The sequence below is a fragment of the Patescibacteria group bacterium genome (assembly GCA_038064855.1).
GTDB lineage: Bacteria > Patescibacteriota > Minisyncoccia > Ryanbacterales > GWA2-47-10b > SICQ01.
In genome coordinates this window covers 1-57,012 of record JBBTSE010000005.1, presented here as the reverse complement: position 1 = coordinate 57,012, position 57,012 = coordinate 1, and the positions used below count along the sequence as shown (strand labels likewise).

Sequence of the window (57,012 nt, the reverse complement as noted above, 5' to 3'; positions counted from 1 at the left end):
CGACATTGTAATAAAACAGGTGATAGCGCACGAGCTTTGATACTTTGTCTACAAATTGTTTTGAGTATTTGAGACGATTGAGAATAGTAGTCGTCATCTTGGCGCCAATTATTTCGTGACCGTAAAAACTTGAGTCAGGCCCATCGCCACGCTTTGAACGCGGTTTGCCTACATCATGCAAGAGAGCGGCCATACGCACTTCGAGTGACCATTCTTTTGATGCCGCGTACTTGAGCGCGTACAAGTTGTGCTCCAACACTGTATAGATATGGTGTTTGTTTTGCCCCACGCCGTATCCCTCCTCAATCTCGGGTGCTACCAATTTTAAAATACCGAGTGCACGCACAAGCTCGAGCGTTTCGTGCGGAGCGGGGGAGAGAATAACCTTTGAAAACTCATCGCGAATGCGCTCTTTGGCGATAAAACGCAAAAGTTTTACGGTTTTTTTGATAGCCACAAGTGTCTCGTCTTCAATATGAAATCCGAGCTCAGCTGATAGGCGCAACGCGCGCATGATACGCAACGCATCTTCGGAAAAGCGTTCCTCGGCATTGCCTACCGCACGGATAAGACCCTCGCGAAAATCGCGCTTGCCAGAAAATAGATCGATGACATTATCAGTCTTTACATTGAGCGCGAGCGAGTTGATAGTAAAATCGCGGCGCGCCAAATCTTCTTCGAGCGATTTACCAAACTCGACTTTGTCAGGATGTCGTTTGTCTGAATACTGGGCCTCGGTGCGATAGGGGGTTACCTCGACCATCGCAAGCGATGCCTCGGACGGATTTGGCGGAAACACGCATACGGTACCAAAATCGTTTTCGTATTTGCTATCAGGAAACAAACGCAAAATATCTTCGGGTACCGCGCTCGTGGTGATATCCCAATCTTTTGGTTTGCGCTCGATGAGCAGGTCACGCACTGATCCGCCCACCACAAATGCCTCGAAACCAGCGCCCTCGAGCGTTTCAATGATAGAGATTATTTCTTTTGGAATTTGTGCCATTGCGTTACTGTCCACTCGGTAGGGATCGAACCTACGACCGTTCGCTTAAGAGGCGACTGCTCTACCAACTGAGCTACGAGTGGATATTAAAAAATAATATTAGTGCCCTCGGAGGGACTCGAACCCCCAATAACTGGTTCGAAGCCAGTCGTGATATCCATTTCACCACGAGGACTCGCGTCATTGTTTATACCATATATAGTAGCACGGGAAAAGGGTCGCATAAAAAGGAAAGAGGCGCCGCACGATGATTCATGCGACGCCTCGGTTTACTGTTTGCCCCCAATGTTTTGGGGGCGACGATATATGTGAACTCTTAAGGCCTCACCTTCTTGTCTGCGCTGCGCTGTCCAACTTCCTCATGCTGATAGTAAGATCAGCGGGCCCGTTGGCAGTGATCTGAATGCGATTCGCGGTCGGGTGGGTGCCCGGCCGGTAAACACCGCGGTAGACTACTTCCTCGCCATACCACAGTGTTATGTGCATCGGCGCGTTGGATGGAGTGATCCCCCAGTCGCCACCGTGCAATTGAAGCATTGTCTTATCGCCAGTCTCCATCCGCTGAAAACAGCGAACCAGCTGACCGATATCCGCATCACGGAAGAGAGCGTCGTGGTCACGGCACGGAACCGTCTGGGTCCCGCCGAAGATCTTGTTGATCGGCGCGGTGATGTTAACCCCGCCGAACTTCCCACTAAGCTGGTCAGCGATACTGCCGAACGAAGCGCCGGGTTGCGCGAGTGCAGCCAGCAACCAAATGAATACGGCCGTGACCACCGTACCGAGCCGCACGCTTGGTTTGAAGCCGAGCGCCGCAAGAGCGATGATGCCAACCGCAGTCGCCTTGAGCGCGGTGACGAGGAGCGGCTGCCCCGAGTAGTCGCCGGTCAAAACATCGATCACTTGCGCCGGCCAAGACTTGGCGCCGGCGAAAGAATCAATGACTGCCAGAAGCACCAGCAGCACGCCGGGAGCGAAGATTGCCCCTCCAAACTGCGCGTGGAACCTCCGTACGATCAAGCCGATCAAGATATACATGATGCCGATGAGCAGAATGAATCCGCTCCTTCTCTCGAAATCGGGAAACGCGTTCCAGCCACTCTTCACCTTCGCCGTAGCGTTGGTGACGATAGCAGATTTTGCGACAATCTCCGAGAGATCGCGACCGCGAAACTTCACGCTGCACTCCTCGCGCCTGACGCGCAAGGCGTCGATCTGCCCGCCAAGAGCATTGAACTCTCGATCGAACTGACCGACATCCATCTTGCCAGCGATGCGCGCGGCCGTAAGGATATTCATCTCGCCAGTTAGACGCGTGGTCTCGCGATCGATCTCGTCCTTGCATCCCTGTAAGTACCGAGTCTCGATATCGTAGGTTCCATCGTCGATCCGCTCGGCAGTTCGAAGAGCAACTGACGCCCCTCGTCGCTCGAATGATCCACCGATGTAGGACGGAAAACCCCCAACGGTGACGCGCACAGCGAACGGCAAGAGGATGGTGACCACCGCGAGCACCGCGGCGATCCACATCACTATCTTGCCGATCCGTTCGTTCGCCTGCGAGGCAATACGCCCTGCCGCGAACATGCCAATGATGATGAGCGTCGCCCAGAAACCGGCGACACCCGCTACCTTGAGCACAAGCGCTGTGGCAAACGCCACGAGCGCCCAGATTGCGTACGAGTTCATGCAGATCCTCCTGTCGGCTTGCCGCCGACAATCTTGTTTGCGAGCGAGTGGATCTTTCGATCACGCCTGCGCTCGAGCCATTCAGTCACAATAGTGAAGATTACAGCTCCGATAGCCGTGATAAATGGCCCCTTCCCCTTGAGGAAGGCTAACGGATCCGCATCTGATGTCGGAGTTGTGCCCGCCTGCGGGCTTCCACTCGCGGGTGGAGATTTGCCTCCACCGCCACTTTGCTTCTTTGAGGCGATGTTCACGACTGCTCGCCCCAGACCTGCTGCCTCGTCACTAAACGCGACGGGCAGGTAAACGAGACCGGCAACCACAAGGATCCAGAAGGAACCCCACATACCTCGGTTGAAGAACCAGAGGAATGACTGCCAAGCGGTTGGTGCCCATTCAGGATGCATGGAGAGCAAGCCCTCCCGCAAACCTTCGGGCAAACCTTCAACCTTGCTCGGCAGTGGCGCGTCGGGTAGCAACCACAAGTTGAATACCAGAAGGAGTGCCGCGATGAGCCAGATGGTGGCGAGGCGTACATTGTTGTTACGCAGACCGCGCGGCTTGGGGCCGGCGTAGTCATTGTAAAACTCCTCGTAGCCTCCCGTCCCACCGACGATCACATGGATGTCAGCGGACCGTTCACCGAACTGGACAGTGTGCGTGAAGTAGCCATGCTCATCAGTCAGCACTGGCTCGACCGTGGGGATACCACGATAGGGAGCGGCCGAGATGAGCACGGGGTACCTCGTTGCAAACGACGAGTCCTTGTAGACCACGCATCCACTCACAATGTAGTGACCATTTGATCCCACACACTCGATCACGGGCCTCACGATCTCCTTTGCCGGTATCTTACCGAGATTGGAGAGCTCCTTGCGGAGCTTCGTGAGCATGATCTGTGCAGTGACATTTTTGGCCGCCCGCTCGAGGAGTGTTGGCCCGCGAAAGAGTTCGTCGCGCTCGCGACGAGCCTTGATCACGGCGACCTGCTCCTGCAGATCCTTGATCTCTCGCGCGGTTACCGATGGCTCTCGCGCAAGCTCTCTGAGCTCGCGCTCAAGTCGCTTGAGCTCGATCTCGTCGCGCACTTTCTGCGCCTTCTTAGCCGCTAGAGACTTCTTCGTCTCCTTTGGCAAGACGATGAACCGCGCAACGCGGTTGCCGACGACCTTGCCGCCGGCGATGATCTCGGCCGCGACTTCATAGCGCGTGCCGATCCGGAGTCCGGAATCAGTGCGAGTTTGGGCGTAACCAGTACGTCCGTACTGCTCCACGCTGGCACTGGTCCCTTGAGGGGACCGATCGAGATAGAACCGGATCTGCTCAGATCCGTTCCCGCCGACGATGTCGGCAAGAAGAAGAATAGTGAATGTTCCATCCTTCAGCTTCTCTGGGGTCGTATAGTCGACCTTCGAGATCTGAAGACGGGGTTGACGGTTTCCCGCGTTATTGGCGTTGCCGGCACCTTTGTTCCCTCTACCTCTTTGTACCATCTCTGGACTCCATTTTGCGCAGTATTTCAGCGCTTCGTTGTTGTTTTTGCCTTATTTTTCAAGCCCTTTTGGACTTGGAGTTCACAAATCAAGGTTCTGTCCTTATCTGTATTTCTGAAGCTATTATACCAAATAATATGATAAAAGTCAAGTGCCTTAACATACCAAAAACCCTTATTCTTCAACGATTTTTTGATGTTATAGAAGACCATAAATACGACACTCTTGCAATATTTTGGGTCAGGTATAGAATAATGAACAGAAAACCAGTCGGCCTTTTGGCTGACAAACCCCACAAGGAGGGACCATGAAGCGAAAGGACAGAATCGTGACGCGCGCGCGTACCACTCTACGCACACCAAACCGGGGACCAAGGAGACTCCCGGAGGCGATGAGGGATCGTACCGCTCAGGCCGCGCCGAACGAATCTGGCTCGCAGCAGAACCCCCACGAAGACGGGGATCGGAGAGGGTAGCAATTCACAGATGAGCTCCATGGGGGAGCTCTAGCGAGGGGGAAGTATGAGCAGGTGGAATCCGTCAGTAGGTCAGTGGTCGCATGTGGCGGCATCAGGAAGCGATACTCGCTATCCGCTCAACACCGACCGCATGGTGCGCGAAGACGAGGCGATCGTTCGCGCCAACCGCGAGGGGAGGACGCGCGAGCATCCGCGTCCGCAGATCACGGCAATGACGCCGCCGGCACGGTGCATCAGCTGCTGACAGATGGATACTGGCGCTAGGGGAGTGACGGCAAACACTCACCCACTATGCGTCGTGATGACGAAACAGGTAGGGCAATAACCCACGGCATTGGGAGTTGACCCGAAACGGCACGGAGGATCCTGGCAAGGATCCTCCGTTTTCATTTTTATTTTTAAAAAATTACTTTCTGCGCTTTCCGTGAAATGCTTTGTGTACTTCGCGGAGTTGCCGGTCAGTCATGTGAGTATAGATTTGTGTAGTGGTGATCGACGAGTGTCCGAGCATCGCTTGTACTGATCTGATATCAGCGCCGTTGAGCAAAAGATCGGTAGCAAACAAGTGACGCAAAGTATGTGGTGTCACTTTGCCGGGGATGCCTGCGCTAATCGCGTAGCGTTTTACAAGTCGTTCGATCTGACGCGGCGTGAGACGCGCAGGATTTTTCTTTTGCGTACCTACAAAAAGTGCTTCTGACATATCACCGCGCTTGGAGAGATACGCGCGGATTGAGTCTTTAGCGTCTTTGGATAAAAATACGATGCGTATCTTCGAACCCTTGCCACGCACGGAAAATTCATCACGACCCAGATCGAGCGAGTCACGATTGAGCGCCGTGAGTTCTGATACGCGCAGTCCAGTTGAGAACAGTAGTTCTAAGATCGCGCGGTCGCGAACTCCTTGCAGGGCATCAGTTTTTGGCGCACCCAGCAATCGCTCCAAGTCTCCTTCGTGCGGTATATCAATGTCTCGGTCTCCAAGTTTGGCGAGCTCCACGCGCTCGGGCGCGAGTGATTTAATATCGCGCTTGGCTAAATATTTTAAAAACATCCGCAACGCAATAAGGTGATAATTGCGCGTGCGAGGTGAAAGTCCCGTACGGTTGAGCGCGAGACGGTACGAGCGGACCAAGTCGTCAGAGATGTGCGCGGGGTTTAAGACTTTGGCGTGCGTAAAAAAACGCTTGAGATAGTGGTTATAGTTTTCTATCGTCTTTGGTGAGCGGCCACGCTCAAGCTCCAAATCTTCCAAAAACTCACGCATTATTTTTTCAATCGTCATAGGTCGCACAATATTACAATCAGTATAGCAAAAAATACGAAAGGCGAGCCTGTGATAGACTCGCCCTGTAGTGCGAAGCCGCTTTGTGCGGCTTAAGAATTGATTTGAGAAAGAACTGCAAGATGAGCAGGCGCGACCCCGAAAAGAGGGTGAGCGGATCGTGTGGCGGCACGAACCTTCCCCTAACCGAGGCCGCGCCTGCGTTGTCCCGCGTGGTCAGCATACCGCACGGGAGCTGGCACCACTATACGGGCAAATACCCCTCTTGTCAAAAGACCGAAGGTTTGTTAGAATACTTTCCATGCTGACAACAGTGAAAAAAACTAAACTCATCGAAAAGCACCGCGTCCATGAGACAGACACGGGCTCTTCGGAGGTTCAGATCGGCCTTTTATGCGCTCAAATCGAACGACTCGCCGATCATCTTAAAAAATACCGCAAGGACAATCACTCTCGCCGCGGTCTTTTGAAAATGGTCGCAAAGCGCAAGTCACTGCTCGAGTACATCGCCAAAGGTGATCCAAAAAAACTTTTGGAACTCCAGCGACACTTCGGCATTAAAAAATAATGGACCTTAGAAAGCATAAAGATCAGCGCGTCGCTGTGTTTATCGACGCGCAAAATTTGTATCACTCCGCGCGATCACTCTTTGGCGCGCGTGTAAACTTCAAAGAAGTACTCAAGACCGCTGTGGCAAATCGTCAACTTATACGCGCGTTTGGCTATGTCATCAGTACCAAGACGGGGGAGGAAAAGGGATTTTTTGATGCGCTGGTCGCCCTTGGCATTGAAACGCGCGCCAAAGAGCTCCAAGAGTTTTATGGTGGCGCCAAAAAAGCTGATTGGGATGTGGGCCTTGCGATTGACGCGGTACGCACCGCGAGCACGGTAGATACTATTGTTATCTGCTCGGGTGACGGCGATTTTGTACCCTTGGTAGAATATTTGAAAAATAATGGCCGTAGAGTTGAGGTGATGTCATTTGGCCGCAGTACATCACTCAAACTCAAAGAATCAGCTGACGAGTTTATCGACCTTGGCGCTGAAGGCAAGTATATTATGAGAATTAGAAAACAACGAACCCCTGACGAAAATGACAATGCTTGAAAAACAAATCTTTACCCGCGATATCGCTGGCAAAACAATAACAGTTGAGTTTAATAATATCGCATCTCAAGCCAACGGTTCAGTTATGGTGACTGTTGGTGGTACCACGGTATTTGCCACCGCGGTAATGTCACACAATGCACGCGAGACGGTTGAATACTTTCCACTTACCGTTGATTACGAGGAAAAGTTTTATGCCGCGGGCCGTATTTTGGGTTCGCGCTTTATGCGCCGTGAAGGTCGTCCGTCTGAAGAAGCCGTTTTGATCGGCCGCCTTATCGACCGCACCATACGCCCACTTTTTGATCATCGTATCCGTCATGATGTACAGGTAGTCACCTCGACACTTTCACTCGACGAAGAAAATAGCCCTGATATTTTGGCGGTACTTGCCGCATCCCTTGCGCTCGGTAGCTCAGATATCCCATGGGCAGGGCCCGTAAGCTCGGTGCGCGTAGGCAAGACTGATGGTGCCTTTATCATCAACCCGACCGATACCGAACGCGCCGCACATGTGCTCGATCTCGTAGTATCCGGCTGTGATAGCAAAGTAAATATGTTGGAGGGTAAGGCAAAAGAAATGCCTGAGGAAGAATTTGCCAAGGCGATTGAACTCGCACTCAAACATATTAACGAGATAAACGAATTTCAAAACGAAATTTTTAAGAAAATCTCGAAGAAAAAATTTGCGCCAAAGATTGAAGAAGCGCCCGCAGAGACGGTAAATCTTTTGAACAAGCATTTTATGCAGCGTTTGGAAGATGCGCTCTTTGTGCCTGACAAAGTACACCGTGACCATACGCTTGGCGAACTAAAAGCTGAATGGATGAGCTCGGTCAAAGAACAATTTCCAACACTTTCAAAGGGTACGACCTCTGATATGTACGAGGAAGCGATCAACGATATCGTACATCGCAACGCTCTTGAGAAAGATCGCCGCCCCGATGGCCGCGGTATGAAAGAATTGCGCTCGCTTTTTGCGTCAACCGGTCTTCTCGCGCGCACACACGGATCAGGTCTTTTCTTCCGCGGTGATACACACATCTTGTCAGTCGTAACTTTGGGCGCACCTGGCGACGAACTCTTGATCGAAGGTATGGATGTTCGTACTAAAAAGAATTTCATGCATCACTACAACTTCCCACCGTTTTCAGTAGGCGAGACGGGTCGTATGGGTTCACCCGGACGCCGTGAGATAGGTCATGGTGCTTTGGCTGAAAAAGCTTTGGAGGCAGTTATCCCTGCCAAAGAAGATTTTCCTTACACTATTCGCATCGTATCGGAGACACTCTCATCAAACGGATCATCATCGATGGGTTCGGTATGCGGTTCAATTCTCGCACTCATGGACGCAGGCGTGCCGATCAAGCGCCCTGTCAGCGGTATCGCTATGGGTCTCATGATGAAAGATGAAAACACCTATAAAGTTTTGACTGATATCCAAGGACCGGAAGATCATCATGGCGATATGGATTTTAAAGCCGCTGGAACATCTGAAGGTGTAACTGCCGTGCAGATGGATGTCAAAGTGGGTGGCGTAACATTGAAAATCTTGCGCGACGCGCTCGCCGACGCACTTGATGCACGCATGCGTATTATGGATGTCATCCTCAAAGCTATGCCCGCACCTCGCGCGAACCTTCCAGCACACGCGCCTCGTGTTATCAAGATGAATATTCCTATAGATAAAATCCGTGATGTCATCGGCCCTGGAGGTAAAACTATCAATGAAATCATCGCCGAGACCAAAGCTACTATTGATATTGAGCAGACAGGTGTTGTCTATATCACGGGCACCAACCAAGAAGCAGCCGAGATGGCGCAAGCTCGCGTGCTCGCGATAACCAAAGAATACGAAGCGGGCGAAATCGTCCGCGGCAAGGTATCACGCGTATTTGAGTTTGGCGCCATGATTGAGTTTGCGCCTCGCCAAGAAGGACTCGTGCACATCTCAGAACTTGCTGGCTTCCGTGTAGGCAAAGTAACCGATATAGTGAATGTGGGGGATGAGGTGGAAGCAAAAATCACTGGCATCGACCAAATGGGTCGCGTCAACCTTTCTATCCGTGCCATGACTGAGACAGTAGAAGAAACTGCTGTCCGCACGGCCGAGAAAGAAGAGCGCCGTCCGCGTCCGGGTAGTGACCGTCCGCGCGGTGGTGGTCGCCCTCCTCGTAGGTAATCTTTTTCTTTTCTAAAAAACTATGCCTCCGAACCAAGACCGGAGAGATTCGTTTATCCGCACCATGAGAGGTGATGCGGAGCAACTGCTGCGGCGCGACCAAATATCGTTTGCCGATATTTACGCGCAGCAACAAAAATCTATCCGCGAAGGAAACTACCAGCTCGCGCGTCCGCACAACGCGCCGAGCCCGAGCAATACGGGACGCATCTTGAGTGTTTTTCTTTTTATCATGTTACTCATGGGTGCTGGTGGGGCTGGATATTATTTTTTCATAATCAAAAAACAAAACACGGGTGGCGGTGGGGGACCAGTAGCGGGACCAGAATATCCACGGCCAATCATCAACCCGCAAACAACATCAGTCATTAAATTTCGCCGTGGAGATCGTACGGGACTTTTCCAAGAGATTGAACGATTTGGTAGACAAAACGCTAACAATACTTTTACCTACCTTCCGGTACTGAGTGCTGATGCGGGCAAAGACTATACGCTTACAAGCCCGAAAGAATTTTTGGAGACACTGGAAATTTTTGCGCCATCAAGTGATTTTTATACAAACCTTACGAGCGAATGGAACGCCTACTACTACGGATCTGATTTGGTTTTTGTCTTTGGTATCAAAAACGAAAGTACCGCGCGCGGTGTGATGTTTAGCTGGGAGCGAACACTCTTGCGGCAGTTTACTTCTCTCCTACGCGAAAATGATCCGGGTATCGTCGAGTTTCGCGATGTCATCATTCGCAATACCGACACGCGCTTTGGTCGCTACGGTGAAGGGTCGCTACGCATTGTTGGTTATGGCATCGCTCGCAAAGAACTCTTGGTCATCGCAACCTCTGAGCGGTCGCTGAAAGCTGCGATTGAACGACTCGTGGTACGATGATAGACTTGGAGTATGAATACTGCAAAATTTGAAAAACTTCTGCGCGAAGAAAAACTGCAAATTGAAAAAACTCTTTCATCAGTCGGCACCAAAAATCCAAAGGTACCGGGTGATTGGGAGCCATCATATCCTGATCTCAATGTTGATCCATCAGATCGCAACGATATGGCTGACGAAGTAGAGGAGTTTGATAACGCGCTTGGCGTAGAAACTGCCCTCGAAGAAAAATTGCGCGAGATTGATGCGGCACTCGATCGCATTCCTACGGGCGATTTTGGCAAATGCGAAGTAGATGGAATAGAAATTGATGAAGCGCGCCTTGAGGCCAACCCCGCCGCAAAAACCTGTATCAAACACTCGTCATAAACCTGTGGCGACAAAAATCCACTCGGGACAAATTGTAGGGCTCAAGGGATTTCCTATTGAAGTTGAAATTGATATGGTGCCGGGACTTCACCGCCTCTCGATTGTAGGACTACCTGATAAAGCAGTAGAAGAAGCGCGAGAACGCGTGTCTGCCGCTATAAAAAATTCGGGCTTTCGCCCACCACAAAAGAAAAACAATCGCATCACCGTGAATCTGGCGCCCGCGGACTTGCCGAAAGAGGGCGCTTTTTTTGATGTACCGATCGCACTCGCGTACTTGGCTGAATCGGGTCAGATAAAATTTGCGCCAGAAAAAAAATTCTTTGTAGGCGAGTTAGCACTCGAAGGATCCACACGGCCCGTGCGCGGTGTTGTCTCCCTCTTGCTATCGGCGCGTGAAAACGGATTTGATGAGGCGTATGTACCCGAGGGCAATCTTGAGGAAGCGTCACTGGTAGGCGGTATCACTATCTATGCCATAAAACATTTCTCCGACATCACCAAACATTTGATGGGTGAGCATACACTTGAACCCGTGAGACAAAAAATGTTTTCACCAAAGACAGAGAACCCCGAGCTTGATCTGCGCGATATCAAAGGTCAAGAATTTGCCAAGCGCGGCCTTGAGATCGCGGCGGCAGGCAATCACCATGTGGCATTTATCGGTCCGCCTGGTACCGGCAAGACCCTACTCGCGCGGGCTCTGGCATCAATACTCCCTCCACTCTCATTTGAAGAAGCGCTCGACATTACATCCATACATAGCGCGGCGGGTGTTTTGCGGGGAGGCGTCGTGCGCGAACGACCTTTTCGGAGTCCACACCATACCTCTTCGTATGTTTCACTCGTCGGTGGCGGCACGATACCGCGCCCGGGTGAGGTAACACTTGCGCACGGCGGCGTACTTTTTTTAGACGAGTTTCCTGAATTTGATAGGAGAGTGATTGAAACGCTACGCCAACCATTAGAAGATCGGATGATCTCTATTTCACGCGCAAAAGGTTCTATGACATTTCCCGCACACATCATGCTGGCTGCCGCCATGAACCCGTGCCCATGCGGCAACAAAGGATCAACTAAAATTTGCACCTGTAGCAATAGTGCGCTCGAACGCTACGCGCGCAGACTCTCGGGCCCAATCGTTGATCGTATTGATATGTGGCTTGAAATGCCACAAGTAGAATATGAAAAACTAGCTTCTGATACGGAGGCGGGGGAGACGTCCGCCGCCGTGCGCGAGCGTGTTACCTTAGCACGTAATGCTCAACGCGTGCGATTTGGCGAGGTGCAATTTGCGACCAACAGTGAAATGACACTGCGCGATATCAAGACACATTGCGCGCTTGGTGAGACGGAGAAAAAACTTTTGGAAGATGCGTCAAAACGGTTGGACCTGTCAGCGCGCGCGTATCATCGCGTACTCAAAGTGTCGCGTACGATTGCGGATCTTGCTGGTACAAAAAATATCGGGCGCGAACATTTACTTGAAGCACTTCAATACCGCCCCAAAAAAGATTTGTTTTTGAGCTAGTATTGACAAATAAGTATAGAGATGCTATACTGTATATACTACATAGAGAAAATTTCTCGACCTGCATGCGGGTCCTCAAGGCTTTAGAAAAGCCAATAATTTACTCAGACATATCCAGCAAGATTTTTTTCGATTGGCTGTTCAGATTCTCTGCTATATAAATTATTGGTTCCTCTAAAGTCTCTTATATAAAAACTCCGCATTAAGCGGAGTTTTTTATTTTAACTAAATATTTTTTAGAAAGGATTCTTCGCACCGCGGACTTCGAAGTGTAGGTGATTGCCAGTTGATTTACCGGTTGAGCCTACCGCGCCGATGGTTTCTCCTTGCCCGACTGATTCTCCGACTAAAATATTTACCGCGCTGAGGTGAGCATACAGAGTCTGCGTACCGTTTGCATGCGCAATTACCACATAGCTACCGTATCCACCATTCCAACCCGAACCGCGCGCGATGATAACGGTGCCTGCCGCTGACGCGCGCACGGGCGTACCGCGAAGGGCTGCGATATCAATACCGTTATACCCGTGAATACCGCGCGAGCGTGTACCACCGGCGAGCGGGCGCAAGTAATAACCGACGAGTTCGGGGCCACTGCCACGAACAACTGCGGGGCGTGATGGCGTTGAAGGCGCTGATACTTCGGTGACTTCTCCATCAGGCACGAGCACAATGGCACCTACTTCGAGCGCGTCTTTTGGATCTAAATCATTAAAGTCTACGATGTCATCGGGATCACCACCATATTTTTTGGCAATCGTCGCTACCGTTTCACCTTTTTTGACGGTATGTTTTACGCCCGATACCGGCAAGATAACCAGCACATCGCCCTCTTTAATCTTGCCGCCTTTGGGAATATTGTTTGCCCAGCGAATCGTCTGATCTGAGACATCAAATGTTTTTGCGATAAGCGTCAAAGTATCGCCCTTGCGCACCGTGTAGGTAGAAATTTTATATGAGATGCTACTCTCGGCGGCCTCTGCTACATTGCCCAGCGGGCCTACTGATGAGGCGATAGCGGTATCATCAACAATCTGTGTATCAATCTGATGTGGATCGGCTGGTGCTTCTGATGATAAAAAAGGAAATGGTTTTTGTACTGGGTCAGGCACTGGCTCGAGCCGCTCACGCGTCACTTCGTTTGCCTCAGATACTCCAAAAATACTTCTAAAAAAACCGCCGATACTAAAAGCGGACGCGGAGAGCGGTGCGACAAGCGTTGCCGCTACCGCAAAAACAAAAAGATGCCGTAGTATGAGTCTCATAGATGTTCCTATTGTCTGCCTATTTTACCCCATTTTGGCATTTTATGGAAGTGTTTGTGGATAGGTAAGGTATAACATTTATCCTTATCTATAAACGATTATTTGGCTTTTATGGGGAGCTTTCTTTATATGTAATGCCCCCCTATACTCGGTCTATGGCAATCACCGATGGGCTCAATGAGGCGCAAAAAGAGGCAGTTTTGGCAAAAGACGGCCCTTTGCTGATAATCGCCGGCGCCGGATCAGGTAAAACCAAAACGGTTGCGCACCGCGTCGCCCACATCATCCAATCGGGGACTTCTGCCGAAAAAGTCTTGGCGGTTACCTTCACCAATAAAGCGGCGGGCGAGATGCGTGAGCGGATCTATGCTCTTTTGGGGCGCGAGCATATCCGTATTCATGAGGGTCACGAGCCCTTTATCGGTACCTTTCACTCGCTCGGCGTTTATATACTCAAAAATCATGGTCGCGCTATCGGTATACCGCGCTATTTCACTATTCTCGATGAAGAAGATACGCGCCAAATACTCAAAGATCTCATTGTTGAGTTTGAGCTGGACCCTGATACCTATACCCCACCGCGCATCAAAAACGCCATATCGAGCCTCAAACAAGAGATGATTGACGCCTCTACCTTCGCCCAAACTGACGACAATAGCCCATTTCAACGCACACTACGCCAACTCTATGCTGCCTACGAGGCGCGCCTTATGAGGGTAAAAGGCCTTGATTTCGATGATCTTTTAATGAAAACCGTCATGCTCTTGCAGTCATCTGACGAGGTTCGTGCCTACTATGAAGAACGCTGGCACTATATCCATATTGACGAGTATCAGGACACCAATAAAGCCCAATATATCCTCTCGCGCCTGCTTGCCACGCGTCACCGCAATATCGCGGTAGTAGGCGACATCGATCAGGCGATTTACTCGTGGCGCGGGGCTGATTGGCGCAATATCCTGCAGTTTGAGCTCGATTGGCAGGGGACGAAGATTATCACCCTTGAGAATAACTATCGATCAACAAAAGCTATACTGGAGGCCGCAAACGCGGTTATTACCAACAATACCGAGCGTAAAGAAAAGACCTTGCGATCGACAAAAACCGAGGGGGAACAGCTTGGACTATGTGTACTCGAAAATGAGAAGCAAGAAGGTATGTTTATCGCCGAATATATCAAGGCTTTGACTGAACGGGGGGTCAAACCAGGTGAGATTGCCGTGCTTTTTCGCACCAATGCCCAATCACGCGCAATCGAAGAAGCGTTTCTGAAGCGCAATATCAGCTATCGCCTTATTGCGGGGGTTAAGTTTTATGAGCGCAAAGAGATCAAAGATGTGCTCGGATACCTCAAATATGCCCTTAATCCCGACGATATGCTCTCAAAAAAGCGTATTTTGAACACTCCGGCACGCGGAATCGGCAAAGTACTCATGCTCAAGCATTTTGCGGGGGCCGTACTGACCAAAGCAGAGGAGGTAAAAATAAACGCCTTTCTAGCCATCATGGAAGATATTAAAGGTGCGGTGACGAAAAAAAATGCGACCGAGGCACTCACGACTGTTATCAAACGGGCGGGGTTTGAGTCGTACTACAAAGGCAATAAGCTGGAAGTAGACAGGCAAGAAAATGTAAAAGAGCTTTTAAGCGTTGCTAAAAAATTTGATACACTCGCGCCGCCCGAGGGCATCGAGCGACTTTTGTCCGAGGCATCGCTCGCCACTCAAGATACTGAAGTCGAAGACAAAGACTCGCAAGTGATTTTACTGACCGCGCACGCGGCAAAAGGTTTGGAATTTGATGTAGTAGTGATCGCAGGACTTGAAGAAGGATTATTTCCACATAGTCTTTCGCAAACGCCGAGCGAGATTGAAGAAGAACGCAGACTTTTTTATGTAGCAGTCACGCGCGCGCGCGAAAAAGTGATGATCACGCTCACGCGCCGGCGCATGTTGTGGGGAGAAACTTCGTTCAATGATCCTTCGAGATTTTTATCAGAGATACCCGAGCACCTTATATCGGGCATTGACCTCGCGCACCGGGTACCGCAAGATTCATCATATGAAGAAGAATCTATCGACATCTTCTAGCGTGCAAGAAAAGCCGTTTCGGGCAAATACCCTTATGGGGCAACACTTTTTGCGCTCTCCTGATGTGGCAGGTTTTATCGCGGATGCCGCTGACATCAAACCGACTGATACTATCTTAGAGATTGGCCCTGGTAAAGGAGTGTTGACCGAAAAACTTTCAACACGCGCGGGACGCATCATCGCGGTTGAAAAAGACCCGCGCCTTGTCACACATATGCGCGACAATTTTTCAAAAACAAAACTCGAAGTTATCGAGGGCGACATACTCAAAGTTGATCTCGCGAGTATCCTTCCTGCGCACTATAAACTCGTCGCAAACATTCCGTACTACATCACCGCAAAGATTTTACGCACTTTTTTGGAACCACCCGCGGGCGTCGCGCGACCCGAGACCATTGTGCTCATGGTGCAGTATGAGGTAGCCCGACGCATCACTGCCGAACCGCCCGATATGAATCTTTTGGGGCTGTCGGTACAGGTCTACGGCAAGCCACGCATCGCAAAACGAGTCTCGCGAACCTATTTTAAACCACAACCCGCAGTTGATTCGGCCGTTATCGCCATCACCGACATATCGGATGCATTTTTTCGTGAGCGCGACATCGATCCAAAACATTTTTTCGAACTCGCAAAAAAAGCTTTTGGCAGTAAACGCAAAAAATTGAGCAATACCCTCGGTATTGCATCAGATAAACGCCCTCAACACCTTACGCTCGAAGAGTGGGGCGAGATCGCGAAAGGATAAGGGCAAAAAACACCATCTTATCCACACAAACGCGAAAATCATTGAGAAATAAGAGGTGTATACTATATATAGCGAAATGCCCTTTGTGAGGGGTATACGCTTGCGTTTTGAATTATCTTCCCTCAAAAAAACTAGTCTTTTTGTTTCTAGCCATCCTTGCGGCCGGTGGTATGGTCTTTTTCGCCTCTGGTAGGGGAGAAAAACTAGCGGCCAAGAGCTCGATACGGGCACAAGTAATCGACCCGACGAGCCAGCGCGATACTGATGGTGATGGTCTCAAAGATTGGGAGGAGCTTATCGCGGGAACCGACCCCCAAAACCCCGACTCTGACGGCAACGGCATCCTCGATGGCCTTGACCGTGCGAGTACCTTGGCATTTCAAAATGAGATTCTTGATAAAGACGGTACGCTGACCCTACCAACCATGGAGCTCGAACGAAGCCTTTCTCAATACATGGAGGCGCGTGTCAAAGAAACCGGCACCCTTACCAAAGATGATTTTAACGAATCGATAAAAAATGAGGTTACCAACAACACTATCGCGGCGACTGAAAAAATCCTCGATCAACGGAACCCTTATACCAAAAATGATCTACGCATCAGCGCGTCCTCGGATCCAAAAACATACTTTAACACTGTAGGTCGCATAGGAGAAAAATATTTTCCGCTCAAACAAAAAGTAGGTGAAAAAATCGGGGGAGTAGAAATCTTCCGTGGGCTCCTCGAGAAAAAAAATAGAGATGGTACCGCCATGAGCGATGAGGAGCGTGAGGAGACATTGGCGCGTATCGCAGGCTTTCGCTCAAAGTATGCCGGATTTGCATCAGAGCTCAAGGGAGTACCCGTGCCCGGTGAACTGAGTGAGTTTCATCTTTCGTTCATGAATTTCATGGCAAACACAGCGCTTGCCATTCACCATATATCTCTCTTGGATACCGATCCGATTTTGGGAACAATCGGCATGCAACACTATGTATTGCTCGTACAAGACGGCGTAAAGATTATCAACACAGCACGGGAAACAACACAGAAGCAAAACATTGTCTTCACCGATCAAGACTCTCACTACGCAAAATATTATTTCACCAAGCCGACCTCATGAGATACGCAAAGTACATCATCGGCATAGCGCTTTGCTTTAGTCTTTTTCTTGGTAACGCTCAGCCAGCCAATGCGACCATCGTTGAAGACTTTATGGATGTTGTCTTCGATATTCTCAATGAGATAAGCACCGTCATACAAGAGGCGTATAATTCCCTCACATCAGACTCTACGGAGGCACTCTGGTATAAAGAATATTTCATTGATACGGCGGTGAAATTGGCGGTTTCCCAAATCAAAGAGGCACTTATCGCAGACACACTCTCGTGGATGGCAGGCGGATTTGAGGGTGGCGGGCCACTCTTTGTACAAAACCCCGGTCAGTACTTCTCCGAGGTAGGAGATGAGGCGTCGGGCGCCTTACTCGCAGAGCTTGCTAACACATTAGGACAAGATGATGATTTTTTCTGCCAAGATTTTGGTCCTGACCTTATCTTTGAGCTGGGTAACTACCGTAGGCAACGGGGATTTGGTGCTGGATGTACGATCAACGATGCAGTAGGCAACCTCGAACGATTTACCGACAATTTTGAATCGGGCGGGTTTGATAACTGGTTCCAAATGCGCAATAGCAACAACAATGCTATAGGATTTCAACTCAAACTCTTTGAAGAGCAGATGTACCGTGCGGATATACGCAAGGGCGATGTCCGACTTGAAACCGAAACCGGCCAAGGATATAAACCCGTACGCGAATGTATTGAATGGGAAGAAACTGAGGCACCTTATTCGAGCGAGGAAGGATCGACTGAAATTGAACGAGTATGCAAAAAATACAAAAGCAGAACCGTCGGTCAAGCGGTCGCTGATGCGGTCAGGCCCTCTATCTCTTCAAACATGGAAGGGTTGATGGCCGCCGATGAAATATCCGAACTTATAGCCGAGACGGTGAGTGCGGCTATTCAGGGTGCGATTAAAAGAGGATTTGATGAAGTACGAAACTGATAGAATGTTATGAACAAAAAACTTCGCATCATACTGATCACATCTCTCGCGCTTGTCGCACTTGTTCTTTTATTGGGGGCGTTACCAGCACTGGCCGCGGAACCAAAGGCAGAACATAGCGGACTCGACAACCTGAGCGATGCCTGCGCCTCTGCTGGATTGAACTTCTTCATGCCTGCTAATCTTGGGCTTTGCGCGTCATATTTCTTCGCGCGAATCGCTTATCTATTTGTACAATTTGCGTCATGGCTCCTGTGGGCAATCGCAAAACTTTTCAATATGGTGCTGGTGATACAAAACGGCGCCTTCCACAACCAACCGATGGTAAATGTGGGTTGGATAATTGCACGCGATGTAGCAAATATTTTCTATATTTTCTTCCTGCTCATCATATCTATCGCCACCATCATCCGTTACGATTCGTACGGCATGAAAACGCTTCTTTGGAAGCTTATCGTCTCAGCATTGCTGGTCAACTTTAGCTTGCCTATCGCCGGTTTGATCATCGACTTTTCTAATGCCCTTGGAAATACCTTTTATATCAACATGTCGACCAGCGAAGATAGGGAAATCGGTAATTTTGCAAAAAATCCTGATGGAACTATAGACACAACACACAAAACACTTGATATATCGACGACACTTATCAGTGGGTTTCATCCGTCAAAACTTCTTATGCGAGCCCCTGATGCACCAAAACCAGCTGCCTCCGAACTTGCCGACACCCTCATTGATATCATTATTGCTGAGATTTTTGCCATTATACTTATTGTTGTCGTCTCTATTGTGCTTGTGGCCGCCATGGCCATGCTCATCACCCGCATCGTCGTCTTGTGGTTCGTACTTATTTTAGCTCCGTTTGCGTTTCTCTTTTGGGTATTGCCGAAAACCTCAAGTATATCAGGTGAATGGTTTGAAACTCTCTTTAAGCACGCGTTTTTCTACCCTGCATTTATGTTCACGCTCTATATCAGTATCACCGCCATCAAGTACGGCGTCATCGCAAAGATGGTGAATGCTGACAAAGATGGTTTAGCGGGTGCAATGTTTTCCAATAGTCAGTGGGCGGCGACTGGCGCAAGTCTGTTTACTCAAAAGATCCAACTTATACTCAATTTTGCCATCCTTACTATGTTTGTGGTGGGCGGTCTTTTGGTAGCACAGAAGATGAGTATCAGCGGAGCGGGAGCGGCAACAGCGGCAAGCAAATATCTTGCCGGCAAGGGTAAATCATTGGGCAACCGCGCACTCTACGAAAGTGCGCTCCGACCTGCTGGCTGGGCGTCGGAAAAAGTCTCCAACACCGCCGTGGGACGAGCGCTCGCGCGCGTACCATTGGCCAGACAGGCACTCCGCGTACCGGGGGCGGCGATTCAAAAGCGTGATGCTGAACGCGCAAAGATGGCGGATCAACAAGCAACACGCGTGAAGGGACTCGAACCTCGAGCCGCCGCCTCACTCATGACCACGCTGAATGCTCGAGGAAAAGCAAAGGCATTTGAAACAATGGATGAAAAGCAAAAAGCGCGCACGGTCCAGGAGATGAACACGAGCCAGCAGGTAGCGTTTGCAAAATCAATCCATTCAACTGATCCGAATAAAGACTACGAACGCCAAGTGGCCATCGCATCAGGTAGTGTCGAGCAAGCGATGAAGATCTTACATGGTGACGAAAAGCCCGTCAAAGGAAAAACGAGCGATGCGGAAACAAAGATGTACCAAGATAATGTAGATAAATATGTGAAGAGTCTCGGAGAAAAAGACCTGGCCAAACTACGCAAGGGAACTATCGAAGGCGACCAATATTTCCAGCGCGCAGCTATCAAAAACAAAGTTGATACCGAAAAACTCCAGAACTCGCATGATATCATCGATCCGGATGCGCGCGAAGCATTTGAAAATCTTACGAAAGAGATTAATAGTGTTGCGGGATCCATCAAGATTCTTCATGGTGTTGAAGCACCACCAGGCACCTATGATCCAAAAGCGCCCACCTCTGAACAGCAGGCCTACCAAAAATTGGTCAACGACCGCGTTTCGAATATGGATGAGAAGCAACTCACCAAACTCAAACCAGATTCGATCAATAACCCTTACTTTGAAGATGTTATGTTTAAGAGCTTTTCTGCAAATGACATGCGCCGCGTGGCACAAACGGGTGAAAATGCAAATGCCATCAAAGAATCTCTTGAGCGCAAAGTCGGCAAGACCGGCAAAGATCTTGAAGATTTTCTTGATGGCGTCCTCCCCGATGCAGAGTTTGAGAAACTTAGTACAGCAGATAGAGCGGGTAAATATAAAGAATCAGATGTGTCGCGCGACTACCTCATCAACACGAATCTTCTGAAACTTATGAAATCAGCTCCTGCACGCAGTCTTATTGTTGATGGCACCCCTCTCTCTCGCCGCGATGTAAACACCGGCCAGTTTGCCGCCCCCGGTGCGCCACCTGCGACGCCCCCTGCCGCACCACCGCCGGCACCCTAATCTATGAAAACATTTACCCAACAACAAATAATCGACGCGTACGATCGGCTCCCTGATCCTGTTAAAGATGCGATTTTTGAAGAAGCGACAGCAGATAAAATACAGGCAGTCGGCAAAAAACATGGCCTCTTGCTCGACCGCATGGGCAATCTTGCCGAAGAGGTCGGATATGTAATGCTTGGGCTTATCCCCGCAAAAGAATTTCCTGAATATGTAATGCAAACATGTGGAGTATCAGCGCAAAAGGCAGGAGAGATTGTCACCGACCTCAATCAGGCAGTATTTCTGCCTATCCAAGATCATATTTTCTCAGCGGTAAAAGAGCCAAAGCCGGCAGAGAAAGTGGTAGCTACTCCGCGAGCATTTGATGCGGACCCGTCGCCAGCATTTCGCCCCTCATCATTTGCTATGCCTATGCAGGGAAGTGAGCAAAAATCATCAAAAGGTCAACCGTCGGTAGCCCCAATGATTTTTCCTCAAAAACTGCACGAAGAGCAGTCGAGTCCCACCGCCATGACACAAAACCAGCCGAGCATCGCACCGAAAGCCCCCGAATTTCGCGAAATAGCAAAAGACACAAAAAAATCGTCGACGACCGATATTCCTAAGGCGGGCGATGTGTACCGCGAACCAATACTATAGACTATGCAACAATTTCAAGTACCCCAATATATTGAGATCGAAGATAAGATAATCGGTCCGCTCTCGGCAAAACAATTTCTCTATATACTTGCCGCTGGTGGTGGAGCGCTCTTATTTTTTGGGCTTGGTCTCCCTAGTATTATCTTTTGGCCACTCACACTTGGTTGGATCAGTCTTTTCCTTTCGCTCGCCTTTGCTAAGATTAACGGGCAACCCTTTGTCGCGGTACTCAACAATGCCATCAACCATGTCATGAGTACTCGTCTCTATATATGGAAGCGTGAAGACAAAAGAATAAAAGCAACTCAACCCGTCATGACTCAAACAACGCCACATGTACCACGCCTCACCGAGAGTCGCCTTAAAAATCTTTCGTGGTCGCTGGATATTAACGAAAAACTCAAACGAGACAATTAACTATGCCCCCAGCCGCCCAATCACAACTCGCGCGTCACGCCAAAGCATCGCAAGATATCGTACCAATCGAAGAAATACGCGATGGCGTGGTTGTCATGCATGACGGATCCTTGCGCGCGGTGCTCATGGCCTCATCTCTCAACTTCGCCCTGAAATCGCCCGACGAACAAGACGCGATCATCTCACAATACCAAAACTTTCTCAATTCGCTCGATTTCTCCATACAAATCATGATTCAGTCACGCAAACTCAATATCGAGCCCTATTTGGAGACGCTACGCGAACGCAAGAAAGCAGAAACCCAAGAACTCTTGCGTATCCAGATCACTGAATACATCATCTTCGTCAAAGAGTTTGTCGAGACAAGTAATATCGTCTCCAAAGCATTTTATGTTGTCATACCATTTAACCCGACCTCACTCGCACTCAAAAATAAAAAGGGTATGATGGACTCGATCAAAAATATGTTTAAGAAAAAAGAAGAGGGGAAGCCACTCATTGCTGAAGAAAACTTTGCTGAATATCGCACACAGCTTTGGCAGCGCGTTGATACGGTCACCCAAGGGCTCGTCCGCGCGGGCGTGCGTGCCGTACCTCTCAATACTGAAGAACTCATCGAACTCTACTATGGCCTTTATAATCCTGAGGAAACCGAGAAAGGAAAGGCGCCTCAGATAGGTGGTATGCCGGAAAAAAAATAAAGTATGGCAATTCTTAATATTTTTGGTGGAAAACAAGAAGGGTTGGATATCTTGCCGGTAGTACCGCAAGAAATCTACCAATCGGGAATCTTAGGACTCAAAGATGTCATCGCGCCATCTGCCTTTGAGGTGAGTTCGAGCTATATTCGCCTTGGTGAAAAATTTGCACGCACCATCTTTGTCTTTGCGTACCCGCGGTACTTGGCGACCAATTGGTTTGCGGGCGTTATTAACCTCGACAAGATTTTTGATATCGCGATGTTCTTTCATCCCGTTGATACCGGTATCATATTGCGCAAGCTCCGCAAAAAAGTGGCGGAGGTTCAGTCACAAATATCAGAACGCGAGGAAAAGGGCCTCGTGCGCGATCCTATGCTCGATACTGCGTACAAGGATCTTGAAAACTTGCGTGATAAACTCTCGCAAGCGCAAGAAAAGCTTTTTCTTTTTGGATTGTATCTGACGGTATATGCTGACACACTCGAAGATCTCAACCGTGAAGAAGTGGAGATCAAATCAATGCTTGAGGCGCGCCTCGTCTACACCAAGCCAGCGCTCTTTCAGCAGCGAGAGGGGATGACGACCGTATTTCCCTACTGCCAAGATGAGCTTGTGGTACACAACTATTTCAATTCTTCGCCTGCATCATCGGCATTTCCGTTTACCTCTTTTGACCTGACAGCAAACAAGGGTATTCTCTTTGGTATCAATCGGCACAACAACTCACTGGTACTCTTTGACCGGTTTAGTCTTGAAAATTATAACTCAATTGTGTTTGCAAAATCTGGCTCGGGCAAATCATACACCACAAAGCTCGAGATTTTACGATCACTCATGTTTGATGTTGATGTTATTGTCATTGACCCCGAACGAGAATATGAATATCTTGCCGAAGCCGTGGGAGGACGCTATTTTAATATTTCTCTTACCTCAAAGCATCATATCAATCCCTTTGATCTTCCGGTGCCGCGCGAAGACGAGTCGCCCGCAGATATCCTTCGCTCACATATTATTGGCTTGGTAGGTCTTTTCCGCCTCATGCTCGGCGGTCTTTCGCCGCAGGAAGACGCAGTGATCGATCGCGCAATCACTGAGACCTATGCTACCAAAGACATCACCGTTGACGCTGATTTTTCACAGACAACGCCGCCCATACTGTCGGACTTGGCGTTGGTACTCGCAAGTATGGAGGGAGGGGAGTCGCTCGCGATGCGTATCAAAAAATATACCGAAGGCACCTGGTCAGGGTTCATCAACCAACCAAGCAATGTAAACATCAATGTGCGTCTCGCGGTGTTTTCCATCCGCGATATGGAAGATGAGCTTCGCCCCATCGCCATGTATCTCATCATCAACCACATCTGGAGTGCGGTGCGTAGGTCGCTCCGCAAGCGCCTACTGGTAGTAGATGAAGCATGGATCATGATGAAGCACCCTGATAGCGCATCATTTCTCTACGGTATTGCTAAGCGCGCACGCAAATACTATTTGGGCCTTGCGACCATCACCCAAGATGTCGCTGACTTTGTGTCGTCCCCCTACGGCAAGCCCATCATCACTAACTCATCAATTCAGATACTTCTCAAACAGTCGCCTGCGTCAATCAATGCCGTACAGGAAATATTTAATATGACCGAAGAAGAAAAGTTCTTACTCCTTGAGTCAGATGTGGGCGAGGGGATATTCTTTGCGGGGCTCAAGCATATTGCTATCAAAATCCAAGCATCGTATACCGAACATCAAATCATCACATCGGACCCAGCTGAACTCTTGGCGATACAGAAAGCAAAAGACGAAGTGGGAGATGAAAAATAGTATATGGCAGAAACACTAACCGGACAGGCAAAAGAATGGGCTTACCAGGAGACGCTAGCGGTCTCTCGTAGGAGTGCAGTGCGATTTGTTGAAAGAGAGGTCAGAGAGCTCGCCAAAAAGATCGCTGCCAAACTTGAAAAACAAATCCGCGATGGCAATGATATTGTCGCTATTAGTATTCTGCTCTTTCTCGCATTTCTCAAGGATGGATTGCTCGATGTTGGTCTTGACTTCCTTTTCGGCTTTGGGGAGATACCTATCATAGGACAATTGCCGGGGTACGCCGTGAGTATGATCCTTTATTACTTTATGTTCGGCAAGGGATACTTTCTCAAACAACGGGCAAAAATGAATATGCGCGCATGGCTTTTTGTACTCGGCTTCATTGTTGATGGGTTACCTCTGGTCAATAACCTGCCCGGTACCACCGTGACTGTCATCCATACTATTAGATTACTCAAAAAGCGTGCGCGCAAGGCAAAGGCGGATCTCGCCGCGCTCAACACATCGACCAAGGCTCAATTAGAATCATTGCAAAAAGAATTGGATGGAGACTAACAAGTTTTGATATACTAGATGTATACAATGAAACGCATTCTCGCACTCATAGGTAGTATGATGATTCTGGGGACACTTTGGACAAGTGTGCTTGCCCAAACACTCTCCACTTCTACTTTGGAAGACTTTTTTCCGTCTGGCACCGAACTGCCCCCTGAAATTTTACAGAAAGTACTAGAGGAACGGGCCCGTATAGATAAAGAAATTCGAGAACAACGGGAAGCATTTGAGAAAGAACGAACCGAAGCTATCGAAAAAAATTTGGAATCAATCAAGGCAGTCAACGGGCAAGAAATTGTTAAGCTGGGACTGCGCCTTAATCGTAAAGATCTTAAGCCTGGTACGCAGATACGAATCTCTGTAGATACCTATTCTCTCAACCTTGGGGAATCGGCCATCGTTTGGTACCACAACAACAAGCGCGTCAGCTCTGGGAGTGGCAATGTATCGTACGGCTTCACCCTGGGCGACCTCGGTACCGCGGAGAGCATTCGTGTGGTTATTACAACCTCCACCGGCAAAATATATGAGATATCAAAAACAATACGGCCAGCGCGCATTTACATCACCTGGGGCGCAGACACCCACACACCAGCATGGTACCGAGGTAAAACACTACCGCCTCCTGGCACGCCCATAAAAGTTTTTGCTATACCTGACTTTCGCATTGGTACCACCGTACTCTCATCGCAAGATATTATTTACGAGTGGCTCATCAACGACGCCCCGCGGTCAAGCTCGTCGGGCGTGAATGGAAAAGGAAAGAATACTTTTTCTTACACCACTGGTTCGAGTGCAAATATTGAATATAAAATAACGGTGCGTGGTAAGGATGCCCGCGAACGAATCGTGCATGAAGAATCTTTTACTATGCGGGCATACCGACCGGAGCTTATCTTTTATGAGCGCGACCCTCTGTTGGGACTAAAGTACTGGCAAGCTCTCAAAAATATAAAAACTCCTTCTGGCAAGGATATCGTTTTGCAATTTGAACCATTTAATCTTCACAGTCAAGATCTTGATCGTCTATTCTACTCGTGGCGCGTCAATAGTCAAAAATTGGCAAATCAAAACCCTCAATCGCGCGTATTCCGCCTTTCGTCAGAAGAGGGTAGTACCGGGACACAATCCGTCAATGTATCATATGAAAATCCAAAAAATGTCTTTATGCGAGGATCGGCGCAGGTTATCATACAAGTAGGAAACTGATATGAAAAAATTCCTTATCATGTCCGCACTTATGCTATCGAGCGTGGACTTCGCGTATGCTCAAGAAGTCATCTACAAGCTTGCAACCCCTCTTCCTGGAGGAGAACCGACGGTAAAAAACTTTACCGACTATGCTCAATATCTTTTTCCTTTCTTACTCTCCGTCGCCTCGATACTCGCGCTCGTCATGTTCACACTCGGCGCTATCCAATATATGTTTAGCGACGGGGGAGAGGGGAATAAAGATGGTAAAGATAAGATGACCAACGCCATCCTAGGCCTCTTGCTTGCCGCCGGATCCGTACTTCTTTTGGAAACCATCAACCCAAAGCTTATTACCCTTGAAATCGATATAGAACGGCGAAATGGTACCGATCCTGGCGGAGGACCTACTCCCGATGCCGGAGGTTTTCTTCTGGGTTTGTTTGGTGGAGATAGTAATGACACAAAGATATCTGTACCTCAAAAACCGTTGTGTGGCGATGCGATGTACGGCGAATGCCCTTCCGAAAATGCCTGCCGTATCAATCCCGTAGGAGACTATTACTGTGTGCGTATAGCAAGAACTGTCTGCCCGCGTGGGGCAGAGTGCACTCCCTGCTCACAAGTACAACTTGAACAATGCATAAAAAACAACCAACAGACATCCTCGTGTATAGTGGCTCAAAAATCATCAGGTAACACAACAATCTGCTCTCATGAATAACAATACCCGCAACTATATCGTCGCACTCGGATTTCTCTTACTTGTCCTTGTTGGTATTATTTTTTATTTTATTCTACGAAGTGATATTGGACCATTTGGTGGGGGAGGTACTGGAGGGGGGGATGGTGGCGGCCTTCCTGATACCGGAGGTACGGATGGGGGAAGTGGTGGCGGTGGAGATGCTATATTTCCACCAAAGAATGAAGGTGGTGATCAAGTCACCACTACACCTCCGCTTACTGCAGATGAGATAGGGCGTCTCGTGCAAATATCAAAAGATCCGGTAGTAGGAGCAACGATACGCAAAGACGAACTTTTGTATTTTAAACGCGGTACGGGGCATATCTTTGCCTCATCGTTTAACGGTTTGAAACCAGAGGAGCGTCTTACAAACTTTTCTATCCCCAACATCATGGATGCTTCATGGTCGCCGTCGCGCGCCTACACACTCGTCACCGCTCTCAATGAAATAACGGTACGCCGATTTTGGATACATCTCACGGGCACCTCGACTATCGAGAGTGGGCTTTTCGACGACAAAATCGTGTCGCCAAAATTCTCACCTACAGAAGAGAAAATCGCTGGTATCATAAAAAACGGTTCTTTATACACTGTCGTCATCACAACCCCGCAGGGTAAAACCCCGAAAACCGTATTCCAAACCTCTTTGCCCAACCCAGAACTCTCGTGGGTATCAAAAACACTTTTAGCACTCCAGACACGATCGACTGCTTTTATTCCATCTATTCTTCAGACTATACCGACTACGGGTGGGGGAGCATCAACTATTCTTGCTGATGTGTATGGCCTCGATGTGCTGTGGGATACGGGTAGTAATAAATTTCTTACGCTAGAGGTCAAGGGGGACGGCAAGCGCCCGACACTCGTCTTGCATGATAGGCGTACGCCACAGCAAGGAAAAGAGCTCTCATTTAAAACATTCCCTGAAAAATGCGTCTGGTCGGGGAGCGCGACCTCGACAGTATACTGTGCGATCCCATGGAGTCTTGGCGCCGAACCGGTACCTGACGGTTGGTGGAAAGGAAAAGTCAGCTTTGACGACTCTCTTTGGAAAATTGATATCAATACGGGAGATGCCTCATCTCTTTTGGAAGGTGGTGCATTTGATATGACACAACCTATGCTCTCGCCAAAAGAAGATTATTTTTTCTTTATCAACAAAAAAGACTCCATGCTGTGGAGTCTCCGCCTTACTGATACCGCCACGAGTACTGGTAGTAATTAGATAACGAGGGGTTTGATAACAACGCGTCGTGTGAGCCCTTGGCCCTCTGATTCGGTTGCAATATCGGGATATTCTTGGAGCGCCATATGTACAATGCGTCGCTCAAAGGCAGTCATGGGTTCGAGTGTCACTTCTTTTTTAAAGTATCGCACGCGTTGCGCGCCCATACGCGCCTTATCTCGTAAATCATCAAATCTACGGCGCTGGTAGTCATTTACATCGATCATGAGCTGCGCCTCAGGGGTACCGGTTTTTCGTTCGATGACGCGGCGAAGAATATAGTTTAAAGCCTGGAGATTATCGCCGTTTTCGCCAATCAAGAGACCGGCGTCATCTGTATGGATGAGTAAGGCCACCGAATCGCCAATCACGCCTTCTTCTATGCGTGCGTTGACATTCATCGCGGCCAAAAACTCACGGGCGCATTCAATTGCTTTGTTATTGGTTGTTGTTACTTGCATCTCTTCCATAAAATCTCCCAAATCCTTCGTGCACTATAGCAAAGAGACTCAAAGTAGTCCAATACAGTGCCATAGCTGACGGCAACTGCATACTGATGAGTACAATAAAAAGAGGCATAGTAAAAACCATTTGTTTTTGTAAGGCGCTCGCAAATTCACTGGTCGGTTGTTTATTTTTTGGCTGACTTTTAAGAGTGAGGATACCTTGTATGAGTTGGAAAACACCAGCCGAGACCGCGAGAACAATGTGGGGGCTGGTAAGATCAATACCGCCGATAAAGTGTGGATTAAATGGTGGAAAAAGAGGAAGGAAGTCATACGCATCATGAGCAAGACTACCAAGATTCTTGAGTACTTTGAAAAGAGCGAAAAAGAGGGGGATTTGAACTAAAATAAAAAGAAACCCAGAAAAAGGGTTAATGTTCTTTTCTCGGTAAAGCTCCATAGTACGCCGTGCCTGCTCGTTCTTATCTTTGGTCTGCTGACGCATTTTCTCTATTTCAGGTTGGATCTCCTGCATCACACGCTGTGAACGACGCATTTTTATCGAGAGTGGTAGTAATGCAACACTTACCAATACTGTCAAGACGACCACGGCGACGCCTAAACTATGCCCCGGGACAACCATTATGATAACCCCCAAAATGTTAAGGAGGGGGCGGTAAAAAAAGTTGTTAAATATGAAAGACATTGCAGAAGAGGTCTCTAAAATCACCTGTGGTAAGATCTTTTGCTGGCGACTTTGCGCTTACCACAAGGTCTATGGTCGGCATACGAGTATATACTACCGTGCGTATCGCCTCACGAATCCTCCTTTTTATCTTATTTCTAGCGACAGCGCGCTTATCGACTTTTTTCGAGCAGAGCACTGTCGCTCGAAAGGGGCCTTTGGGCTTTTGAATAACCCAGATCATGAGTGGGGTGGTGCTGTGGCGCCTCCCGCGCCCGATAACAGCCTCAATATCTTGACTCGAACGGAGTCGCAGGCGCCGCTTGAGCATGACGAATCTAAACAGTGAGGCGCTTACGCCCCTTTTGTCTACGACGGGCGACGACATTGCGTCCGGCTTTCGTTCGCTTGCGCTTCAAAAATCCATGCGAGCGCCCTCGCTTTCGTTTTTTGGGTTGGTAGGTGATGGACATACGATTATTATACGATGTGCTGATAAAAAAAATCTAATACACAGCTCATGCACATGTTATAAACAATTAGAACATATTGGCTTTATTTTTACAATATAGGAAAATAAGATACATCTCAATATAGTTTATGTATATGAATCAGGAAGAGCTTTGGCAATCGGTACTCGGACAGATCGAGTTTGAAGTTTCCCGTGCCAATTTTGCCACTTGGTTTAAACAAACTTCAATCCACGGCATTGAAGATGGTGTCGCGACTATCGCGGTCCCTAACGCTTTCGCTAAAGAGTGGCTCGAGAAGAAATTTCATAAAAATATCATCAAATCACTGCGCTCTACTATGCCTGAGATCCGAAATGCTAGCTATATCGTTTCATCGGTAGACACGCCCATCCAACCGCAAACAAAAAAACGACAGGAGCCGGTGGAGATGCCCGATGAACAGCTTGAATTTAAAGAATTTTCTGTCGACCGAGACACAAACCTCAACCCGAGATATACCTTTGAATCGTTTGTTATTGGCACTTTTAACGAATTTGCCCACGCCGCGGGTCTTTCTATAACAAAAAATCTTGGCGCGCTCTACAATCCGTTCTTTGTCTATGGGGGAGTGGGGCTTGGGAAGACACATCTTCTCCATGCGATCGGTAACCAAGTAAAAAAAGATCATCCTGACTTTAAAATACTCTACCTCACCTCGGAGCGTTTTGTGAATGAACTTGTCTCGACGATTCAAAACCGTGAGCCGCTCCATAATTTTAAAGAGAAGTACCGAAATGTTGATCTTCTTATTATTGATGATGTCCAATTTATTGCGGGGAAAATAAAGAGCGAAGAGGAGTTTTTCCATACTTTTAACTCTTTATACGAACGGGGTAAACAGATTATTTTCTCATCAGACAAGCCCCCGCAAGCAATTCAAAATCTTGAAGAGCGTCTTCGTTCACGCTTTGAAGCTGGGCTCAACGCTGATATTAGTGAACCAGAGTACGAAGCGCGCCTCGCCATCTTAAGACTCAAGCAGGGCACTAAAGAACCGATTATAGCGGATGTTGTACTTGAATATATTGCATTTACTATCCAAAAAAATATCCGTGAGCTTGAAGGTGCTCTTAATATCATTCTTGCAAAATCGAAGTACAAGGGACGCCCCCTTACCCTTGAGGAAGCTAAAATCTCGCTTGAGCAGCTTACAAGAACCACAAAGCGGATTGCGACCCCATCGCAAATTATCAACGCTGTAGCGCATTATTATGACCTTGGAGAGGGTGGACTTTTTGAGCGATCACGAAGGAGGGAAGTGGTACGCCCTCGGCAGATTGCTATGTATCTTCTCCGTGAAGATTTTCATGGATCATATCCATTTATCGGACAAAAACTTGGTGGGCGTGATCATACTACCGCACTTCATGCATATGAAAAGATTTCTAATGAGTTGAAGAAAGACTCAAAACTTGTGGAAGAAATTAAACAAATTAGGGGGAAGATGTATGAAAGCTAAAAAATATTTTCCAAATTACAATTCTATCCAACCGCTATCCACACCATATAAAAACTTTCTTAATCTATAAAAAATAAATATTCAGTACACTGTATAGAAAAAATAATTTATACACTTTATCCCTCACACAACAATAACTACTAAAAGATAAAAACTTAATTAATTAATCTATTATAGAATCCGGTATGAAGTGTATAACTATCGCAGATAATTTAAAAAAGGCTCTCAGTATTGTGGAACGAGCTACGAGTAAAGATATCACTCTTCCAATACTCGGATCATTTTTTATAACAACTGAAAGTGGATCACTCCGTATTATGGGTACTAATCTTGAGATTGGTATTCAAACAACTGTACGGTGTACGGTAAGTGAACAAGGTAGTGTGGTGATACCATCAAAACAACTTCTTTCTTATATATCTACACTCACTAAGGATGAAAAAATAACTATTGAGAGTACTGGTGTTGATGTAACACTTAGTGTCCAAGGGCAGGAAATAAATATAAAAGGGTACCCACAAGAAGATTTTCCACCATTTCCTACACTTAAAGAGTTATATAAAGCTACGATTTTTAAAAAAGATATTACTCAGTTTTTTCCACGAGTACTTATTTCTGTATCGAAAAGTGCTATTAAACCAGAGCTTGCTAGTATTTTAGCTATACTTGAGAGAGAAACACTCCTTATCGCGGCTACCGATAGTTTTCGTCTTAGTGAAGAAAGGATAAAACTTAGCTCATTATCAATTAAGAATCCAAAAGAATCTTTTTTACTCCCAGCGCGTACTTTTGAGGAGATTATACGCCTTGCCGATCAAGGTGATAGTGATCAAGTAGAGTTTTTAATAGGTAAAGGGGAGGCTCTATTTCGTTTTGGAAATATTACACTTTATTCACGACTCACTGAAGGGAATTTTCCAGATTATCAACAAATTATCCCTAAAGATTTTAAAACTCACGGGGTTCTTACCCGTCAAGAAATTGTCACTCAATTACGCCGTGCGAGCATTTTTGCCAATAAACTCAATAGTGTATCTTTCTCACTTACGGTAAAAGAGAAATTAATCACTATTGAGAGTAAGAATAACCAAGGTATGTATAAAGGGGTTATGAAAGGTGAGTTTGATGGAGAAGATGTTTTTATTGTGTTCAACTTTCAATACCTTCTCCAAGGGGTAGAGTCGTATAGTGAGGAGAAATTATTTTTTGGTTTTAATTCAGAGTCACAACCATTAATGATTAAGCCGGTAGGGCGCGAAGGATCAATATATATCGTCATGCCTATGAAGGGCACGGTATGAGTTTTAATCGTATTCTCATACTTCTCCCGGACGCATTTGCACGAATCGATCAATCACACGAGCTTACACGGAAGCGACTAGGTGAAACTGTCGCAGGAGCTCTACAGGCCATTCTTACAGGCTATGATGGACAATATAATGTTGAGTGCCGCGACAAAACTCTTATCATCTATACATCCTCAGCGATTTTAAAGCATTATATACACCAACATCAAGACCGTATACTTAAGACACTACTCGAGAGTATTCCGCAGGGAGATGTGGAGAAAGTAATGTTTAAGGGGCCGCAACGGTAAAAGAAACTTCTCGTTCTTGTTTATTGCCGATGATATCATATACCTTAAGTTTTAATACATGCTCGCCCGTCTCAAAGTCGCCAATCTCAAGATTTTGGAACGCACCTTTCTCTGAGCGTATATAGTCACCATCAACAAATATTTCAATATCTACAATAGTATAATGCCCGGTAATAGTTGGGTGAAAAACAATATCATCACCATAACTAAATACTTTTCGCTCTTCATTGTTTGGAAATGAGATACTAGGCCAGTTTTCAGGCGAGTGTGAGGAATCGTATTCTAGAGGTTTGCCTGAAATATCACCGTCTCCATATCCATTTTTTTGTGCCCACGCACGCACAGGGCCTTCCCAGAGCGAAAACTGTGGGTCTTGTGCTGGATTAGTAGGTATCGGGCCATCAGGGTTGTCTTTATTGACCCAATAAAGGATCGAATGAATCTCTTGAGTCACTCGTTCTTCCCGCTGGTCTTGCGGGGTAAAAGGAGTAGCGAGATTCTCCGATATTTTATCAACTTCATAGGCACGCGATCCCTTCCAAACACCACGAAGTACGGGCTTTTTCACCCCCACCGGTTGTGGTGGTGTGAATACTGTTTTTTCTACTTGCGCGAGTGCTGTATCCATAAACTCACGCCAGAGAGGCGCGATAATAAAACCCGCGACATTTTTTGTCATTGAAGAGTTGTCATTATTTCCCGCCCATGTACCGACTACCATATTGGGATTGTATCCAACCGTCCAGACATCACGGTAATCATTGGTAGTACCTGTTTTTGCGGCGACTGACATCCCCTCAAAATAGAGAGGAGATCGTGAACCAAAGGTTGGGGTACGCGCAGCATTGTCCGAGAGGATACTCGAGATCATATTGGTAATATTAGTATCAATAGCAAGTTCTGAGCGCACTATTTCTTCTTCCAAAATAGATCCGTCCTTATCTTTCACCTGAATAATAGGGTGATGATTTACTTTCATACCTTGATTGGCAAATACTCCATACGCGGAGGTGAGCTCAAGGAGTGAAACCTCACCTCCACCAAGCACTAAAGTAAGTCCATAATGGTTTTGATTGGTGAGTGTAGTAATACCAAAGTCACGCGCTGTCTCAATAGAATCGCCGATACCCGCGAGATAGAGTGTTTTCACCGCAGGCACATTGAGTGATTGCGCGAGTGCCTCACGAAGCGTTACCGGCCCCCGAAATTTTTCATCATAATTTTGCGGGATATAAGGATCGCCAGCTGCTGCAAAGTTTGTTTCCAAATCAAAGACTACTGTTTCTGGTGTATATCCTTTTTTAAACGCAGTTGCGTATACCAATGGTTTAAAGGTAGATCCTGGTTGGCGGCGCGCAAGCGCCACATTAAAATTGCCATCGTTATTTACATCAAAATAGTCGCGCGAACCAACCATAACCAAAATATGCCCCGTTTTAGGGTCGATGGCGGTGAGCGCGATATTTGAGGCATTGAAGTTCTTTTGCATGTCGGGGGCTCGCCGCGCTACGATCGCTTCTGCTTTTGTCTGGAGGTCCGCGTCAAGCGTGGTGATAACCTCAAGTCCACCTTGCTCGATTACATCTTCACCATATTTTTCATTAAGTATCTCACGGACATACATTACAAAATGGGGGGCAAGGAGTCCTTGTTTGCGTTGGGGGAGGAATGTCACCTTTTCTTTTTTTGCGCTCTCATATTCTTCCGTCGAGATATATTGGAGGGTGCGCATGCGTTCGAGTACAAGGTCTTTTCGTGCCTCTAAATCCTTACGGTTGTTGCCGTAGGGTGAATAGCGGGTAGGGGCCTGAGGAAGAGCTGCTAAATACGCCGCCTCTGTGAGTGATACATCGGATGCCGGTATACCAAAAAAGTTTTGAGCGGCCGATTCGATACCATAGGTATTAGATCCATACGGTATCTCATTGAGATAGAGATTAAGGATGTCATCTTTTGAATAGGCGGACTCAAGTTTGACCGCGATGATTATTTCTTTTGCTTTGCGTATCAATGTTTGCTCGCGCGTCAACAATGTATTTTTAACAAGCTGTTGTGTGATGGTTGATCCGCCACTCCCCACTTGCTTGCCTTGAAAGATGTTGAGAAAAACAACACGAAAGAGTGAGAGGGGGCTGATGCCATGATGTGAATAAAAATTTGAATCCTCGATAGCAATGGTCGCATTCTTTACATTGCGTGAGATATTTTCAAACTGCACTACGGTACGGCGCTCCTCCCCATGTACTTCCCAGAGAAGTATTTTACCTGTGCGGTCATAAATCTTTGTCGATTCTGCCACCTTGCGTTCTCGAAAATCTTCGAGGGTAGGTATTTTAATGAAGGCAAATAGAATGGCTCCTGTGAGTATAAAAAGAAACAAGCCGACAGTCATGACGGCGAGGATCCAGAGGAGTAGTTTATGTTTATGCTTCTTGCGTAACGATCTAAAAATCACACACCTTTTATACCAAATATGTGACCTTTTTTCAAGAAAACACCCCCCGCTTTAGCGGGGGGTGTTGAGGCTACATTCCTTCTTCTTCAAAAGTATCATCGTCATCATCTGCGTCGTCCTCACTCACTTCTTCTTCAGTCAGCTCGTCCTCGTCGGCAAACTCCTTTTCATCATCTGTAGCCCAAGGTTGTGTGTGTAGTGTCATATTCTCAAAAAGTGCTTAATTTATTGCTAGTATCTACGACCTTGCGTATCTAATACCAAGAACATACCGAGAGTGGGCAAAAAGGGCAATACAAGACTCTGTGGATAACCTCACTTGGCTATCATAAGGCAGAGGGCGAGCGCGTCAAGGGCATCGTCTGATGTTACCTCAGCGGGTACCTTTAGGATATTACGGACCATCCACGCTACCTGTTTTTTCTCGGCGTGCCCATTGCCCGTGATTGCCATCTTTACCTCCATAGGAGTAAATTCATATATCGGGAGTGACGCTGCTGATAGAGTGAGCATAATAACTCCTCGCGCTTCTGCCACCGCCAGCGCCGTTTTTTTATTTTTCGCAAAAAAGAGACGCTCGACAACAGCACACGCAGGGCGCATCTCTTTGATAAGTGCACCAAGCTCACGCTCGATCATTTCAAGGCGCTCCTGGTGCAAGATGGTGCGCGGTGTGGTGATGCGTCCACACCTATAATAGGTTGATACCGCTCCCACGGTATCAACAACGCCCCATCCGACGCGTTCGATGCCCGGGTCAATCCCAAGAACTCTCATGACTCTTTGTTGTTCGCGTAGATTTCTTGGATGTCGTCGTGCTCATCGAGCGCATCCATGAGTTTATAGAGCGCTTCCGTGTCCGTAGGCGAAATCTCAATAAGCCCGTACTCGAGAGGTGACCATTCATGTTCTTTCCTCTCAAACGCCCACAAGACACTTCCCGGGTTTGCCCATTTGCCACCGCGTTCAGAGATTAGGTGTTTTACTTCGTTTGATGTGCGGTTATTGTTGTCGGTAATCCCCGTCATGAGGAGCGCTACACCACCCGGTCCGTACGCCTCATAGACAAATTCTTGGAGTATCGTTCCGTCACTACCACCCGTACCTTTCTTGATCGCGCGGTCGATGTTGTCTTGCGGCATATTGATCTCATGCGCTTTTTGTATCGCTGATTTGAGCGACATATTGAGACTTGGGTCAGGGCCCTTGTCTCGCGCGGCGACACTGATGATGCGCGCAATTTTACCAAACATCTTACTGCGTTTTCCGTCCGTTACGGCTTTTTGACGCTTGATCTGAGCCCATTTATTATGTCCTGACATATAGTTTGGTTGTATTAGTCCGGGTCGCGTATCGCGCCTTTGTGCGCGAATGACATAATAAGATTTTTTATCTCGTTGAGATGGGGCACCGTCTCAATCGTAAAACTTTCCTCGCCCGCGGTTTGTATGCGGATGTCACCAAATTTAAGTACAGTACCAATAAATCCTGGTGTCTCTATCTTGATATCTTGAATGCGTGCGATGACGAATTCGGATACCTCGCGTCGGAAGAGACTTTTTTGTTCAATATCAATGATTCGTTGATCGGTAATTATCCATGCATCAAGCCAATAATCAAGCCATTCAATAAAAAAGAGAAAGAGTAATACGAGCCACCAGATCATGGCAAAAAAGAGGAGGAGGTACCAGAGCGAGTCCGAGTTGATAAAAGATCCGAGCTCGGGCGCAAACAAAAATCCAAAGAGCGGCACGACACCCACCGAGAGCAAGGCGATCATGCGACCAAAAAAGACAAACCAGTGTTTGTGAATTGTCATCAATATTTTTTCGTTCGGCTGAAGAGTGACCATTAGATGGTGAGGATGAGAGTATCCCAATTTATGTGGATAAACGCCCAGAGTGCTATAATAAGGAGTACAAAAGAAATGGCGATGATAATAATATTCATATGCACCGCTTTTTCGTGTGAGAGAGAAAGCTCCTCTTCTTGCCAAGTAGCCATCCAAATACCGAGGGTGTAGAGTCCCGCAAAAAGTGCGAACGCAATAGTGGCAATAATAGTAATCATGTATTGAAAAGGGTTGCGGGTGGCGTAGCACCTAGGTGCTCATAGGCGCGACGCGTAGCCATCCTACCTCGTGGTGTTCGTTCAATAAAACCAAGACGCATGAGATACGGTTCATGGATTTCCTCGATAGTACTCACTTCTTCTGATGATGCGGCGGCGAGTGTCGCGACCCCTACGGGCCCGCCAGCAAATTTTTCTATCAATATATCGAGTATGCGTCTATCTTCTGACGATAATCCTACTTCGTCAATTTCAAGAAGTTCAAGTGCCATGCGCGCGATTCTATCAGTGATGACACCGTCACCCCTGACTTCTGCCACATCACGACAACGCTTGAGAAGGTGGTTGGCAACACGCGGTGTAAATCTGCTTCGCTTGGCGATTTCAGTGAGCGCGTCTTGTTCAGCGGCGATACCAAGAAGTTTTGCCGAACGGCGCAAGATTTCTTTAAGATCATCTTCTGAATAAAACTCAAGTCGGAAGGTACCACCCGAAAAACGCGAGCGTAGCGGCGAGGAAAGGAGTGCTACGCGGGTAGTAGCCGCAATAAGAGTAAAAGAGGGGAGCTCGAGCTGTATGGTGCGCGCGGCAGGCCCTTTGCCAATGATGATATCGAGTGATCGAGCTTCCATGGCGGGGTAGAGGATCTCTTCGATAAGTTTATTAAGTCGGTGTACTTCATCAATAAACAAAATATCACCCGAAGAAAGATTGGTGAGGATTGAGGCGAGATCTCCCACCCGTTCGATCGCGGGGCCCGAGGTTATTTTCATCTGGGCGCCCATTTCATTTTTGATAAGGTGGGCAAGGGTCGTTTTACCGAGGCCCGCGGGGCCATAAAAGAGTAAATGTTCGAGCGGCTCACCTCGTTTTTTTGCAGCTTCGATCAAAATAGCCAAATTCTCTTTTATCTGGTGCTGGCCAATGTATTCGTCCCAGCGCGCAGGGCGTAGGGTGCTGTCGAGCGAGCGGTCATCGAGTTTTTGGGCTGGTATTGACATGTGGCTATATTTTAGCTATAATAGTGGTTATTGTTCTTCAGAAGAGACTTTCTCTTGAAAGTCTCCAGACAATTGAGGTTTACCTTATCTGGGCCTTCTTTTAGTACACGGACAATCTGGTCCCCTTCCTCACAGCGCGAAATAATGTCTTTATTCTAAAGCATATTATGCTCTGCGAGGAGGGGTCGGCGCGATTGCTCCTCGAAGAGGCCTTCAGCCTATGGCACCCATGCCTGGGCACATTGTCTGGAGATTTTTGCGAGAAAGCTTTTTTATTTTTAGATTAAACCGACGATGCGGTTGAGTTCGTCCCACGAGGTGATGCCAGCAAGAAGTTTTAAGATACCGTCTTGCTCAAGTAGTACCATGCCTTGTTTGATTGCTGCCTCACGCACAACGGCTTCCGATGGATTTTGCAAGATAAGCCGTTCCATATCATCGTCAATCAAAAATGCTTCAAAAACCGCGAGGCGCCCTTTGTATCCAAGGAAGTTACACTCTCCGCATCCACCCGGCGTATAGAGCGATACATTATCAAGTGGTGGACGCGTATATTTCTCTGGCAGGGTTTCCACAAGTTTTTTTATAGTCACCATCTGTTCGGGTGTCGCGGGCACTTGTTTTTTGCAGTGTGGACATAAGATACGCACGAGTCGCTGAGCGATCGCGAGATTGATGGCGGGCGCGATGATGTTTGGGGGTACCCCAAGATCAATAAGACGGGGGATGGTGCCAGGCGCGTTGTTGGTATGGAGTGTTGAAAATACGAGGTGACCGGTGAGTGCCGCTTGCATACCAATCTCAGCGGTCTCACGGTTGCGCATTTCACCGACGAGAATGATATCGGGGTCTTGACGCACAATTGCCGAAAGCCCCGTCTCAAAGGTATAGCCAGCTTCTTTATTTATCTGTGTTTGAGTAATGCCGGTTATATGATATTCAATCGGGTCCTCAATAGTGATTATTTTTACGCCCGGTTCATTGAGTTTTTTGATAAACGCGTAGAGTGTCGTGGTTTTACCAGAACCCGTAGGGCCTGTGGTGATAATCATACCGTTTGGTTTTTGGATTTCACGCTCGATGAGCTCAAGAAGTACGGGGTGGATACCGAGATCTTCAAACGATGTTTCAATGGCGCGCGGATGCAAGATACGCATGACGATCGATTCACCGTAGGGGCCGGGGAGTGTTGAGACGCGTACCTCTACATCAGATTCACCTGCACGAATCGTAAAGCGACCATCTTGTGATCGATCATGAATATTAAGTTTAAGCTCACAAACCAATTTAATACGCACCAACAACATCTTATGCATATCATGTGAGAAGCTTGCGATGTCTTGGAGTAATCCATCAAGACGCACACGCATATGCACCTTATCTTCGGCAGGTTCGACATGGATGTCAGAGACGACAAGTTCAAAGGCACCGCCTAATACATAATCGAGAAAGTCAGTGACCCGTTGGGTTTTGCCCTGCAAGATTTTGTCACCCAACATGCGTTCAAAGTCTTTTGTTGTTTTTATCTCACGGCGAAATTCAGCGATTTTATCTTTCGAGATATCGATGACATTGGTGATGCTCGCAGTTTCCTCGCCAGCTTCCTCATAGCGAACCCACGCGTGTTTTAGGCTTCGTATGGATACTAAAAAAAGTTGTGGCTGGTAGCCGTCACGGCGCAATTCCGTGACTATTTCTTTCGCCTTATCAAGTGTCGGATTCTTAACGGCGATTTGCAATTTTTTACCGGTTGACTGCACAACCGCGAGACCCGCGGCTTCCGCGCGGTCTCGCGGTACGAGTTTGAGCGCATCAAGATCAATAAAAGCGCGCCCCAAGTTGAGATAGGGGATTTTATATTTTTTGGCGAGCAGTTGAGCTAGGTCTTCCTCTTCTTTTTGCTGGAGCTGACTTAGCTTTTCTTTTTGTTGTTCTTCGTCAAATGCCACGCTCCTATTCTAGCGCACTTTGAGCTCACGGAGCAATTTGCGCGTTTCCATTTCTGCTTCAATAAAGTTAGCAAAAGGAGAGAGTACTACATGGTGTTGGTGCTCCGGTGTTTTACCGAGACGCCGCGCGACGGTGCCTACCAGTGTTGTGTCTTCCGATCTAAAAAATCCTTGGGTACCTGCCTCGTCATGTTGCCAGAAGACCAACGCGTGTTCGGGGAGGGTAGCGAGCGAAGCATAGGTGGTCATCAGGTCAGGAAGCTCGCGCGGGCTCGCGTTTGTCTTGGTAAAATCATCACGCGTGATAAATGACCAGAGTGTGTTCGTATCAGTATCAATACGCGAACGAACCACTAATCTTCCCAGAAGACCTGCTGATATGATTGATAGTTTTGTGGGAGTGGGCGCGCTATGGCCGTTAGTATCTCCTTCTACCCATATGTGGCGTGCTGCCCCTTTTCGCGGGAGGTTTTCAATCGCTTTTTTCGCGCCGCTTTCTGACGAAAAGCCGAGGGTGATAAAAAGATCGGCTGGTGCGCGGTGTTCACCCCACGAAAGTGCTTTTTCATTGAAAGCCCCTTTATGCGAGAGATAAATAGAAAGGACGCCTTCCGTTTTTTCGTAACGAAGTTCGTCTACCGGAGTGATAGTTGTATTGATGTCGATAACAAACTCTCGCTTGCTACTCTGTGTACCGAAAGAATCTTTCCATTCAAGCTCCTTTGCTTCGGGCACAATCATCTCAGTTTTCTGCGGCGCTATCTTTTGGATCTGCAGTGCCGCCAAATAATCCTTATCACGCACTGTTTCGGGTAGCACGATAAGCACTGCTGACGCACTCGCAATTGCTGATTTTAAATCACCCATATCGTCCTATTCCTAGCATACAATAAGGGGTTTTTGGAGATATTGACATTTAGTATATTTAGTAGTATAATGTAAACAGTAAACTGAATTGCTAGCCGGTGCATAATGCTTCGGCAGAGATATAGGAGATGACGATGACAAAGCGAGCTCTTTCCATTCTTTTTCTTCTGATAGCGTTTCTTGCGCCAATCACAGCCACAGCCGAGTCCGGCTGCCCTCGTGGGCACATGTGCTGGAAGGGGCTTCGTGGGCAGCATGGAGGCGGCTACACGAGTCGCTGGAGCGGCGGCTACGATAGCGGCTACAGCGGCTACCGTAACCACGATCGGGCGATCGTGGTCGAGCGTGCCGAGCGAGCGGATCCCAACATCAAGGTGGTTCGCAAGCCTGGGCTCATCGACATCCCACTCGGCATCCTCGGCTTCGGCCTCGGTCTCGTCTTCGGTGAGACCAAGCTGGTCGATACGAGCTGCGCGGATGACGATGTTTCATGTCACCGTGCCGAGGGTCGTGCCGAAGGGCGCTACGACGGCAAGTCTGCCGTCGCCGACGCGACCGAGGACCGTTCGTACCGCGAGGCGTACGACGAGGCGATCCGCAATAGCGGACAGCCCGTCGAAGCCGAGCCGGGACTTCGCGAGAGCGACCTCGCGCCAGAAGGTGAGTAAACATAGGGCGGCAGCTGCCGCCCCCAAACGAGAACGACCGAACCCAATCATGGGAACGGTCGTTTTTGCTTTTCATCCTAAGATTGCTACGCTGGGGGCACGATGGAGCTTACCTATACACTCAAGAGTCCTGACGCAACACGCGCACTTGGTAAACTTTTTGGTAGCGAGATACGATCAGTCGCCAGAAGTAAAAATCATGCACTCTGCCTCGCACTCTCAGGTGAGCTTGGTACGGGTAAGACGCTTTTTACCCAAAGTGTTGCTCATGGCCTTGGCGTGCGTGGGCGTTTGCAGTCACCAACCTTTGTGATTGCCAAACGCTACGCGCTCAAAAAATCCACCTTTAAAAATTTGTGGCATTTTGATTTGTATCGTATCAAATTATCAAAAGAGCTTGATACGATTGGATTAAAAAAAATTATTTCTGATCCGAAAAATATTATAGCCGTCGAGTGGGCGGAGCGCGCCAAAAAGGTATTTCCCAAAGATACTGTTTGGATTTCGTTTAAACACATTGCGCGCGAAGAGCGTATAGTACGACTCAAGCATGGCGCGTGAACCAAAAAAATTAGTCATTCTCGACGCGCACGCGCTCATTCATCGGTCATTTCATGCGTTGCCGTCCTTTGCCTCGCCTTCAGGTGAGCCACTTGGCGCTGTCTACGGCGTATCCGCGGTACTCTTGAAATTGATTCGTGATCTTCACCCCACGCATATTGTTGCCGCGTTTGATAGAGAAGAGCCAACTTTTCGTCATATCGTTTACGAAAACTATAAGGCAACAAGATCCGAGACCAAGAGCGACCTTATCCCACAGTTCGATAAGGTCAAAGAAGTATTTCGTGCGTTTGGTATCCCCATACTCGAAGCCCCCGGTTTTGAAGCCGATGATATTTTGGGCACGCTGGTAGAAAAATTTAAAAAAGAAAAAGATCTGACCATCATCATCGCGTCGGGTGACATGGATACCATGCAGTTGATCGATGACAAACGCGTGATGGTCTACACGCTCCGTAAAGGCATCGACGATACTATTTTATATGATGAAGATAGGGTACTCGAACGATTTGGGTTTGGTCCAAAACTTATTGCTGATTACAAAGGACTCAAGGGCGACCCGTCCGATAATATTATTGGCATCAAAGGAATCGGTGAGAAGAGCGCTACGGATCTTATAAAACACTACGGTTCGCTCGAAGAGATGTACGCCAAGCTTAAAAAAGAAAAGAAATCACCAACATTTCTCAAAGAGCGTATTAAAAAATTGCTGCTCGAAGGCGAGGAAGACGCGTTTTTTTCAAAGGAACTCGCAACCATTCGTAGAGACGCGCCGGTAGAGGCGGATCTTGATAGTATGATATTCGCAAGCATCCCTACCGAAGAGGTTTCCAAAATCTTTCGCAAGTTTCATTTTCCAAGCCTTATCTCACGGCTCGGGGATGCGGGTGCTCCACCAAAAAAAGAAGAAGAGAAACCAATAGTAGTACGCCAAGAATTGGAGGATGGCACCGCCTCAGGCTCTCGCGTGGTACTCTTTTTTGGCGAAGAGGGCTTGATACTCGGTATTGATGAGCGCGAATATAGTGTGCCGCCCGCACAACGCGCGACCCTTTTAGATATTTTAAGAAACTCAAAAGAAACAATCGTACACGATGCGCATGCGCTCATGACTTTTTTGGGCGCTGCGTTTCCCGTCAGTTTTGATACGAAGCTTGGCGCGTGGATTTTAAACCCCGATGAGAGGGGGTTGTCGCTAAGCGACCTGCTCGAGGGTAGGCCGTTGAGCATCACCGAGATGGCACGACTCGCAAGTGCTCTCAAGAATAAAGTTGAGCAGCAAGATTTAGCAGGTATCTATTTTGATTTCGAATTACCACTCGTCGCCATTTTATTTGAGATGGAGGAAGTGGGTATCACGCTCGATATCACGGTGCTCGCAAAACTTTCAAAAGAGGCGGAGTACCTAGAGCACGCGCTTGAGGCTGAAATATGGAAAGCCGCGGGCGAAGAATTTGATATCAACTCGCCAAAACAGCTCTCGGTTATACTCTTTGAAAAGTTGGGGTTGTCTACCAAGGGGATCCGCAAGACCTCTACCAAGGCAGTATCGACGCAGTTCTCAGAGCTTGTAAAGTTACGCGAACTACATCCGATTATCGATATGCTCATTCGGTATCGTGAAATTTCAAAACTTCTCTCTACCTATATTACGGCACTCCCAAAACTCGTTGGATCTGATGGGCGCGTTCATACAAGTTTTAATGAGACAGGGGCGGCCACCGGACGATTGTCATCTTCAAATCCCAATCTGCAAAATATCCCCATCAAATCAGAACTCGGTCGCAGTATCAGGCGTGCGTTTACCGTGCCCAAGGGGTTTGAACTTTTTTCTTTTGATTATTCACAGCTCGAGCTCAGAATCGCCGCGCAACTCTCAGGTGATGGCAAGCTGACTCGCGCGTTTCAGGTTGGTGAGGATGTGCATACACGCACTGCGTCAGAAATTTTTCATGTTAGTACTGACGATGTCACGCCAGAGATGCGTAGGCGTGCAAAGACAGTTAATTTTGGTATTTTGTACGGCATGGGCGCACGCGCTCTCGCTGAGACTGGAGGTATGACAGTTGCCGAAGCTGAGGTGGCACTCGATAACTATCTACAAGAATTTCCCGGTATCGAAGAATACCGCGAGCGCACGGTGCGCGAGGGAAGAGAGAGGGGGTATGTCAAAACTTTTTTTGGTCGCAAGCGGTTTTTACCCAACCTCCGCTCATCATTTGAATATATCCGCAAAGAATCTGAACGGATGGCGGTCAACGCGCCCGTGCAGGGGACCGCGGCCGATATCGTAAAGCGCGCAATGATAGATATTGCCCGTGAGCTTAAACTCTCACCTCATAATCGTGATGTGCGCATGTTGTTGCAGGTGCACGATGAACTTGTCTTTGAAATCAAAAAAGAAAAAATCGCCGAGACCATAGGTACGATCAAAGCGATCATGGAGCGAGTACCCGAGTTTTCGGTACCCATTATCGCCGAGGTGAAGCGTGGTGCGAATTGGCAGGAGATGACCCCGATGGTCTTTTAGGGATATACTAAGGATATTCGTATGAATCTCAAGATTCGGCACTCACTGTTCTTTCGATTTTTTTTCACCTTGCTCGCGCTCGGTATTTTTCCGATGGCGATTGCTTCACTCTTTTTCGCGGCCACCTACCAGTCGCGCATTCGTGCGGTACTCGCGCCTAGTGATGCGTCAGCACTGATCGAGACGATCAGCATCCAATTTGTTCTTATTTTTCTTTTTGTATGTATCATCGCTACTTTTGCTGCCATCATGGTGACGCGGCATATCGCGCGCCCGCTTTCTGTCTTGACCGAAGCTGTCAAACGCATCGGCGCTGGTAATTTCAAAGTACATATCAGTGTCTCGCGTAAAGACGAGGTTGGTGTGCTCGGCATTTTTTTTAATGAAATGGCCGAGCATATTCAAGAAGCAAAAGATCGTCAAGAAGAAATCTCAAAGCTTAAATCAGAATTTATCTCAATCGCTGCTCACCAACTGCGTACGCCACTTTCAATCCAAAAATGGGTATATCAGGGCATAGTTGATGGAGATTTTGGTAAGGTCACCAAAAATCAGCGCGAGGCGGTCGAGAAGGGAACGATCGCAAATGAGTCGATGATACGGCTTGTACATAATTTGTTGGATGCCGCCCGCATTGAAGAGGGGAAGTTTGGGTATAAGTTTGAAGAGATGAATATTGTCGCGTTTATCAAAAAGATTGTCGATGAGAAGATGATTTTAGCAAAAGTAAAAAATATTATTCTTACGCTTAGCAAAGCTTCGGATGATCTCGTCATCCTTAACGCCGATCCCGACCGTCTTTCTATCGCCATCGGCAACATTATCGAAAATGCTATTCGCTACACAGCAGCGGGCGGCACGGTATCGGTGCGCTTTGAGTCTGATGGCACTTTTGCGATCATCAAGATAAGTGATACGGGTATCGGTATCTCAAAAGAAGATCAACCACGCATGTTTACTCGCTTTTATCGAGGTTCCAATGTTATGCATATGGAGACAGAGGGCACGGGTCTCGGCTTATTTATCACAAAAAATATTATTACCGCACACGGCGGCGATATTTCATTTCATTCAGAAGAAGGCAGGGGTACGACATTTCTTATCCGTATCCCGCGTGCATCATCACCCAAGAGTCCCGTCAATCCACCTGCCGGACCCTTTGTAGCCGCACTCTAATATGCTAGTCTAGCTCCATGACATCAGGCGATCAATCGGTACCTATATCATCAATGCTCAAACGAGGCGAGATGAAAATACTTGTCGTAGAAGATGATAAATTTTTACGCGGGTTGCTGGTAGAAAAAATAAAACACGAGGGGTTTACGGTCACCGAGGCAATCAATGCCGATGAGGCGTTTGCCGCAGTACACAAAGATCAGCCACACATTATTTTACTTGATTTGGTTTTGCCCGGTAAGGGCGGTTTTGAGATTCTTACTGAGCTCAAGGCTCAACACGACTACGCGTCCATTCCCGTTATCATCATTTCAAACCTTGGTTCACGCGATGATGTTGATAAAGCAATGAAGTTAGGTGCATCTGAATTTATGATCAAGGCACATCACACTCCGCAAGAAATCGTAGAGACGATCAAAAAAGTTCTCGAGGCAAACTACATAGGAAAATGATCTACCTTTTGTACGGTTCGAACACTACCGCATCTCGTGGGATGTTGGAGCGTTTTGCCGTACGATTTAGGCGCGAAGCGGGCCCCGCCTGGGAGATGATTGATTGTACCGACGAGGCGGGTGGCGAGCGCCTTACGCTGATTGGCTCGGGATCGCTCTTTGATTCCAAAGATTTTTATATCATCCAACATGCGAGCATGTTGGATGTCGATATGCGTGATGCACTCAAATCTCATCTTGTGCGCTGGACTGAGGATGATTCGGTTATAGTTTTTTGGGAGGAGGGCGTGCCTATAAAAAATAAGATTTTTAACGATATAGAAAAATACGCAAATAAAAAAGAAGAATTTACCGATTTTACTCGCCAGAATTTTTCCGCGTACATTGATGGGCAAGCGAAAGAAGTTGGTACGACGGTGGATGTCGCTACCAAAGAGTCACTCTGGCTCTTGTATACCAATGCGCCCGAACGCTTTTCGCGCGAGCTCGAAAAAGCTCTCTTGGGAGGAGGAGTCTTGGAGGGCGATACTTCTGCCCCAACCAAAAATGATTTATTTTTGCTTGGTGACCTGTGGGGTTCGGGGGAGCGTGCTCGCGCCGCACTTTTATTTGAGCGGTGCGTGCGCTCAGGGGTTAAGCTAGAAGATATAATGCGCCCCTTTATGTGGCATATCAAAAATTTGGTGCGCGTAGCATCAGGAAACACGGGGGATATGAAGCCATTTGTATTGGGGAAGGCAAGGGCACAAACACATAATTTCTCACGCGGTCAGATTGAAGAGGCCTATCTCCAGCTTCTTGAGATGAGCGATATGCGAAAAAAAGAAACCTTGGAGACAAGGTTTCTTCAATTTCTACTCACTCCTACTCGCTAGCCGAGTTTTTTGATTTGTGCCGATAGGCGGGACTTTCTACGCGCGGAGTTGTTTTTCTTTATCAATCCTGATTTTGAGGTCTTATCGAGTGCCTTTTGTACCGCAGGGAAAAGCTTGATAGCTTCAGCCTTATTTTTGGCAAGGACGGCTTTCTCAAATTGTTTGAGAACATCACGAAGTGAACGCTTGCGGCGCACATTGAGTATGCGACGGCGTTCTGATTGGCGTAAAGCCTTGGTTGCTGATGCTGTATTCGGCATGGACTCCAGAGTACCCGTTTTCTTCTTTTGAGTCAAGACACCGCATATCTGTTACACTAAAAAACAATATGGTTGGTGATTGGATTAAAAAATATCAGGAAAAGCAGGCATTTTGGCTTCATGACAGCAATCCGCGAAGGCCTCATGCGCTACTAACATCGGGCAAACATTCAGGAGGATATTTTAATAGTAAACTCGTGACCGAGGATGCGACATTACTCGGCGAAGCTTCACGAGATTTGGTTGACCAACTTTTACAGGATTCGTCATTTGATATCAACGATATTGATCGCGTTGTTGGTCCCCAGACGGGCGCTACGCGACTGGCAGAAAGTATAGCCACAGAAGTCACTATAAAGCGAGGGCGCCTATGCGCGTGGGCATCTCCTGCAAAAGCGGGGGAGGGCGAGCATAAGACGATGGTGTTTACTGATACCAAAGTAGGTTTAGGAGAAAAAGTTCTTCTCGTCGAAGATGTGCTCAATACGGGCGGTAGTATTCGTCTGACCGCGCAAGCTGTAGAGGTAGCTGGCGGTTCCGTTTTGCCGTACACAGCTGTTTTAGTAAACAGGTCGGGATTTAATGAGGTTGATGGAAGGAAAATTATTTCGCTTATTAACCACTCAATGCCGATCTGGGTACCGGAAAAATGTCCTCTGTGCAAAGTCGGGTCAGAAGCAATTCGCCCAAAAGGTATAGAGAGTTGGCAGCAGCTCAATGCTAGCTACTAAAAAGAAGGCGAGAGCACTTGCCTCTTTTTGTGTTTGTCGGTAGTCTTTTGCTAGGTAGGGTCCCATTCTTTGTGGAGGGGTAGATGGTATCGATCGAAGATGTCGAGAGGCGCAAAGAGCTTCGGGCGCGCGTTGCCGCACTGTTGGCACTGCGAGCACAGTTCGGAGACAACAAAGCTGGTTTCGTCGCTGAGGGTTTTGCCAACGAGCTCAAAGAGTTGAGCAAATCTCTCAATCGCATGAATGCGGAGTTCCGTAAGCGTGAAGAAGAGAGGTAAGCTCCGCCGCACAGAGCACAGGCGTAGAGTATCGGGAGTTGTTCGGCAGAACAACTCCATTTTTTATGTACAGTTAGAGATTTTTTAAAATATCGCGGAGTTCGGCAGCGCGCTCAAAGTTGAGGCGTGCAGCCTCCTCAAGCATTTCCATCTCCACTTCTTTTTTGAGCTCGGATACCGATCGCTTGTCTTTACCAAACATGGCGAGCATATCGTCTTTGACTATTTTTTTCTTGCCCGCAAAAAGTGGTTTGCGTATTTCTTTAATGAGCGCGGTCGGTGTGATGCCATGCGCTTTGTTGTACGCTTCTTGATATGCACGCCGGCGCGTAGTCTCGGCTATTGCGTTGCGCATCGAGTCGGTCATTTTATCTGCATATAAAATAACATGACCCTGTGGGTGACGCGAGGCGCGGCCCATTATTTGGATAAATGAGGTGATGTTGCGCAAAAAACCTTCTTTGTCCGCGTCCAAGATACAAATGAGCGATACTTCGGGGAGATCAAGCCCTTCACGAAGCAAGTTGATGCCTACCACTGCATCAACATCGCCTCGGCGCAATTGTTGCAAAATCTCATAGCGCTCGATTGTTTTTACCTCCGAATGAAGCCATGCGATTTTGAGATCGCGTTCACCCAAATATTCGGCTATGTCTTCGGCCATTTTTTTGGTGAGCGCTATCACCAAGGAGCGTTCTTTTCTCTTTGCGCGTATAACTATTTCTTTTTCGGTATCGGCGATTTGTTTACCGGCGGGGCGTACCTCGACCGTGGGATCGAGAAGCCCTGTCGGACGGACGAGTTGTTCAACGATATTGCCGTGCGCAATTTCATAGGCACTCGGTGTGGCGGATACAAAAATAGTCTGTCCTATTTTTTTCTTGAATTCATCGAAAGTAAGTGGGCGATTGTCGAGTGCCGATGGCAGGCGAAAGCCAAAATCAACGAGCGTAGTTTTGCGTGCGCGGTCACCTGCCTGCATACCTCGGATCTGGGGGAGTGTCATATGCGATTCGTCGACGAAGGTGATAAACCCTTCAGGCATATAGTCAATCATGGTGGTGGGGGGTTCTCCGGGCGCGCGGTTTGCCAAATGCCGCGAGTAGTTTTCAATACCCAATGTGTAGCCAGTCTCGCGCAGCATTTGGAGATCATAGCGTACGCGCCTGCGCAATCGTTCTGCTTCCAGCTCTTTCCCATTTTCTTCAAGCTCGCCCGTTCGCTCAGCGAGCTCTTTTTCTATCGCAGTCGCCGCCCGTTTGATATCATCTTCAGGCGTCATAAAGTGTTTGGCGGGGAAGATGCGAATTTCTGATTGAGATACAAGTTGTGTGTCAAACGCGAGCGGACCTTCCAAGACTTCTTCTACCTCATCGCCAAAAAAGTTGATGCGTACTACCCGGTCACCTGATGGAAGTGCGATGACCACCGAATCACCTTTGCGTGACCAGGTGCCCGGTTTGCGCTCAATGTCATTGCGTATATATTGAAGCTCGGCAAGTTTTGCCGAGAGCGCCTTGAGACTCATACGCTCGCCTCGGCGCATGGTAAATGAAAAATTCAAATACGCTTCCGGTGCGCCAATGCCGTAGATGGCTGATACGGAGGCGACGATAATCAAATCTTTGCGCGTGAGCGCGGCCTGTGTTGCTGCGTGACGAAGTTCGTCGATAAACTGATTGATTTTTGCATCCTTTTCTATATAGGTATCAGTATTTGGCATGTATGCCTCGGGCTGATAGTAGTCGTAGTAGCTGACGAAGTAGTGTACGGCGCTGTCAGGAAAGAACTCTTTGAACTCTTCGTACAGTTGTGCGGCAAGAGTTTTATTATGACTCAAGATAAGCGCAGGCCTGCCGGTGTTGGCGATAATATTTGCCATCGTAAAAGTCTTACCCGAACCCGTAACTCCCAAAAGTGTTTGATAGTGTTTGTTGTCTTTAAGTCCACGCGAAAGTTGCTCAATCGCTTGAGGCTGATCTCCCGATGGTTGGAATTGTGAGACGAGGCGAAATGACATACGATTAAAACACGATTATGATAGCACATCTCTCAGGCATTCTGGCGTTTCGTGGTACCAAGCACCTCATCATCAATGTGGGCGGTGTTGGCTATAAAGTTTCGGTATCACTCGAGACTGCAAAGACGCTTCCCAAAAAAGGTGAGCCCGTCGAGCTTTTTACACACTTGGTGGTGCGCGAGACAGCGCTCGAGCTCTACGGTTTTGCCACCATGTCAGAGCTCGAGATGTTTGAGATGCTCATCGGTATCTCGGGTATCGGTCCGCGCTCGGCTCTCGGCGTACTCTCGGTAGCGCCGCTCGATTCGCTCCGGCGGGCGATTGCGTCAGGCGAGACGGTATATCTGACAAAAATTTCGGGTATTGGCCGTAAGACGGCCGAAAAAATAATGCTTGAGCTCAAAGATAAACTTGGTGGTGCTGACGGCGTGACCATCTCATCTGAAGAATCTGACGCGCTCGATGCACTCGTATCGCTTGGTTATAATGTGCGCGAAGCGAGGGACGCACTCCATAAGCTTCCACGCGATCTCGAAAGCGTTGATCAAAAAATAAAAGAAGCATTACGAATGCTCGGTAAGGGGAGGGCATGAGAAAACTAATCCCTCAGGCAATTATGCTTGCGTATCACTGGTGCGTGGCGCTCACGGCTGCCCTCTGGTACCAGTTTCCATCACGCAAGCTTACCGTTATTGGTGTCACGGGTACCAATGGTAAATCAACCACAGTAGAGATTTTGCACCACATCTTTGAAGAGGCGGGGCATAAAACGGCGTCGGCATCTTCACTGAGGTTTCGTATTGGTAGCGATGAGGTAGTAAACGATAAAAAGATGACGATGCCGGGGCGCTTTTTTGTACAAAAGTTTTTATTTGATGCTAAAGCAAAGGGTTGCGATATCGTGATTCTTGAGACGACGAGTGAAGGTGCTCGGCAATTTCGCCACGCGCATATTGCGTTTGATACGGTTGCGATTACCAATCTTACACCCGAGCATATCGAGTCGCATGGTGGATTTGAACAATATCGCGAAGCAAAGCTCAAGATTTTCCGATCACTCAACAGTTCGTGGAAAAAGAAAAAACATATTATAGTCAACGCGGCGATGAAAGACGCAAAAAGGTTTATTGATGCAGCTCCCCATGCAGAGGTATGGGAATACGCGCGAGATGCGCGCCTGCTCGAGAGTTCGCTCCACGCAGTCTCGCCCTCCGAAGTGCTGTTTGAACATGGTATTTCTTTTACAATCGACAAGACGCATTTTGAATCAGCGCTCGAAGGTGAGTTTAATCTGGAAAATATTTTGTGTGCGATTGCGGTCGCATCCGCTCACCATATTCCACCCGAATCAACGCGTCAGGGCGTGAGTAAGGTTTTAGGCGTACCGGGGCGACTCGAATATATTTCTCGTGCGCCATTTGCGGTGGTGGTTGATTATGCGCATACACCCGATGCGCTTACCAAAGTGTATGAGACGCTCAAACCGCAAGCAAAGCGCTTCGTGTGTGTGCTGGGGGCGGCTGGTGGTGGGCGCGACAAATGGAAGCGTCCCGAGTTAGGTAAGATTGCCGATCAGTTTTGTGATGAAATTATTTTGACCGATGAAGATCCGTATGACGAAGACCCAAAGATAATCATCGATGAAGTTTCAAAGGGTATTACTACTCATAAGCCGATAATCGAGCTTGATCGTAAGAAAGCTATCGAGATGGCTATACAAAAGGCGAGTGGCGGCGATACCATTGTTGTCACTGGTAAGGGCGCAGAGCCTCTGATGGCGCTTTCTGGTGGCAAGAAGATTCCGTGGGATGATCGCGTTATCGCTCGCAACATCCTCGGTAAATCATAAATAAAAAATAAGCCGTACCAATATGGGTACGGCTGTGTGGCGGTGAAGGGAGCATTACCATATGCTCCATTTCTTACGGTCTTCCTCGAGTTGGCGCTGGAGTCGTTCACGATCCTGGGCGATGGCACGGGCAACGAAGTTGCCCCGGTATTCTTGTGGCGCCGTATGACCGTAGCGAGCGAAGCTATTACTGGCTCGCCGGCGGCGCGTCTTGTGGTATACCTCGACTGCCTTTCGGCAATCTTCTTGCGAGCGATGCCGGCCTCTGCGTTTGAGACCGCAGACCGAGCAATACGATCCACGACCCGTATCACCCTTTTTCTTTGCCACGAATTCTCCTTTCGGTACGAGTTCCCAGCTACGATACCTATTCTTTGTTGCCGGGTCAAGCGTAGCAAAATTGCCTGTCGCCCGTTAGAATAAGGACAAGGGTCATCTTTATTGATTACTATTTAATAACACTTTATGGAACAAGAAAAAGAAGGGTTTAAGGTATCCATCAGTTCGTCTTCTGGCGGGCTCATGCGATGGCTTATTATCGTAGTACTCGCCACGCTCGCGATTTTTTTGTTGGTTGCGGCTAAGGGTACCTACCATCAGACTGATTATCCATCACGCACCATCTCAGTATCTGCTGAGGAAAAGCGGGTAGTAAGACCTGGTATCGGTCTTATCTCTTTTACGATTCATGAAGAGAACGCTTCACTCGAGGTGGCGCGTAACGCTGAGGCAAAAAAATCAGAGGCACTCATCGCGTTTCTCAAGAAGAGTGGTATCGAAGATCGTGACATTAAGACGACCTCATATACTATTTATCCCTCCGAAGAGTATGATTATCGTCCATGCGTAAGCACTGATGGAGCAAGTGTTATTTGTCCTCCGCGCAAAGGTACCAAAAAGTTTGTGATTGAGGAGACGGTTGCCGTCAAAGTGCGTAAGCTCGATGATATCGGCAAGATCACCACGGGTGCCACCCAGGCAGGTGTAAACCAGATTGGTCAGTTGCAATTTACGGTTGACGATGAGGTGGTAGAAAGATTGAAGGCAGAGGCACGCGAAGCTGCTATTACGAAAGCGCGCGCGGAGGCAAAGACACTTGCCGGCAATCTCGGTGTGCGTCTTGGTAAACTCACCGGTTTTTCTGAGAATGGTGGTATGCCCGTCTATTATGGTCGCGCCATGGGTATGGGTGGCGATATGATGGAGAAGAGTATGGCGGTGCCTGCACCAAGTATCCAGCCAGGCGAAAATGAAATCATAGCGTCAGTTAATCTTACCTACGAGATCAAATAAATTTGACTCAAGAGATTGTCGTAGTACTGCACAATGTACGGAGCCTACACAATGTAGGCTCCGTATTGCGTACCGCTGACGGCGCAGGTATCAGCAAGGTTTACATGACCGGCTATACGCCAAGCCCGGTCGATGAAATGGGGAGAGTGCGTAAAGAAATCACAAAGACGGCGCTTGGTGCAGAAAACTCGGTTGCATGGGAACATAGAGTAGATATCTCGCGTCTCATCGCTGAACTCAAGAAAGAAGATTTTTATATCGTAGCACTCGAACAACATGAAGGCGCGATTGATTATCGTAAGTTTCGCCCGCGGTTTCCGCTAGCACTTGTCGCTGGCAATGAGGTAAGAGGGTTGTCAGGCCTATTACTAGAAAAAACCGATGCAAGTATTGTCATTCCTATGCGTGGCGCAAAAGAATCACTCAATGTGAGTGTTGCGGTTGGGATTGCAGTTTACGGTCTTACTGATACGAGATAGATTTGATGATCGATCCGCGCGCGTCTTTGAGTATCACTGAATCGCGCACATCCGACCAGATATGTTCGGGGCGGTTGAGGTAGACCCAATACTCATCACCATAGAAATCTGAATCACTTTTATGGTTTTTCACGCACGCATCATAGCTTGCAGTACGCATGATAAATTCTCGGCAGGTGTTATCAAGAAAAAACGGGATGTTGGTCGGTATGCGACATGCCGACAAGGTTTTAACATATTGGTAGCAGGTATCACTCAAGCCGTCTTGCCCAGGTTCTCGTGAAGGTGAGGGGCACGATCCCGGTATGCTCGGGGTAAATGTTTTATATTGAGAGAGATAGGACGCGCATTTATTGAGACGAAAGTTTTCACCCAAGGGACTACGGCCGGTAACAATATGAACTCGCGCAGGGTTACGGAGTATAAGGCGATCTTGGTTATATAGCGAGGAGATGCCGGGTAGATTCGAGATTCCTCCCAGTTTGTATGATTCACCCTTGCTATCACCAATCACCCAATCGCTAATATCGACGGGGGCGGCATTTTTTGCTGGCGCGTATATTATTTCTACATATTCTTCGTTGATATTTCGTGATTTTGCGTTGCGTGTTGAGAGAGAAAATGAGCGTGCAAATATATCTTGCAATGGTGCGGGAGGCGGTACTACTATCGGTGGAGCTCCACCACCATTGCGGGGCGCTCGTAATACCGATTCTTGCATACGGATGACACCAAATTCAGCTTTCGGGTCCAGAGGTGTGATAACACTGCCCGAGATGCCACCACCGAGCGTGGTAAAGTGTGCAACTGCGATGAGTCCGATGACTACCACGGCGAGCAAGAGTACATCTTGATTCATAGTGATAGTATATCAGCGTTTTGACGCTCGAACACCCCGCATGATAGAAATAGATACATACACATATGGAAACGATAGTTCTTGATATAGAGACAGAGAAGGAATTCAAAGAGGTTGGCGGAAAGCAGAATATGCAAATGCTCGGCGTGACGGTGGTGGGTACCTATGCGTACAACACCAAGCGCGCGTATGCCTATGAGAAGCACGAGTTTGGCGAGCTCGAACCACTACTGCGAGACTCGGGGCTTCTTATCGGATTTAATATCAATCACTTTGACTTGCCGGTATTACAGCCACATGTCGGTATTGATTTGCAAAAGCTCCATGTACTCGATCTTATGGAGGATATTGAGAAGTCAGCTGGCTTCCGACTTTCTTTGGATAACCTCTCGCGAGCAACACTCGGCGCGGGAAAAATCGGCTACGGGCTCGATGCGATTTGGTGGTGGCGCGACGGTTTAAAAGACAAGGTAAAGGAATATTGTCTAAAAGATGTTACGCTTACCCGTGACCTCTACGAGTTTGGGCGCGAGCGCGGATTTGTACTCGGCGATACGCGTGATCGGGGGCGTATACGCATACCGGTCAGATGGTCTGATATTAAACCACGAGAGAGAGAAGCATATGTCCAAGGAAACCTTATCTAACAATACAAAGCAACTATTTCGTTCGGAGGCGGGAGAGCCACTTTCTCTTCGTGAGGTTGTAATGCGCATTCGTGATAAAATCGCACTCAACCCCGATGCGACCTACGAGGTTGTCGTGGGGAGCGATTCGGAGGCGGCAGAGAGTGGGAGTGCCGCGTTTGTCACGGCGATCGTAGTACGCAAGGTGGGCAACGGCGCCATTTACTTTTGGACGCGTAACAATCAAGAGTTTCATGGGATGCGCGATCGCATCTGGAAGGAAGCATTTCTTTCAATCACGCTTGCGCAGGAGATTCGTAGTACCGTGCGCGAAGTGATTGGCGACGAAGTTTTTTGGGAAGAGCGGCTCGAGGTTCGCTGTATCCACCTCGACATGGGGATGGGCGGTCCCACTAAGTCATTTATCGATGGTATCGCCGGCATGGTGCGTGGGTTTGGGTTTGTGCCCGTTATCAAGCCCTATTCGTACGGCGCCTCGGTGGTCGCTGATCGTCACACATAAAAAAGATGTCCTCGTAGTTCAATGGATAGAATATCTCCCTCCGAAGGAGATGGTGCAGGTTCGATTCCTGCCGAGGACACAAGGGTTTTCCAACAGGGCACTTGACGAAATCATCCCTATTTGATATTATTTTTTCAGGAAATTCGTTCTTCATTTACCCAAGGAGGGAAGGCTGATGTACACTATTACACTCGTTAAAGTTGCCGGTGCCTTCGGCTTAGCATTTCTTCTCATCTCTGTGCTGCAGAGGTTTCGCTCTCGCAAGGAGCAGACCCGCAGTAAGGAGGCGGCAGCTCAGGCTGCTGCGGCAAAGAGATTCGAAGAAGTCTTTGGTACCTCACCTCACACTGGTCGCGCGGAGGTTATCGCGCGGATCAAGACCGTGATCACAGCGCTCAGCCTCAAGCTGACGCAGGATCCAAGTCACTACGAGGAGCATCGAACGCGACGCCTCGAGGCGATTCATCTTGCGGAGCATTTTGGTTTTTCCGTGCTGACGGGGCGCCAAGCTCAAGAGCAGGCTCGCCGCGCTAGGAGACGTCTGGCAGTGACCTCCCGTCAAACGGGAGGAGCGACTGGCACAGCCGCATAAGCGCCAAAACCCCAACCCACAACTGCCATGATGGCAGTTGTGGGCGGGGTTTATTTTTTTATAGAAATGTGTAGAATGATGGGACAATGCGCGGTTAGCTCAGTGGTAGAGCAGTGCTTTTACACAGCAAAGGTCGGGGGTTCGAATCCCTCACCGCGCACCAAGAATTGAAATCTGCAGGAAGTTTGCTATTATCTTTTTACCTGCCGTGGTAGCTCAGTGGTAGAGCAGACGCCTGAAGAGCGTCG

The 57,012-nt window shown here is 48.1% G+C and carries 59 protein-coding genes and 4 tRNA genes (1 of these 63 only partly in view); 40 read left to right on the top strand and 23 right to left on the bottom strand.

The genetic code is table 11. The features are described 5' to 3' along the window. The 5 genes from AAB417_01980 to AAB417_01960 all read right to left on the bottom strand — a co-directional run. Positions 1-1,006, bottom strand: partial view of an HD domain-containing protein gene (locus AAB417_01980; protein ID MEK7630773.1) — the 5' portion only. The gene continues 452 nt to the left of window position 1, outside the view; 1,006 of the gene's 1,458 nt are visible here — the first part of the coding sequence; its start codon is at positions 1,004-1,006; the stop codon falls past the left edge of the window. Positions 1,007-1,016: 10 nt separating this feature from the next. Beyond that, positions 1,017-1,089, bottom strand: a tRNA-Lys gene (locus tag AAB417_01975). A gap of 20 nt (positions 1,090-1,109) precedes the next feature. Continuing rightward, positions 1,110-1,181, bottom strand: a tRNA-Arg gene (locus AAB417_01970). Between the two features lie 149 nt (positions 1,182-1,330). After that, positions 1,331-2,695 carry a hypothetical protein gene (locus AAB417_01965; protein MEK7630772.1) on the bottom strand — a complete coding sequence of 455 codons (1,365 nt, stop codon included), beginning with the start codon at positions 2,693-2,695 and terminating at the stop codon, positions 1,331-1,333. Further along, complete coding sequence (locus AAB417_01960; GenBank protein ID MEK7630771.1) at positions 2,692-4,188, bottom strand: hypothetical protein; 1,497 nt, start codon at positions 4,186-4,188, stop codon at positions 2,692-2,694. Before AAB417_01960 ends, AAB417_01965 begins: the two co-directional genes overlap by 4 nt. 521 nt (positions 4,189-4,709) lie before the next feature. Between AAB417_01960 and AAB417_01955 the strand changes: the two genes are divergently transcribed. Further along, positions 4,710-4,910, top strand: a complete 201-nt coding sequence (locus AAB417_01955) for a hypothetical protein (protein ID MEK7630770.1) — start codon at positions 4,710-4,712, stop codon at positions 4,908-4,910. Positions 4,911-5,072: 162 nt separating this feature from the next. Here AAB417_01955 and xerA read toward each other — a convergent pair whose 3' ends face one another. Beyond that, entirely contained in the window at positions 5,073-5,951 is an 879-nt protein-coding gene (xerA, locus tag AAB417_01950) for a site-specific tyrosine recombinase/integron integrase (protein MEK7630769.1), read from the bottom strand. Positions 5,952-6,252: 301 nt separating this feature from the next. On the opposite strand from xerA, the gene rpsO reads away from it, so the two are divergent. From rpsO to AAB417_01920, 6 genes are read left to right on the top strand one after another with little or no spacing between them, the layout of a single operon-like run. Further along, the gene (gene rpsO / locus AAB417_01945) at positions 6,253-6,519 is read left to right on the top strand and encodes a 30S ribosomal protein S15 (GenBank protein ID MEK7630768.1); all 267 of its coding nucleotides are present in this window, start codon (positions 6,253-6,255) and stop codon (positions 6,517-6,519) included. Continuing rightward, positions 6,519-7,058 carry an NYN domain-containing protein gene (locus AAB417_01940; GenBank protein MEK7630767.1) on the top strand — a complete coding sequence of 180 codons (540 nt, stop codon included), beginning with the start codon at positions 6,519-6,521 and terminating at the stop codon, positions 7,056-7,058. Before rpsO ends, AAB417_01940 begins: the two co-directional genes overlap by 1 nt. After that, positions 7,051-9,240, top strand: a complete 2,190-nt coding sequence (locus AAB417_01935) for a polyribonucleotide nucleotidyltransferase (GenBank protein ID MEK7630766.1) — start codon at positions 7,051-7,053, stop codon at positions 9,238-9,240. The genes AAB417_01940 and AAB417_01935 overlap by 8 nt, the downstream gene beginning before the upstream one ends. 22 nt (positions 9,241-9,262) lie before the next feature. After that, entirely contained in the window at positions 9,263-10,126 is an 864-nt protein-coding gene (locus AAB417_01930) for a hypothetical protein (protein MEK7630765.1), read from the top strand. 12 nt (positions 10,127-10,138) lie between these two features. Next, a complete protein-coding gene (locus AAB417_01925; protein ID MEK7630764.1) occupies positions 10,139-10,492 on the top strand; it encodes a TraR/DksA C4-type zinc finger protein in 354 nt (117 codons plus the stop codon). A 4-nt stretch (positions 10,493-10,496) separates the two neighbouring features. Further along, entirely contained in the window at positions 10,497-12,023 is a 1,527-nt protein-coding gene (locus AAB417_01920; protein ID MEK7630763.1) for a YifB family Mg chelatase-like AAA ATPase, read from the top strand. A gap of 236 nt (positions 12,024-12,259) precedes the next feature. Here AAB417_01920 and AAB417_01915 read toward each other — a convergent pair whose 3' ends face one another. After that, positions 12,260-13,288, bottom strand: a complete 1,029-nt coding sequence (locus AAB417_01915) for a M23 family metallopeptidase (protein ID MEK7630762.1) — start codon at positions 13,286-13,288, stop codon at positions 12,260-12,262. Between the two features lie 155 nt (positions 13,289-13,443). Between AAB417_01915 and AAB417_01910 the strand changes: the two genes are divergently transcribed. From AAB417_01910 to AAB417_01850, 13 genes are all read left to right on the top strand, one after another. Further along, complete coding sequence (locus tag AAB417_01910; GenBank protein MEK7630761.1) at positions 13,444-15,378, top strand: UvrD-helicase domain-containing protein; 1,935 nt, start codon at positions 13,444-13,446, stop codon at positions 15,376-15,378. After that, complete coding sequence (rsmA, locus tag AAB417_01905) at positions 15,350-16,123, top strand: 16S rRNA (adenine(1518)-N(6)/adenine(1519)-N(6))-dimethyltransferase RsmA (protein MEK7630760.1); 774 nt, start codon at positions 15,350-15,352, stop codon at positions 16,121-16,123. Before AAB417_01910 ends, rsmA begins: the two co-directional genes overlap by 29 nt. A 107-nt stretch (positions 16,124-16,230) precedes the next feature. Beyond that, positions 16,231-17,226 (top strand): hypothetical protein, encoded by a 996-nt coding sequence (locus AAB417_01900; protein ID MEK7630759.1) that lies wholly within the window; start codon positions 16,231-16,233, stop codon positions 17,224-17,226. Continuing rightward, positions 17,223-18,170 (top strand): hypothetical protein, encoded by a 948-nt coding sequence (locus AAB417_01895; protein ID MEK7630758.1) that lies wholly within the window; start codon positions 17,223-17,225, stop codon positions 18,168-18,170. Before AAB417_01900 ends, AAB417_01895 begins: the two co-directional genes overlap by 4 nt. 9 nt (positions 18,171-18,179) lie before the next feature. Then, the gene (locus AAB417_01890; protein ID MEK7630757.1) at positions 18,180-20,657 is read left to right on the top strand and encodes a hypothetical protein; all 2,478 of its coding nucleotides are present in this window, start codon (positions 18,180-18,182) and stop codon (positions 20,655-20,657) included. A gap of 3 nt (positions 20,658-20,660) precedes the next feature. Further along, positions 20,661-21,299, top strand: a complete 639-nt coding sequence (locus tag AAB417_01885; protein MEK7630756.1) for a hypothetical protein — start codon at positions 20,661-20,663, stop codon at positions 21,297-21,299. A 3-nt stretch (positions 21,300-21,302) separates the two neighbouring features. Next, positions 21,303-21,716 carry a PrgI family protein gene (locus AAB417_01880; GenBank protein MEK7630755.1) on the top strand — a complete coding sequence of 138 codons (414 nt, stop codon included), beginning with the start codon at positions 21,303-21,305 and terminating at the stop codon, positions 21,714-21,716. A gap of 2 nt (positions 21,717-21,718) precedes the next feature. Beyond that, positions 21,719-22,417, top strand: a complete 699-nt coding sequence (locus tag AAB417_01875) for a hypothetical protein (protein MEK7630754.1) — start codon at positions 21,719-21,721, stop codon at positions 22,415-22,417. 3 nt (positions 22,418-22,420) lie between these two features. Further along, the gene (locus AAB417_01870) at positions 22,421-24,232 is read left to right on the top strand and encodes a DUF87 domain-containing protein (protein MEK7630753.1); all 1,812 of its coding nucleotides are present in this window, start codon (positions 22,421-22,423) and stop codon (positions 24,230-24,232) included. Between the two features lie 3 nt (positions 24,233-24,235). Continuing rightward, entirely contained in the window at positions 24,236-24,790 is a 555-nt protein-coding gene (locus tag AAB417_01865; GenBank protein ID MEK7630752.1) for a hypothetical protein, read from the top strand. Positions 24,791-24,817: 27 nt separating this feature from the next. Then, positions 24,818-25,999 (top strand): hypothetical protein, encoded by a 1,182-nt coding sequence (locus AAB417_01860; protein MEK7630751.1) that lies wholly within the window; start codon positions 24,818-24,820, stop codon positions 25,997-25,999. Between the two features lies 1 nt (position 26,000). Then, a complete protein-coding gene (locus AAB417_01855) occupies positions 26,001-26,705 on the top strand; it encodes a pilin (GenBank protein ID MEK7630750.1) in 705 nt (234 codons plus the stop codon). Next, positions 26,698-27,951, top strand: coding sequence for a hypothetical protein (locus AAB417_01850; protein ID MEK7630749.1), 1,254 nt, complete (start codon positions 26,698-26,700; stop codon positions 27,949-27,951). Before AAB417_01855 ends, AAB417_01850 begins: the two co-directional genes overlap by 8 nt. Here AAB417_01850 and AAB417_01845 read toward each other — a convergent pair. Both AAB417_01845 and AAB417_01840 read right to left on the bottom strand, forming a co-directional pair. After that, on the bottom strand, positions 27,948-28,412 hold the full coding sequence (locus AAB417_01845; GenBank protein MEK7630748.1) for a R3H domain-containing nucleic acid-binding protein: 465 nt from the start codon (positions 28,410-28,412) through the stop codon (positions 27,948-27,950). The two genes, AAB417_01850 and AAB417_01845, sit on opposite strands and share 4 nt — an antisense overlap. Continuing rightward, a complete protein-coding gene (locus tag AAB417_01840; GenBank protein ID MEK7630747.1) occupies positions 28,390-29,040 on the bottom strand; it encodes a YidC/Oxa1 family membrane protein insertase in 651 nt (216 codons plus the stop codon). Before AAB417_01840 ends, AAB417_01845 begins: the two co-directional genes overlap by 23 nt. Before the next feature lie 52 nt (positions 29,041-29,092). Between AAB417_01840 and AAB417_01835 the strand changes: the two genes are divergently transcribed. After that, positions 29,093-29,431 carry a hypothetical protein gene (locus AAB417_01835; protein MEK7630746.1) on the top strand — a complete coding sequence of 113 codons (339 nt, stop codon included), beginning with the start codon at positions 29,093-29,095 and terminating at the stop codon, positions 29,429-29,431. Here the strand turns inward: AAB417_01835 and rpmH are convergent. Continuing rightward, positions 29,421-29,555, bottom strand: a complete 135-nt coding sequence (gene rpmH, locus AAB417_01830) for a 50S ribosomal protein L34 (protein MEK7630745.1) — start codon at positions 29,553-29,555, stop codon at positions 29,421-29,423. The genes AAB417_01835 and rpmH overlap by 11 nt on opposite strands. A gap of 133 nt (positions 29,556-29,688) precedes the next feature. Between rpmH and dnaA the strand changes: the two genes are divergently transcribed. Both dnaA and dnaN read left to right on the top strand, forming a co-directional pair. Next, positions 29,689-31,053, top strand: coding sequence for a chromosomal replication initiator protein DnaA (dnaA, locus tag AAB417_01825; protein ID MEK7630744.1), 1,365 nt, complete (start codon positions 29,689-29,691; stop codon positions 31,051-31,053). Between the two features lie 185 nt (positions 31,054-31,238). Next, entirely contained in the window at positions 31,239-32,354 is a 1,116-nt protein-coding gene (gene dnaN, locus AAB417_01820; protein MEK7630743.1) for a DNA polymerase III subunit beta, read from the top strand. Between the two features lie 276 nt (positions 32,355-32,630). On the opposite strand, the gene AAB417_01815 is transcribed toward dnaN, so the two are convergent. The 9 genes from AAB417_01815 to AAB417_01775 all read right to left on the bottom strand — a co-directional run bounded on the left by AAB417_01815 (position 32,631) and on the right by AAB417_01775 (position 40,992). Beyond that, the gene (locus AAB417_01815) at positions 32,631-35,105 is read right to left on the bottom strand and encodes a transglycosylase domain-containing protein (protein MEK7630742.1); all 2,475 of its coding nucleotides are present in this window, start codon (positions 35,103-35,105) and stop codon (positions 32,631-32,633) included. 70 nt (positions 35,106-35,175) lie between these two features. Then, a complete protein-coding gene (locus AAB417_01810) occupies positions 35,176-35,310 on the bottom strand; it encodes a hypothetical protein (protein MEK7630741.1) in 135 nt (44 codons plus the stop codon). 110 nt (positions 35,311-35,420) lie between these two features. After that, positions 35,421-35,882, bottom strand: coding sequence for a crossover junction endodeoxyribonuclease RuvC (gene ruvC / locus AAB417_01805; GenBank protein ID MEK7630740.1), 462 nt, complete (start codon positions 35,880-35,882; stop codon positions 35,421-35,423). Further along, on the bottom strand, positions 35,879-36,427 hold the full coding sequence (locus tag AAB417_01800) for a YebC/PmpR family DNA-binding transcriptional regulator (GenBank protein ID MEK7630739.1): 549 nt from the start codon (positions 36,425-36,427) through the stop codon (positions 35,879-35,881). The genes ruvC and AAB417_01800 overlap by 4 nt, the downstream gene beginning before the upstream one ends. A 14-nt stretch (positions 36,428-36,441) precedes the next feature. Further along, entirely contained in the window at positions 36,442-36,924 is a 483-nt protein-coding gene (locus AAB417_01795; GenBank protein ID MEK7630738.1) for a PH domain-containing protein, read from the bottom strand. A gap of 32 nt (positions 36,925-36,956) precedes the next feature. After that, a complete protein-coding gene (locus tag AAB417_01790) occupies positions 36,957-37,175 on the bottom strand; it encodes a hypothetical protein (GenBank protein ID MEK7630737.1) in 219 nt (72 codons plus the stop codon). Then, positions 37,172-38,176 (bottom strand): Holliday junction branch migration DNA helicase RuvB, encoded by a 1,005-nt coding sequence (gene ruvB / locus AAB417_01785; protein ID MEK7630736.1) that lies wholly within the window; start codon positions 38,174-38,176, stop codon positions 37,172-37,174. The genes AAB417_01790 and ruvB overlap by 4 nt, the downstream gene beginning before the upstream one ends. A gap of 278 nt (positions 38,177-38,454) precedes the next feature. Next, positions 38,455-40,125 (bottom strand): GspE/PulE family protein, encoded by a 1,671-nt coding sequence (locus tag AAB417_01780; GenBank protein MEK7630735.1) that lies wholly within the window; start codon positions 40,123-40,125, stop codon positions 38,455-38,457. Between the two features lie 9 nt (positions 40,126-40,134). Further along, positions 40,135-40,992 carry a hypothetical protein gene (locus tag AAB417_01775; GenBank protein ID MEK7630734.1) on the bottom strand — a complete coding sequence of 286 codons (858 nt, stop codon included), beginning with the start codon at positions 40,990-40,992 and terminating at the stop codon, positions 40,135-40,137. 128 nt (positions 40,993-41,120) lie between these two features. Here AAB417_01775 and AAB417_01770 point away from each other — a divergent pair, with 128 nt between their 5' ends. From AAB417_01770 to AAB417_01745, 6 genes are all read left to right on the top strand, one after another. Then, entirely contained in the window at positions 41,121-41,660 is a 540-nt protein-coding gene (locus tag AAB417_01770) for a hypothetical protein (GenBank protein ID MEK7630733.1), read from the top strand. A 102-nt stretch (positions 41,661-41,762) separates the two neighbouring features. Continuing rightward, complete coding sequence (gene tsaE / locus AAB417_01765; GenBank protein ID MEK7630732.1) at positions 41,763-42,221, top strand: tRNA (adenosine(37)-N6)-threonylcarbamoyltransferase complex ATPase subunit type 1 TsaE; 459 nt, start codon at positions 41,763-41,765, stop codon at positions 42,219-42,221. Beyond that, on the top strand, positions 42,211-44,751 hold the full coding sequence (locus AAB417_01760; protein MEK7630731.1) for a DNA polymerase I: 2,541 nt from the start codon (positions 42,211-42,213) through the stop codon (positions 44,749-44,751). Before tsaE ends, AAB417_01760 begins: the two co-directional genes overlap by 11 nt. A 21-nt stretch (positions 44,752-44,772) precedes the next feature. Then, positions 44,773-45,927: a HAMP domain-containing sensor histidine kinase gene (locus AAB417_01755; protein MEK7630730.1), complete on the top strand. Its 1,155-nt coding sequence runs from the start codon at positions 44,773-44,775 to the stop codon at positions 45,925-45,927. Between the two features lie 17 nt (positions 45,928-45,944). Beyond that, entirely contained in the window at positions 45,945-46,379 is a 435-nt protein-coding gene (locus AAB417_01750; GenBank protein MEK7630729.1) for a response regulator, read from the top strand. Further along, a complete protein-coding gene (locus tag AAB417_01745) occupies positions 46,376-47,254 on the top strand; it encodes a hypothetical protein (GenBank protein MEK7630728.1) in 879 nt (292 codons plus the stop codon). Before AAB417_01750 ends, AAB417_01745 begins: the two co-directional genes overlap by 4 nt. Here AAB417_01745 and rpsT read toward each other — a convergent pair. After that, positions 47,251-47,514, bottom strand: a complete 264-nt coding sequence (gene rpsT / locus AAB417_01740) for a 30S ribosomal protein S20 (GenBank protein ID MEK7630727.1) — start codon at positions 47,512-47,514, stop codon at positions 47,251-47,253. The two genes, AAB417_01745 and rpsT, sit on opposite strands and share 4 nt — an antisense overlap. Before the next feature lie 68 nt (positions 47,515-47,582). On the opposite strand from rpsT, the gene AAB417_01735 reads away from it, so the two are divergent. Continuing rightward, a complete protein-coding gene (locus AAB417_01735) occupies positions 47,583-48,245 on the top strand; it encodes a phosphoribosyltransferase family protein (GenBank protein ID MEK7630726.1) in 663 nt (220 codons plus the stop codon). A gap of 83 nt (positions 48,246-48,328) precedes the next feature. After that, positions 48,329-48,523, top strand: a complete 195-nt coding sequence (locus AAB417_01730) for a hypothetical protein (protein ID MEK7630725.1) — start codon at positions 48,329-48,331, stop codon at positions 48,521-48,523. 73 nt (positions 48,524-48,596) lie between these two features. Here AAB417_01730 and uvrB read toward each other — a convergent pair whose 3' ends face one another. Next, positions 48,597-50,543: an excinuclease ABC subunit UvrB gene (gene uvrB, locus AAB417_01725; protein ID MEK7630724.1), complete on the bottom strand. Its 1,947-nt coding sequence runs from the start codon at positions 50,541-50,543 to the stop codon at positions 48,597-48,599. A gap of 17 nt (positions 50,544-50,560) precedes the next feature. Here uvrB and ruvA point away from each other — a divergent pair, with 17 nt between their 5' ends. Together ruvA and AAB417_01715 are read left to right on the top strand one after the other, a co-directional pair. After that, positions 50,561-51,136: a Holliday junction branch migration protein RuvA gene (gene ruvA / locus AAB417_01720; GenBank protein ID MEK7630723.1), complete on the top strand. Its 576-nt coding sequence runs from the start codon at positions 50,561-50,563 to the stop codon at positions 51,134-51,136. Further along, positions 51,133-52,392, top strand: coding sequence for a UDP-N-acetylmuramoyl-L-alanyl-D-glutamate--2,6-diaminopimelate ligase (locus AAB417_01715; protein ID MEK7630722.1), 1,260 nt, complete (start codon positions 51,133-51,135; stop codon positions 52,390-52,392). Before ruvA ends, AAB417_01715 begins: the two co-directional genes overlap by 4 nt. A 54-nt stretch (positions 52,393-52,446) precedes the next feature. On the opposite strand, the gene AAB417_01710 is transcribed toward AAB417_01715, so the two are convergent. Continuing rightward, entirely contained in the window at positions 52,447-52,722 is a 276-nt protein-coding gene (locus AAB417_01710; GenBank protein ID MEK7630721.1) for a hypothetical protein, read from the bottom strand. A gap of 135 nt (positions 52,723-52,857) precedes the next feature. Between AAB417_01710 and AAB417_01705 the strand changes: the two genes are divergently transcribed. Further along, complete coding sequence (locus tag AAB417_01705) at positions 52,858-53,685, top strand: SIMPL domain-containing protein (protein MEK7630720.1); 828 nt, start codon at positions 52,858-52,860, stop codon at positions 53,683-53,685. A 2-nt stretch (positions 53,686-53,687) separates the two neighbouring features. Beyond that, positions 53,688-54,164, top strand: a complete 477-nt coding sequence (locus AAB417_01700; protein MEK7630719.1) for a TrmH family RNA methyltransferase — start codon at positions 53,688-53,690, stop codon at positions 54,162-54,164. Here AAB417_01700 and AAB417_01695 read toward each other — a convergent pair. After that, complete coding sequence (locus AAB417_01695; protein ID MEK7630718.1) at positions 54,148-55,023, bottom strand: hypothetical protein; 876 nt, start codon at positions 55,021-55,023, stop codon at positions 54,148-54,150. The genes AAB417_01700 and AAB417_01695 overlap by 17 nt on opposite strands. Positions 55,024-55,088: 65 nt before the next feature. Between AAB417_01695 and AAB417_01690 the strand changes: the two genes are divergently transcribed. From AAB417_01690 to AAB417_01670, 5 genes are all read left to right on the top strand, one after another. Continuing rightward, entirely contained in the window at positions 55,089-55,670 is a 582-nt protein-coding gene (locus AAB417_01690; GenBank protein MEK7630717.1) for a ribonuclease H-like domain-containing protein, read from the top strand. Next, positions 55,648-56,172 carry a ribonuclease H-like YkuK family protein gene (locus AAB417_01685; GenBank protein ID MEK7630716.1) on the top strand — a complete coding sequence of 175 codons (525 nt, stop codon included), beginning with the start codon at positions 55,648-55,650 and terminating at the stop codon, positions 56,170-56,172. Before AAB417_01690 ends, AAB417_01685 begins: the two co-directional genes overlap by 23 nt. 7 nt (positions 56,173-56,179) lie before the next feature. After that, positions 56,180-56,251: transfer RNA gene (locus tag AAB417_01680), tRNA-Arg, on the top strand. 96 nt (positions 56,252-56,347) lie between these two features. Continuing rightward, positions 56,348-56,764, top strand: coding sequence for a hypothetical protein (locus AAB417_01675; protein MEK7630715.1), 417 nt, complete (start codon positions 56,348-56,350; stop codon positions 56,762-56,764). 88 nt (positions 56,765-56,852) lie between these two features. Beyond that, a tRNA-Val gene (locus tag AAB417_01670) sits at positions 56,853-56,927 on the top strand. Positions 56,928-57,012 lie beyond the last annotated feature (85 nt).

Bases quoted from the DNA above. Each gene is read 5' to 3' on its own strand.
- AAB417_01965 (MEK7630772.1), bottom strand. From the start codon at position 2,695: ATGAACTCGTACGCAATCTGGGCGCTCGTGGCGTTTGCCACAGCGCTT.
- AAB417_01960 (MEK7630771.1), bottom strand. From the start codon at position 4,188: ATGGTACAAAGAGGTAGAGGGAACAAAGGTGCCGGCAACGCCAATAAC.
- AAB417_01955 (MEK7630770.1), top strand. From the start codon at position 4,710: ATGAGCAGGTGGAATCCGTCAGTAGGTCAGTGGTCGCATGTGGCGGCA.
- xerA (MEK7630769.1), bottom strand. From the start codon at position 5,951: ATGACGATTGAAAAAATAATGCGTGAGTTTTTGGAAGATTTGGAGCTT.
- rpsO (MEK7630768.1), top strand. From the start codon at position 6,253: ATGCTGACAACAGTGAAAAAAACTAAACTCATCGAAAAGCACCGCGTC.
- AAB417_01940 (MEK7630767.1), top strand. From the start codon at position 6,519: ATGGACCTTAGAAAGCATAAAGATCAGCGCGTCGCTGTGTTTATCGAC.
- AAB417_01935 (MEK7630766.1), top strand. From the start codon at position 7,051: ATGCTTGAAAAACAAATCTTTACCCGCGATATCGCTGGCAAAACAATA.
- AAB417_01930 (MEK7630765.1), top strand. From the start codon at position 9,263: ATGCCTCCGAACCAAGACCGGAGAGATTCGTTTATCCGCACCATGAGA.
- AAB417_01925 (MEK7630764.1), top strand. From the start codon at position 10,139: ATGAATACTGCAAAATTTGAAAAACTTCTGCGCGAAGAAAAACTGCAA.
- AAB417_01915 (MEK7630762.1), bottom strand. From the start codon at position 13,288: ATGAGACTCATACTACGGCATCTTTTTGTTTTTGCGGTAGCGGCAACG.
- AAB417_01910 (MEK7630761.1), top strand. From the start codon at position 13,444: ATGGCAATCACCGATGGGCTCAATGAGGCGCAAAAAGAGGCAGTTTTG.
- rsmA (MEK7630760.1), top strand. From the start codon at position 15,350: ATGAAGAAGAATCTATCGACATCTTCTAGCGTGCAAGAAAAGCCGTTT.
- AAB417_01895 (MEK7630758.1), top strand. From the start codon at position 17,223: ATGAGATACGCAAAGTACATCATCGGCATAGCGCTTTGCTTTAGTCTT.
- AAB417_01890 (MEK7630757.1), top strand. From the start codon at position 18,180: ATGAACAAAAAACTTCGCATCATACTGATCACATCTCTCGCGCTTGTC.
- AAB417_01885 (MEK7630756.1), top strand. From the start codon at position 20,661: ATGAAAACATTTACCCAACAACAAATAATCGACGCGTACGATCGGCTC.
- AAB417_01880 (MEK7630755.1), top strand. From the start codon at position 21,303: ATGCAACAATTTCAAGTACCCCAATATATTGAGATCGAAGATAAGATA.
- AAB417_01875 (MEK7630754.1), top strand. From the start codon at position 21,719: ATGCCCCCAGCCGCCCAATCACAACTCGCGCGTCACGCCAAAGCATCG.
- AAB417_01870 (MEK7630753.1), top strand. From the start codon at position 22,421: ATGGCAATTCTTAATATTTTTGGTGGAAAACAAGAAGGGTTGGATATC.
- AAB417_01865 (MEK7630752.1), top strand. From the start codon at position 24,236: ATGGCAGAAACACTAACCGGACAGGCAAAAGAATGGGCTTACCAGGAG.
- AAB417_01860 (MEK7630751.1), top strand. From the start codon at position 24,818: ATGAAACGCATTCTCGCACTCATAGGTAGTATGATGATTCTGGGGACA.
- AAB417_01855 (MEK7630750.1), top strand. From the start codon at position 26,001: ATGAAAAAATTCCTTATCATGTCCGCACTTATGCTATCGAGCGTGGAC.
- AAB417_01850 (MEK7630749.1), top strand. From the start codon at position 26,698: ATGAATAACAATACCCGCAACTATATCGTCGCACTCGGATTTCTCTTA.
- AAB417_01845 (MEK7630748.1), bottom strand. From the start codon at position 28,412: ATGCAAGTAACAACAACCAATAACAAAGCAATTGAATGCGCCCGTGAG.
- AAB417_01840 (MEK7630747.1), bottom strand. From the start codon at position 29,040: ATGGTTGTCCCGGGGCATAGTTTAGGCGTCGCCGTGGTCGTCTTGACA.
- AAB417_01835 (MEK7630746.1), top strand. From the start codon at position 29,093: ATGAAAGACATTGCAGAAGAGGTCTCTAAAATCACCTGTGGTAAGATC.
- rpmH (MEK7630745.1), bottom strand. From the start codon at position 29,555: ATGTCCATCACCTACCAACCCAAAAAACGAAAGCGAGGGCGCTCGCAT.
- dnaA (MEK7630744.1), top strand. From the start codon at position 29,689: ATGAATCAGGAAGAGCTTTGGCAATCGGTACTCGGACAGATCGAGTTT.
- dnaN (MEK7630743.1), top strand. From the start codon at position 31,239: ATGAAGTGTATAACTATCGCAGATAATTTAAAAAAGGCTCTCAGTATT.
- AAB417_01810 (MEK7630741.1), bottom strand. From the start codon at position 35,310: ATGACACTACACACACAACCTTGGGCTACAGATGATGAAAAGGAGTTT.
- ruvC (MEK7630740.1), bottom strand. From the start codon at position 35,882: ATGAGAGTTCTTGGGATTGACCCGGGCATCGAACGCGTCGGATGGGGC.
- AAB417_01800 (MEK7630739.1), bottom strand. From the start codon at position 36,427: ATGTCAGGACATAATAAATGGGCTCAGATCAAGCGTCAAAAAGCCGTA.
- AAB417_01795 (MEK7630738.1), bottom strand. From the start codon at position 36,924: ATGACAATTCACAAACACTGGTTTGTCTTTTTTGGTCGCATGATCGCC.
- AAB417_01790 (MEK7630737.1), bottom strand. From the start codon at position 37,175: ATGATTACTATTATTGCCACTATTGCGTTCGCACTTTTTGCGGGACTC.
- ruvB (MEK7630736.1), bottom strand. From the start codon at position 38,176: ATGTCAATACCAGCCCAAAAACTCGATGACCGCTCGCTCGACAGCACC.
- AAB417_01775 (MEK7630734.1), bottom strand. From the start codon at position 40,992: ATGGGTGATTTAAAATCAGCAATTGCGAGTGCGTCAGCAGTGCTTATC.
- AAB417_01770 (MEK7630733.1), top strand. From the start codon at position 41,121: ATGACGATGACAAAGCGAGCTCTTTCCATTCTTTTTCTTCTGATAGCG.
- tsaE (MEK7630732.1), top strand. From the start codon at position 41,763: ATGGAGCTTACCTATACACTCAAGAGTCCTGACGCAACACGCGCACTT.
- AAB417_01760 (MEK7630731.1), top strand. From the start codon at position 42,211: ATGGCGCGTGAACCAAAAAAATTAGTCATTCTCGACGCGCACGCGCTC.
- AAB417_01755 (MEK7630730.1), top strand. From the start codon at position 44,773: ATGAATCTCAAGATTCGGCACTCACTGTTCTTTCGATTTTTTTTCACC.
- AAB417_01750 (MEK7630729.1), top strand. From the start codon at position 45,945: ATGACATCAGGCGATCAATCGGTACCTATATCATCAATGCTCAAACGA.
- AAB417_01745 (MEK7630728.1), top strand. From the start codon at position 46,376: ATGATCTACCTTTTGTACGGTTCGAACACTACCGCATCTCGTGGGATG.
- rpsT (MEK7630727.1), bottom strand. From the start codon at position 47,514: ATGCCGAATACAGCATCAGCAACCAAGGCTTTACGCCAATCAGAACGC.
- AAB417_01735 (MEK7630726.1), top strand. From the start codon at position 47,583: ATGGTTGGTGATTGGATTAAAAAATATCAGGAAAAGCAGGCATTTTGG.
- AAB417_01730 (MEK7630725.1), top strand. From the start codon at position 48,329: ATGGTATCGATCGAAGATGTCGAGAGGCGCAAAGAGCTTCGGGCGCGC.
- uvrB (MEK7630724.1), bottom strand. From the start codon at position 50,543: ATGTCATTTCGCCTCGTCTCACAATTCCAACCATCGGGAGATCAGCCT.
- ruvA (MEK7630723.1), top strand. From the start codon at position 50,561: ATGATAGCACATCTCTCAGGCATTCTGGCGTTTCGTGGTACCAAGCAC.
- AAB417_01715 (MEK7630722.1), top strand. From the start codon at position 51,133: ATGAGAAAACTAATCCCTCAGGCAATTATGCTTGCGTATCACTGGTGC.
- AAB417_01705 (MEK7630720.1), top strand. From the start codon at position 52,858: ATGGAACAAGAAAAAGAAGGGTTTAAGGTATCCATCAGTTCGTCTTCT.
- AAB417_01695 (MEK7630718.1), bottom strand. From the start codon at position 55,023: ATGAATCAAGATGTACTCTTGCTCGCCGTGGTAGTCATCGGACTCATC.
- AAB417_01690 (MEK7630717.1), top strand. From the start codon at position 55,089: ATGGAAACGATAGTTCTTGATATAGAGACAGAGAAGGAATTCAAAGAG.
- AAB417_01685 (MEK7630716.1), top strand. From the start codon at position 55,648: ATGTCCAAGGAAACCTTATCTAACAATACAAAGCAACTATTTCGTTCG.
- AAB417_01675 (MEK7630715.1), top strand. From the start codon at position 56,348: ATGTACACTATTACACTCGTTAAAGTTGCCGGTGCCTTCGGCTTAGCA.